Source organism: Bradyrhizobium sp. SZCCHNRI3052 (genome assembly GCF_032484895.1).
Taxonomy (GTDB): Bacteria; Pseudomonadota; Alphaproteobacteria; order Rhizobiales; family Xanthobacteraceae; genus Bradyrhizobium.
The window spans coordinates 115344-173014 of the sequence record NZ_JAUETW010000015.1 but is presented as its reverse complement, the minus strand read 5'-3'; the positions used below and the strand labels follow the sequence as shown (position 1 = coordinate 173014).

The following is a 57671-nucleotide window of genomic DNA, read 5'->3' as shown; positions in this document are numbered from 1 at the left end:
GGAAATTGAGTGGTCCCACTGGTCGTCCGGGCGTACCAATAGCGGCCACCGACGCCGACGCTGAAATTTCTCGTCACGTCGTATGACACAATGCCCTCGAGCTGGTAGCCCCAGCCATTTCCAGATTGCGGAAGCGGATTGATGTCGGGGCGCAGCCAGTGATTGTCGAATCCGCTCAGCCGGACATAGGGCAGAACGGCGCCATCGAGGGTGACGTTCCAGTTCTGGCCGAGCTTGAAGACGCCGTTCAACCCCACACGGAGCGAATCCCAGTTCTCGGTCTTGCTGAGCACCAGCACGCCCCCCGCAACAGGATCGAGACCACAAATAAACGGATTGGTCGCGACCTGGGTACATCCGTATGCGTTGACGGTTTCGTAGAAATGGTTGTAGCCGACGAAGCCGCCGACCTTGAACGCCGGCCCCCTCCAGAAATTGTAGCCGGCGTCGATCGTGCCGTACCAAAGCCTGCCGCTGTTCACGCTGCTGTCCGTATTCGAGTACGGAATGACGGCCGGCGGGAAGTCTTCGTCGTTGAGCCTGCCGCTGAAGATGTTGCCACCGCCCGCAAAGCCCTTGGCGAAGAAACCCAAACTGTGATCGGCCCTGGCGAACCCCTCGCCGGCATGGCTGTTGAGATTCTTGTAGGTCAGCAGAGAATTGGTTTGGCCAGCGACGAAAGGATCGCCCAACGTGTAGCGGGTGCGGCCCGAACTGTAGAAATAGCGGGCGCCGACCTCGAACTCCCACAACGAGACCGGCGGAGGCGGCGCCTTGACCGGGAGATCCGCGGCCGACACCGCGCCCGCCCCGAGCACACAAGCCACAGCAGCAATGAGGCTGCCCGCAACTGGTAGAGTGAAACGCTTGATCGCACCCCGTGCCGGCCTGCCCTGCGTCAAACCGGCCGCACTCCCGTCCTCAGAAGACTGCATCGATGCCCCCCATCTGCATGCACTTTCTATCTTGAGTAGAAAAATGCTACAAGCACGCGCAGATTCATGCAATCGACGTCACATGACACAAGTTGCTTCTTATCCCGCTGTTGCAACCTCGCAACAAACGCGATGCGCTCGACGCCTGCTCGATTGCGCTATCCTTGTACCCGTCCCGCAGACTGGAGCGCGCTATCGTTCGGTCAAGCTCGTCATCCTGTCGCTCGCATTCATCGGCAAGCTCGCGGCGGTGGACGCCCAGACATCATCCAATGGGCCTGTAAACCCCTTCGTCCCATCGTCATCGAAGCAGGATGCGGGCAAGCTGCCGCGTGCCAAGCGAAGTCTCCCGCCACGGCATTCCACCCGCCCCGTCCCCGGCACGGATGAGCGCAGCAAGCGTTGCCCGCCCTATTCGGCTTATGTGGTCTGCAAATGATGAGCATACTCATCGCGCGGGCACCGGACCAGGCCAACGAGGCCGCCGCGACATGATGCGAACTCGGGAACGGACCACCGGCTACTTCGTCAGCAGTGCGTACGCCCCGTTCCAATCCTCGGGCGGCGGATTGACCTGGTAGTTGCGGATGCGTGCGTCATAGAGATCATAAAGCTTGGCCAAGTCTTGTCCCTGGTCGCTCTTGCGGCCGCGCTCGATCGCGGCCAGCGCCCCTTCCCAATCGCGGCTGCGATAGCTCGCCAGCATCTCGATGGTGAGGTTGCGGAGCAACTGGAAGCGCTCGGAGTACATCACGTCCTCGCGGCCGGCGATGGCGTAGATCACCTCCGGCTCGGTCTTACCCTTGACCATGATGAAGTCGAGCTCGAGAATCGCGAGCCGGTCCTTCACGGCCATCGCAGTCGCCGAGCCGACGATGATCGGAAAGCCGTACTCCTTGGTCTGGCCCTCCAGGCGCGACGCGAGGTTGACGCTGTCGCCAAGCGCCGAATAGTTGAACTTCAGGTCGGAGCCCATGTTGCCGACCACGCCGATGCCGGTGTTGAGGCCGATGCCGACCTTGAGCGGAATGTAGACGTGGCCGCCATGCTCGGCCTCCTGCTCGCGTTCGCCGTTCACCTGATCGATCCGCTCGAGCATGTCGAGCGCCGCCTCGCAGGCATTGATCTGATGATCCTTGTCGGCGAGCGGCGCGTTCCAGAACGCCATGATGGCGTCGCCCATGTATTTGTCGACATAGCCCTTGCGGGCGATGATGGCGTTGGTCAGCGGCGTGAGGAAGCGGTTCATCAGCTGCGTCAAGCCCTGCGGATCGTGCTTGTAGCTCTCCGAGATCGTGGTGAAGCCGCGCACGTCCGAGAACATCACCGTGATCTCGCGCTCCTCGCCGCCCAGCGTCGGCGGCGATTGGGCAAGCTGCTCGACCAGCACCGGCGACAGATATTGCCCGAACACCGAGCGCATCTGCCGGCGCTGATTCTGCTCGCGGACGAAATTGGCGAAGATCAGCGTCAGATAGATCGCCGTCGTCGACAGCATCGGATAGGTGAAGTCGATCAGGAGCCGGTGCTGGGTGTAGAAGTACCAAGACAGGCCAAGCAGCGCGCTCGCGAACACCGCTCCCACGATCACCAGCGTAATGGCGCCGAGCTGCGGAGCGAAGACGATGACGAGCAGCCCTAGCAGGAGCGCGCCAAAGAACTCGACCACGACGCCCCAATAAGGCCGCGCCAGGATCGACCCGGTGAGCACCGACTCCAGCACCTGGGCGTGCACCTCGACGCCCGGCATCGCCGAATAGACAGGTGTTGTCTTGATGTCATTCAGGCCAATCGCGGATGGCCCGATCAGGATCAGCTTCCTCGCGATCTTCTCCGGTGGTACGCGGCCCTCGAGCACGTCGATGGCGGAGACATAGATGGATGGGTCATGATTGGCGTAATGGACCCAGATCTTGCCGTTGCCGTCAGTCGGAATGTGAACGCTGCCCAGCCCGATGCTGGTGATACCGCCTGGATCGGCCTTGACCAGAACAGTGCCGGACCCGGTCAGGACCCGCAGCATTTCGAAGCTCAGCGCCAGCATCTTGATGTCCTGGGCTCGCATGACCATGGGCACCCGGCGGACGATGCCGTCACGCTCCGGCTCGATCGTGAACAGGCCCCGGCCGGCCGCCGCATGCTCGATCAGCGGCACGTTGCGCAACAGCCCCGGGAACGGCTCCATGAAGGGGATGGGCTCCCCTACCATCGCAAATCCGGTCTCCGGCAGCGTCTTGTCGGGTTCGGCCCGCACGTCGCGGCTCGCCGTCTCGCCGAGGACGACGCGCGACCGGCGCAGGGAATCGGCGAGCACCTGATCGTTCGACGGCAGCGCCCTCAGCTTTTCGCGCGTCGCTTCGTCGAGGCTGGGAAAGGTCTCAGCTGCAATCGCGGGATTCAGCCGGTCCGGCTCGGCGAACACGACGTCGAAGGCGATGACAAGCGCGCCGAGCTGCGTCAGTTTGTCGACGATCTCGGCGATCCGCGTCCGCGGCCATGGCCACTGACCGAGCTTGGGGTCGGCGACACTCTTCTCATCGATGTCGACGATGGTGACCGGGCGCATCGTCTTGACCCGGGGGCTGAACGCCTGGAAGTTGTCGAAGGCGCGGAGGCGTAGCTCCTGCATCGGCGCGGGATCGGCAGCGCGCAGCGCCGCGAAGGCGACCAGCAGCACCAGGCACATCAGGCGCGCAAAGCCGAACTTGCGTGCGAACCATCGAGGAACTGCTCTCAATCGCTTCATGCAGCATCCGATATCACGCCGAGGCGGGCGATCCGAGGCGTCTGATCGTCTCCAAAGAGCGCTCGGCTTGGCAACGCCGGCGCCCGCATCGCAGACGGACGTGCGGGCTCAGACGAGGTGGAAACCGTCGTGATGCGCCTTGAATTGATCCAACGTCACCCCCTTGAGCGTGAGCGTATCATGCACCGCATCGGTGATGACGGTGTCGTGGCCGCCATTGGCCGACTGCGCGGCAGCGACCATCGCTTCGACGCTGGCAAACAGCGAATGATCGAGCTCGACGATGTCCTTGTTGAGATCGAAATCGCCGATCGTGGCGCTGCCGAAATGCGGGTTGAAGACGAAGGTGTCGTTGCCGTCCTTGCCGAAGATCGTCACGCCGCCGCCGACATTGACGAAATTGTCGTTCTGGTCCGTGCCGTTGAACGTCGATGCGCCGTTGCCGGCCAACGTGACGGTCAGCGCCTTGGTCGCAGTTCCGCCTCGGCCGTCGCTGACGTCCGCCTGATAGGTCACGGTCAGCGTGTCACCGGGATTGAGAAAATCCAGGTTCACATCGGCCGGATGATATGTCCAGTGCAGCACCTCGGAGCCGCCATCGGATATCGCGCGGTCGAAGGTGATCGCGTGGGCATCGGCCAGCGCCTGGACATGGGCGTTCGAGGGCAGGCTCGGCAAGCCATTGTATTTGATCACGCCGTTCTGGACCACCGAAGCGGTCAGCGTGTCGCCGACATCCCTGTCGAGCACCGTCAAGGTGCCGGACATGCCGCTCGTCAATTTCACCGGCTGATCGGCGATGAAGCCGGCCGAAACATTGTCGAGCTCGAACGCATTCTGGCTGCTGGCGAGCACCACCTTGTTGAACGGCGACAGGCCGAGAAACTCGACATAGCCGTTCGAGGCCAGCGACGCCTGCCCGCCATTGGCGAGCAGCGGCGCGACGTCGCTGCCCGTGTAGGACGCCACCAGCTTGTTGCCGTTGTAGAAGGAGATGCTGTTGTAGCTGTCGACCGAGCCCCAATACAGCCCGAAGCTGTTCTTGACGCTGTCGAAGGTGATGGTCTCCTGGGCGTGGCTGCCGACGCTGAGATAGTTGGTCTTGTCGGCGCCGTCGGCCATGTAGGGCGCCGCCGACACCGGGGAGGAGCCGTGCACGATTCCCGCATTGCCGCTGGCCGTGAACGTCGCGTGCAGCGCCTCGCTGTAGAAGCTGCCGTGACCGCGCCCGTTGTCGGAGATCGAGCCCTCCGACCCGCGATCGAACGTCTCGGTCGGCATGCCCTCGGCATTGGTCTTGGCGGTGCTCGCCAGCACGGTCGCCCGCTCGGCCAGGACGACGGTCTGCACGGTCGGATTGGTCTCGCCGGTGATGACGGGCGCGTCCTCTGCGCCATTGACCGTGATGGTCACGGGCACGTTCTGAACGCCGCCGTGGTCGTCGGCGATCTCGATTGTGTAGGTCAGCGTCACGTGCTGGCCGGCTCCGAGATAGTCGAACGCCTTGTCGCCGGCAGCGAAGCTCCAGGCCTGCGATCCCGCACCGTTGCCGGACTCGGTGAGCGCACCGAGTGACAGCCAGCTCTTGAGCACGGACATGTCCGACGGCAAGCCGCCGTCGTTGCCCGAGGTCGCGACGTCGCCGATCACCTTCAGAACATGCGCGTCGGTGACATCCGCGTCCGTGAAGGTGATTGTGCCGCTCGCCGTGTCGAGCAGGCTCGATCCTGACTCGGCCGTACGCTCCACGATGATGGCCGCCTGCGCATCGCTCCTTACGACCGGCAGATCGTTGGTGCCGGTGATGGTGACGACGATCGTCGACGTCGCAGTGCCGCCTTCATGATGATCATCGAGCGTCACCGTGGTCGTGACCTTGATGGTCTGCCCGGCGCCAAGAAAATCGAGCTTGCCGTCGGCGATGGCATAGGTCCAGTCGACCTTGCCATTGTTGGCATTGCCGCCCTGGCTCAGTTGCAGCGCCTGTTCGAACGCGGCGATCTGGTCCGGCGTCAGTTGGCCGGACAAGTCGGTGTGCCCATCGGCCGCGACCCATGTCACGCTCTGCGCATGAGGAAGGATCGACGCTGTCGGGCGGTCTGTGAGGTCAACGTCGCTGAAATGAATGGTCCCCGTGACGCTTTGCAGATCAGACGAGCCCGTCTGAGCCCCCGTTTCGGTCAATGCACCCGGCTTGCCGGGATCTGTAACCACCGGCGCGTCGTCCTTGGCCGTCAACGTGATCAGCGTTCCGCCATTCACGTCTTTGCTGCCGGCGAAATGCAGGCCGCTGAAATCTCCGACGAGGGTCAGAGCGATGCTGTGCCCTTCGCCGTCGATCACGGTGAGCACGCCCGTTTCGGCGTCATAGGACGCCGTCGTCGCGTCACTCCATTTGATCGTCTGGAGATCGATCTTGTCGTCTGCTCCGAGGCCGGCGAGTTTGGCGGAGAAGCTGGCGTCGTCGATGACGATCTCGCTGCTTCCTTCGCTGCTGAAGTCGATGACCTGATCGACGTGGCCAGCGACGGTCAGCGTCGCGTCGGCATCCACCTTGATCAGCCCCGAGCCGGTGACATCCCCGTTGATCTCGAACGTCCCGGCCGTGATCTCGATCGTGCCGTCGTTGTAGATGGTTCCGCTGAGTCCGCTCGCGCCGCTCGCCGTGATCGTGCCATAGATATAGAGATTGCCATCACCGCTCACCGTGGTGCCGGCGAGATCGAGCGTCGCACCGAGATCGACGGTCATTCTGCCGACATTGTCGACGTCCACGCCCGAAAGGGTCACGACGTCGTGGCCGGCAATCTCCAGCGTGCCGGCGATCCGAATGTCCAACGTGCCGCCGGTGATCGTCGTGCTTCCGTCGAGCACCAGGGTCGACGCCACCGGGACCGTGCCGTCCTCATCGATGATGATCTGGCCGCCGGTGTTGTCGATGGTGACATTGTCGAAGGTCGTCGCAGCCGCGGTCTCGACATGCACGATGCCGTGGTTGACGAGATCGCCGCCGGTGATGGTGCTCTGCTCGATCAGCAGCAGTGCGGCTTCGTCCACCTGGACTGTGCCGGAATTGTCGACGGTGACACCGGCCAGGGTCGCGGTCTCGTCTGCAGCAACCTCGAGCGTCGAGCCGTCGCCGATCGTGATGTCGACATCGGTCAACGACGCGCCGCCCTGAACGGTCAGGATCGCCGTCATTTCCGCAAGCGGACCGGTCTCGCCGATCAGCAGCTCTCCGCCAGCGACGGCGCTGCCGTCGATCGTGCTGTCGCCGTCGACGGAGATCGTCCCATCGCTGGTGATAGCGCCGCCGGCGATGCTCGTGCCGCTCAGAGAGAGAGCACCAGCCAGCGCAATGGTGATCGCGGCGGCGTTCGCATTCGTGATCGTCTCGTCCTCGAACGCATTGCCGCTGCCGGACACGGCGATCGTGTCGAAATTGTCGAGCGTCCCGCCGATCAGCGCGGCGTGGCCGATCAGGGCCACCGCTCCGCCGGACTCGTTGATCAGCGTGCCGCCGCTGACGCGCGCCTGTGACAGGGTCAGCGTTCCGGCGTCTTCGACCGTGATCGTACCGTCGGTATTGTCGATGCTGGTGTCGTTGGCGAGCGCAAGCGCGCCACCCGCCTTGATGTCGATCAGGCCGACGTTCGTGACGATCTCGTTCGAGATGGCATTTCCGGCGCCAGACACGTCGACCGCGCCGAAATTGGTCAGCTGGCCATTGCTGATGTCGGCTCCGCCTTTCAGGACGAGCAGACCGTTGGCTTGCGGTGGCGTTTGCCCGTCGTTCTCCAGCGTGCCAAGATTCTGAACGATCGGCATTCCCTGGATCAGAATGGTGCCGCCATCGATGCTGCCACCCTCCAGGGTCAGCGTCGCGCCCAGGTCGACCTGGATGAGGCCGGAGCTGTCCTCATCGGCGTTCGCAACGTCACCATGCACGGTCAGCGTACCGCCGGACAGCTCGATCGTTCCGGTGTTGAAGATGCCGGCGTTCGCCCCGAACACGCCGCCGCCAGCCAGCAGCACGGTGCCGGCATTGTGAAACTCGCTTTGTTCGAGGATCTGCGCGGAGCCGCCGACGGTGATCGTCGCACCCGAGAAGTTGTAGATGAGCGAGTCGGCCTTGGCCGTCAGCGCGCCGCTGATCGTCAGCGTGCCGTTATTGTCGAGCTCCGGAACGGCGCCGCCGCCGAAATCATTCAGCGTGACCGATTTGGCGTAGGCGTAGGCGTCGTCGTCGACCGTCACCGGAAAGGCCGGCGTCAGGCCGTGCAGCTGATCGGTGATGATGATGACGTCATCATCGGCGGTCGGAGCCAGACCGGTTGCCCAGTTCGCGCCGTCGCTCCACAGATGAACCTGCCCCCCGCTGCTCTCGCCAGGCTGCGTCGTGGCGATCCAGACCACCGCCGGATCGTCGGTGCCGGTGATCGTCACCGTGACCGTCTGCGTCGATGTCGCGCCTTGCGAGTCCGTCACGGTCACGGTGTAGGTGAGCGTCAGCGTCTGACCCGCGGGAATGAAATCCGCGACATAGACCGGCAGGTTGGCGAAGCTCCAATTGATCTTGCCGGTGCCGCTTCCGGTGCTGTCGGAGGCCAGAGACGCAGTCAGGGCCTGTTCGAACAGCGCGAACGGGGCCGGCGGAATGCTGCCGCCGCCCTCCAAAACCGCGCTGGTCAGCTTCGCCGAGACGGTATGGCTGTCCGTGAGATCAACGTCCTTGAAGGTCAGCGTGCCCGAGGTCGGATCGTCCGATGTCAGCGGACCGCCGGGCACGCTGGTGCCGCCCTCGAACGCGATGGTCTGGACGCTCGCAACGATCTCGGGCTTGTCGTTGGTCCCCGTCACGGTGATCGTGATCGGGACCAGAGCGAATTCGTTGGACGGCGCAAAGTTGTTGTCCACGCGGACGATGTAAGTCAGCGTCAGCGTTTCACCTGCCGCCAAAAAATCGAAATACTTGTCGGGAACGCTGTAGGTCAGCGTCGCCGTGCCGAAATTCTTGTTGTTCGGATCGGGCGTGACCGTGATCTTCACCGCGGTCGCCAGGACGTCCTGCAATTGTAGGGCATTCAACGAGGCCGTGACGTCGGCCTGCTGCGCGCTCTTATAGGCGTAGGAACTGAAACTGACGGACACCGTCGGCCGGTCGATGCCATTGATGTCGACGAAATTGACGCGACTGAGCACGGCGTCGAGATCGGCGCCGTTCCCGGTCTGACCGGCGCGCTCCATAATTCCGAAAGCCGTCGTCAGCCGGCCGCCGGTATCGAGAATCCTGACTTCCGGCGGACCCGGGATGTGCGACAGCTGCTCGCCGGTCTGGCCAGTCCCGGTCGTCGCGCCGGTGTCGTCGACCACGCGGATGATCGGCGTCGCGCTGGTGCCATTGGGCAAGGTCAGCGGCGTCAGCGTCTGCGGCACCCCGATGTCGGTGAAATGGGTCGTCGACTTCGGATTGCTGTTGTCGGTGAACTTCAGCGTGAAGACGTCATTGATGAGCTTCTGGATGTCCGGCGTGAGCGGGACAGCGCTCTGATTCACGATTCCGTTGCTGATCTGGATCTGCTGTCCGGCCTGATTCACCACAGCGATCGGCTGCAGCGTCGTCTTGTCGAACAGAACGTAGGAGCCGGTGTGGCCATCGGGCTCGACCAGCACCTGGAACTTGGCATCGGGCAGACTGCCCTGCCCCGGCACCGTGAAGTCGATCTCGACCAGCACGGCCGTGCCGCGAATGCCCATGGTCGCCACGGGCGTGTCGACCTTCATGTCGCCATGCTTGGCGGTCTCGCCGGCCACGAACGAGATCGTGCCGGCGACGAGGCTGATCAGCGAGGAATTGTTCGACCCGTTGGGGTCGTACACCATTTCATTCAGCACCATCCGCGCATTCGACGACAGGCCGAACACGGTGCCGTCGATGAAGGTGATGCCGAGCGTCGAATCCGAGCCGGACTGGACGACGTCGCCCTTCTCGACGTTGTCGCCGTTGTGAAGGAGGATCGAAACGCCGTTGCGGATGACCGTCGCGGTGCCCTGCAGCTTGGTCACATGGCCGATGACCTTGCTCACGCTCGCGGCCGCCCCGGCCTGGCTGACCTGCACCGCGCCGGAGAGCGCGTTGACGAGGTCGCCGGTTAGATGCGCGCCGTCCGGCGAGGCCAGCGGCGCGCGTTTCTCGCCCTTGAAATAGTCCGGCAGCACCATCTCGCGTCCGTCGGACGACAGGATCAGGTCGAGACCAGACCGCTTGAAATCGGCATTGAACAGAAAATGCGCGTCCGGAACGACGATCGCGTCGGTCGGCGCATGGGCATGCGGCGTCTCCAGCCGCACGTGACCGTGCGAAGAGGCGCCCCGGCCTTCGGAGAAAAGCGCGGCGTCAGAATTGCCAGCGTAATTCAAGGGGCCACCGACTATGGTTAATGAATACATAAGAATGAGTGTTCAAGGCGTGCATATCACTGGCAAGTGTCTGGCGGAACCACCTTCAGCTTGTGCTTCAGGTGGCCAAAAACGGCGGCTTCCGCGGGATGGCTACGATGTTGTCGAGTTTCTGCCCTCTTTAAAGCTGACCCCGGCCGAGACCTTCTAAGTCAAAATTCACGTCGTTTCAGAAAATCAAAGTAATTCCAAGTATTCATAGGCCATCCAATACCTTTGCCGACATCAACATCCGCACCGGCTTACCCCTGACAACGGATTTCAAGTGGAGGACTGCGGGTGGGAGAACAAGAATCGACGAATTGCATCAATTTGGCAGGAGCTGCGGATGGGTTCGAAGCACAACTTCACCGCGAACCCTCCAGACCTTCGCGACCATCGTTCAGCTTTCGCTAGGATTTGTCGCATCGGAGCAACACAACGTTCAGCGTAAATCCCGCGATTTGGTCGCCGGATTGCCGGTTTTAAGCAGAGGCCAAGCCTCCGCACCCATGCTGACCCCCAACAAGCATTCGGTTCCGTCAGGCGCTGCGTCGCGCCGGCCGAGATCCGGGCACGGGGCGTCACATGAATTTTCTTGCGCTGATGCGCGCATCGCTGGCGGCCGCGGCCGCCAGCGCCGCCATATGGATCGGCGGCCCAGCGGGCGCCGGTCCTGTCGCGCAGCCGTTGGGGTTCGCAACCGCCATCGAGGATACGGCCGAGCCATTCGGCCTGCCGCGGGTCGGCCTGGAGGCCGGCGCGTTGCGCGACAAGTGGTTGGCGCTCGCGCGCAAGCTCGAAGACGAGCGCGTACAGCTCGCGCTGTGCGATGGCGACCGCGAGCGCTGCGTCTCCCCTGCCGCCCTCAGCCTGCTGGCGATCATCGATCAGGGCCGTCTCCGGGCGGGACGGGCAAGGCTCGGCGAGATCAATCGGGCGGTCAATCTGGCCATCCGGCCGGCCAGTGATCTCGCTCAATATGGCCAGGTGGACGTGTGGGCCTCCCCTCTCGCTACCTTCGAACGCCGTGCCGGCGATTGTGAGGACTACGCGATCGCCAAGCTCGTCGCGCTTCGGATGGCCGGCGTTGCCATCGACGATCTGCGGATCGTGATCCTGCACGATGTCGTCCGGGACGAGGATCACGCCGTCGCGGCGGCGCGCCTCGACGGGCATTGGCTGATGCTCGACAATCAGCGCATGGCGATGATCCAGGACAGCGATGCGCGGCAGGTGCGGCCGTTGTTCGTGATCGACGAGACCGGCATCTCCCGGTATCAGGCTTTGCCCCTGATGGCGGAGGTCCGGGCGCTGTCGCCTGAGGGGACGGCTTCCGTGAACTATTGACGATCGCGCATCGTTGCCGCGTGCCCACAACTTGAGACGTGGCCGGGAGTTCACGGGACGAGGACGGCAGGAATGCGGCCAGTGCGCCGACGGAACCGGCCGGCACCGAAGGACACGATGCGGCGGCTCGTTCACCGCGCCGCAACGAGTTGCATCCACATTGCAGACGCGAACCGAACGAGGCGATAGTGCCGTCATGACCCCAGGCAGCCCCGCCCTCGCCGTGCGAGGACTGACGAAATGTTTCGAGCGGCCGGCGGTCGATGCGCTCGACCTCGTGGTGCGCTCGGGTGAATTCTATGCACTGGTCGGCCCGAACGGCGCCGGCAAGACGACGACGCTGCGCATGGTCGCGGGCCTGCTGCGGCCGGATGCCGGGCGGATCGAGATCTTCGGCATCGATGCACTGCGCGACCCGATCGCCGCCAAGCAGGTGATGGCCTGGGTCTCCGACGAGCCCATGATCTACGACAAGCTCACGCCGCTCGAATATCTCGAGTTCGTCGCCGGACTGTGGGGCATCGATCCGGCGGCCTCGAGTAACGCGGCAACCGAACTTCTGGTCTCGCTCGGGCTGGAGCCGCATCTGCACGAGCGCTGCGAAGGCTTTTCCAAGGGCATGCGCCAGAAGGTCGCGCTCGCCGGCGCGCTGATCCACGACCCGCGGCTGATCATCCTGGACGAGCCGCTGACGGGCCTGGACGCGGTGTCGGCGCGGCACGTCAAGGGCCTGCTCGCCGAGCGCGTCCGCCGCGGCGGCACGGTGATCATGACCACGCACATTCTCGAAGTCGCCGAGCGCATGGCCGACCGGATCGGCGTGATCGCCGCCGGGCGCGTCGTCGCCGAAGGCACTCTGGCCGAGCTGCGCCAGCAGAACGGTCGCACCGACACCAGCCTGGAGGAGTTGTTCATCGCACTGGTCAACGTCGCGTCCGCGGCATGACGCGGGCGGCGACGCTCGCCTGGTTCGCCCGTCACGAGCTCCGGCTCGCCTGGCGGGAATGGCTCGGCATGATCACGGCCGGCAGGCGCCGCCGCACGCGGGCCGCCATCATCGGTCTCGTGCTGTTCGGCGCCCTCATGCATCTGCCGGCCTGGGTCGTGGTCGGTCGCTACGCCGATCTCGAGCTGCCGCTCGACAAGACCGCGCTGATCGTCATCACCGCGACCATCATGCTGTCCTGGGCGCTGATGCTGTCGCAGGCGATCGAATCCGTCACACGCGTGTTCTACGCCCGTGCCGACCTCGATCTCATCATGTCGTCGCCGGTGCGGCTGGCCGAGATCTTCTCCGTCCGGATCGCGGCGATCGCGCTCTCCGTGACCAGCATGGCGCTGCTGCTCGCGACCCCCTTCGTCGACGTGCTGCTGATCGAGGGCGGCGCACGCTGGCTCGCGGCGTTCGTCGTGGTCGCAGCCGTTGGCCTGTCGGCGGCCGCGGTCGCCATTGCCATCACGATCGTCCTGTTCCGCCTCATTGGTCCGGCGCGAACGCGGCTGGTCGCCCAGATCCTGGCTGCCGTGATCGGCGCCGGCTTCGTCATCGTGCTGCAGATCGCGGCGATCGTCTCCTACGGCACGCTGTCGCGCTTCGCCATCCTCACCTCGGATGCCGCGGCCGCCATCGCGCCCGATCCCGACAGTCTTGTTTGGCTACCGGCTCGAGCGGCGCTCGGCGACGGCCAGGCGCTGCTGATTCTGCTGGCAGCCGGACTGTTGTTGCTCGGCGTCGTCATGATGGTGTTCTCGCCGCGCTTCGCCGACACCGCGATCAGCGCCGCGGCCCAGGGCATCTCCAGCCGCGCCGGCGCACGCGTCAGGTCGTTTCGGGGCGGCTCGCGGCAGCAGGCGCTGCGGCGCAAGGAGTTCATGCTGCTGCGGCGCGATCCCTGGCTGATCTCGCAGACGCTGATGCAATTGCTCTATCTGGTGCCTCCGGCGCTGCTGCTGTGGCGCAGCTACTCCGACAGCTCGCAGGCGGTGTTCCTGATCACGCCGGTCGTCGTGATGGCGGCGGGCCAGCTCGCGGGCGGCCTCGCCTGGCTCACCATCTCCGGCGAGGACGCGCCCGAGCTGGTGGCGACGGCGCCGCTGCCGGCGACGCGCATCGTGCGCGCCAAGGTCGAGGTCGTGCTGATCACGATCGCGATGATCTTCGCTCCGCTCGTGCTTGCGCTCGGTTGGGTCGCACCGGCGCAGGCGGTGGTCACGGCCGTTGCCGTTCTGGTCGCGACCGTCTCCTCCACGGCCATCCAGCTCTGGTTCCGGATCCAGGCGCGTCGCAGCCAGTTTCGCCGCCGCCAGACCTCGTCGCGGCTGGCGACCTTTGCCGAGGCGTTCTCCTCGATCGGCTGGGCGGCGACCGCGGCGCTGGCGCTCGCGCTGCCCGAGGCCGCCATCGTCTGCGGCCTGATGACCGCGGGCCTGTTGCTCGCGGCCTGGAAGCTGAGCCCGGCGCGGGCGTGAAGCGTTCAGCGCAGCAGCTCCGTCACGGCGGCGGCGAACGCCTCCGGCTCTTCCTGCGGCAAATTGTGGCCGGCCCGCGCGATCACGCGATGGCCGATCCGGTTGCTGAACTTCGCAGCATGCGCCTGGCCGTCCGTTGCCGGGATCACGCCGTCGGCGTCGCCATCGAGCGTGATCGTAGGCACGGTGATGACGGGCAGGGTCGCCAATCGCCGCTCCAGCTCCTGATAGCGCGGATCCCCATCGGCCAGCCCGTAGCGATGCCGATAGCTGTGGATCACGACATCGACGTGATCGGGATTGTCGAACGCCTCCGCCGCGCGCGCGAAGGTCGCATCGTCGAAGCGCCACTGCGGCGACCATTGCTGCCACAGCAGCCGTGCGATGTCGGCGCGGTGGGCGGCGAGCCCGGCGCGGCCGCGCTCGGTCTGGAAGTACCACTGATACCAGAACGCGAACTCGCGCGGCACCGGCGCCGGCTCCAATGCCCGCGCGATGTCCTGGATCAGATAGCCGTTCACGGAGACCAGGCCCGTGCAGCGCTCGGGCCACAGCGCCGCGCCGACGCAGGCAGCCCTGCCACCCCAATCATAGCCGGCGAACACGGCGCGCGGGATCGCCAGCGCATCCATCAGCGCGACCAGATCGGCGCCGACCGCGGCCTGCTGGCCCGAGCGCGGCGTCGATGCGTCGCGGAAACGAGTGGGTCCATAGCCGCGCAGATAGGGCACGATGACGCGGCAGCCCTGCGCGGCGAGGCGCGGCGCGACCTCGACATAGGAGTGGATATCGTAGGGATAGCCGTGCAGCAGGATGACGACGGGGCCATCGGCCGGCCCGCTCTCGACATAGGCAATGCGGAGCACGCCTGCGTCGATTTCCCGCAACGGCTGCAACACCCGATCCGTCATGCCATCTCTCCACGTCGTCGCGCCGCGCTCTCGAGCCGGCCGTTGCGCCGAGGATAGTTCTGATCCGGATTCCCCGCTACACTCACACCCGCTGTCGAAGGGGAACTGCCATGCTGCGCTCGCTGGTCTCGCTGCTTGCCGTGCTGGTCGCGTTCGCATCGCCCGCTCTGGCGCAATCGGGGCCGCGCACCAGCGAGTGCCTGGCGATGGCCGGCAACCAACCGCGCGCGACGCCGGTCAGCCTGCGCCGGACGGCGTCTGCCGGCAACGAGGTGACGATCACCTATGCCGGCCACTCGACCTACTTCATCGACACGCCGATGGGCATCCGCATCGCGACCGACTACAGCGGCGCCTATCAGGTCGGACGGCTGCCCGACGTGATCACCATGAACCGCGCGCATTCGACGCACTACACGCTGGCGCCCGATTCGCGCATCCCGCATGTGCTGCGCGGCTGGGGCGACGACGGCAAGCCGGCCCAGATCTTCGAGCGAATCGGCGACGTGCTGATCCGCAACATCACCACCGACACCCGCCGCTATTTCGGAGATTCCATCGGCATCGACATGATCAAGGACGGCAACTCGATCTTCATCTTCGAGGTCGCCGGCCTGTGCATCGGCCATCTCGGCCACCTGCACGTCAAGCTCGACGAGACGCATTTCGCCGCGATCGGCCGGCTCGACGTGGTGATGGTGCCGATCGACGGCACCTACACGATGTCGCTCGACGGCATCTCGGAGATCACCAAGCGGCTGCGCGCCTCGGTGGTGCTGCCGATGCACCGCTTCGCGACGCCGCTCGACGAGTTCATGCGCAAGATCGGCCAGCAGTTCGAGATCGACCGCCGCGCCGAGCGCACCTTGAAGATGTCGCGCGAGCTGCTGCCACAGGTCCCGACCGTGATCATCCTCGACGGCGTCTAGGCGCCCGCAAGGCTGGTGCCGCGGCGGCCTTCCGGCGTCAGGAACATGCGCTTGAGCTTGTTGATGACCCGCACCGCGAGGCCGAGCACGTAGGGCTGGGTCTTCAGGCAGAAGGCGAGCTTCTTGACGTGACCCTCGACATGCCACTTGGCATGCGCGCCGTCGCGGAAGAAGATCACGTCGCCCGGCCCGTAGCGCTTCGCCGGCATGCCCTCGCTCTCCAGCGTGATCGCGCCTTCGAGGATCAGGATGGTCTCGTCGAAATCGTAGTACCAGTTGAACTTGCCCTCGGTGCAGTGCCAGACGATGGTCGAGCCCAGCCCGTCGCTGCTGCGCGCGATGGTGCAGGAGGTCGCGGTCGGATTGCCCTCGATGATCCAGGACGGCTCGATCGGAGCGGGCGCCAGGTCGACGGCGAGATTGGCGGTTTCGATCAAGGACGGAGACATCTTGGACCTCAAATGCATGGGACTGAAATGACCGGGCGAACGCCGGCACGAGCTTGCGAGCGTAGCCGATTGCACCTAATGGCTGCTTTCCGCAGTCGTTAAGATTTGAACAGACCACCGCGACCAGCCGTCGCATCACAAACACGCAAGCGCTATAAACTTCACGCGAACGCCGCAATTTGTTCGCGGCCTCGCCAAACCTGCTGATCTACTGTTTGCTCGCACTGCAAGATGCGGACAGGCGCCCCTCCGGTCGCCCTGCCCATCCTGCGCCGTGCCGTCACCTTTAAAGATTTGCCGCCTTCGCAGAGATAAGGATTTCCCAGGATGCGCCGACTGAGCCTCGCACTCGCCCTCACGCTGTCCGCCGCCGCCCTTGCAACCAGCAGTCTCGTCATGGCGGGCGAAACGCCCGCCCCCGAAAACGCCAAGGCCTACTTCATCAACCTGAAGGACGGCGACACCGTCTCCTCGCCGGTCCTGATCCGCTTCGGCCTGTCCGGCATGGGCGTCGCGCCGTCCGGCACCGAGGCTCCCAACACCGGGCACCACCACCTGCTGATCGACGCGCCCGCGCTCGAGGGCGACGCACTCAACGAGGCGATCCCGGTCGATGCCGGCCACGTGCATTTCGGCAAGGGCCAGACTGAAGCCTCGGTCAACCTCACGCCGGGCAAGCACACCTTGCAGCTCGTGCTCGGCGACTGGAGCCACATCCCCCACAACAAGCCGGTGATGTCGGAGCGGATCACGATCGACGTGCAGGCCACCACCGGCAGCGCCAAGCAGTAGGCAGGTTCGATCGACGACGACACCGCCGCGAGCATTGCTCGCGGCTCGCTTCGGGCCGGTGCACGCGTGGCGCCGGCCCGTCATGCGTCAGGCCCACTCGCCCTTGCGGAACACCGGGACGCGGCGACCATCTTCATGGAGGCCGTCGATGTCGGTGTCGGCCGCGCCGATCATCCAGTCGATGTGGATCAGGCTCTGGTTGCCGCCCTGGGCTGCGATCTGCTGCGGCGACAGCGACGTGCCGTTGACGAAGCATTTGGAGTAGCACTGGCCGAGCGCGATGTGCGAGGCCGCGTTCTCGTCGAACAGCGTGTTGTAGAACAACAGGCCGCTCTTGGAGATCGGCGAGGAGTGCGGCACCAGCGCGACTTCGCCGAGCCGGCGCGCGCCCTCGTCGGTGTCGAGCACTTTGTTAAGCACCTCCTCGCCCTTCGAAGCCCTGGCCTCGACGATGCGACCCTCCTCGAATCTGACCTGGATGTTGTCGATCAGCGTGCCCTGATAGGACAGCGGCTTGGAACTGACGACGTGACCCGACACACGGCGGCAATGCGGCGTCGTGAACACTTCCTCGGTCGGAATGTTGGCGTTGCAGGTGATGCCGTTCTTGGCAGTCGAGGCGCCGCCCTCCCATTCATGGCCGTCGGCAAGACCGATCGTCAGGTCCATGCCGGGTCCGGTGTAATGCAGCGCGCTGAAACGCTGGCCGTTGAGCCACTCGGTGCGCTCGCGCAGCACCGCGTTGTGGCGCTCCCAGGCAGACACGGCATCCTCGCGGTCGACACGCGACGCTGCGAAGATCGCGTCCGCGAGCTTCGCCACCGCGACCTCCTCCGGCACGTCCGGGAAAACCAGCTTGGCCCAGGACGGACTCGGATAGGCAATGATGTTCCAGTTGGTCTCGAAATTGGTGATCTTTTCCAGCGCCGGCTGATAGGCCTTGGAGTTGGCCTTGCTGGCGCGCGCCACCTTGGCCGGATCCTGGCCGGACAGCAGCATCGGATTGTCGCCGACGATGGCGAGCCGCGCGGTGTTCTCCGAGAACGCCTTGGCCATGCCCTGATAGAGCCAGTCGGCGGCGCGATCGAAGCTGTTGTCACGGCCAAAACGGTAGCGCGCCAGCGTCAGTTCCTCGTCGGAGAAGAACGAGGTCACGATCCCAGCGCCGGCCTTATAGGCGTGTTCGGCGACCTTGCGCACCAGCGGCAGCGCCATCGAGGGCGCGGTCAGCAGCAGATCCTGACCCGGCTGCAATTGCAGGCCCACCTTCACCGCCACCTCGGCCAGGCGGTCGAGCTTCACGGGATCGATGGCGGTATCGAAGCTGCTGAAATGTGCGGTCATCAGGGGATCCAGTTCCGTTTCTTTGCGGTGTTGAAGAGATAGGCCAATCGATGGGGCGGTCAATGGTGAAGGGGAGACGGCTCCTGCATCGCCTCTCCGCCCTCGTCGCCGTGCAGGGCATGGCCCGGACAACTGCCGTGAAGGTGTTCGGAGACATAGCCGACACCTCGGAACGGGCCCTATGGATCCGCATCAGTCGCTCTCCAAAGCTAAGCCGCGAGCTCGGTGCCCACCCTCCCCTGGAGGGGGAGGGTCGCCTCGCGGTGAGCGAAGCGAAACGTGAGGCGGGGTGGGGTGATCTCTCCACGTGCACAAGCGCTCGCGGAGAGATCACCCCACCCCGCTCGCCCGCTTCGCGTGCGACCGACCCTCCCCCTCCAGGGGAGGGTGGGCACCGAGCCATTGGCGCCGTCGTGATCAACAATTTTGAGGCATATGGGATGTGCATATGGGGATGTGCGTCCGTAGCCTCGCGGCGCCCTGGGCGTCCGAGTGATACAGTGGTCTCACCCTCTTCAAACGAGAGGGTGCAGGGAAGGCCGGACCTCGACTGAGGCCCGTGGCCCGCCTGCTCAAAAAATGCAGGCGGCAGGTACCACAGGTCCAGCCGGACGATCCGGCCCTCCCTGCGCGATGGCGCTACGGCTGCTTCGCGTTCTCCCCGGTGCGCCGGGCTTTTGGGTCACCGTCACCCACGCGGCGCCATTGGCGCCAGCGCAGGCTTGATACTGGCATCGGAGTATCAGGACCACGCGACTTGACCGTGCGAGCCGATGTTGTTCGTCCGCGCGAATGACCACGCTGCAAACCGGCCCGCCCATCACATCCCACCTCCACGCTTCGTGACGACCGCGCAGCGCCCCTCGTCGATGAGGCGGGACAGCGACAAACAATCATGATTTTCCGAAATTGCCAAGCAGGATATTTTTTCTGCCGGGACTGGACAGCCCAAATCGGCCTGGACTTGCTCGTGAAATCGGATTCCGGACGCAGCGGCGATCGGGCGGATATGAAGCCTCGACAGGCTTGTCCGATCTCGGCGTGAGGGGCATGAGTCGCCCGACGAGCGGCATTCTGATTGCGTCAGTCCTCGACGCGCAGCCCGTCACCATCAACGTACCAGTCGGCACGTGACGCCCAATGCACATGGCGATCGGGAACGGCGCCGAGCGGCTCGTCGAAACTCCCGGCGGGAATGATCGCCTCGCGGCCGCTGCGCGTCAGATGCGGCATCGGGCTGCCGCAAGTGCTGCAGAAGGCGGTGGCGAAGCTGCGCGCCTGCGGCAGGTCGAACCGTGTGACGTTCGCCTTGCCCCGCATCCAGCGCAGCGCCGACGCCTTGACGATGACCTCACAGGAGTGCGCCGTGCCGCTGGCCTTGCGACAGCGCGAGCAATGGCAATTGAGGAAGTTGTCGAACGGCCCATCGACCTCGAAGCCGACCCGGCCGCAGAGGCAACTGCCGCGGAACGTGGTCATGACGATCTCCTGTCGTGGTCTGGAACGGAATGCCCAAGAGCGCGGCACGCGTGGAGGATGTTATTTATCCTCATTACATCTTTGTGGCTATTAGGACGACTGAAGGCCGGCCGCGGTCGCCGCGCTGTTAGTAGGTAGTCTGATCTTCCCAAGGGGGAACATTCATTGGTTGTGAGTCATTCTCGACGTCGAGAGTCAATCACTTCGAATGATTTGGAACCAGCCCGAGCGGGCAGCGCCTTCCCGCATTTGCATGGCTCAGGGGTGATTCGGTCACTTTGAGGACATGTTTGGACGTTGATTGGCGCGCGGCAGGGGGATTTCACAGTGTACAGGAGTCCTCCGAATGTACCGCGTTGTAATTGTCGTCGCCGCATTGCTGGCTCTCTCCGTTCAAGCCGAGGCCCGTCCTCGTCACCATCATCATCACTACTCGTACCGACACCATCACTCCTTCATGAACGCCATGGCCTCGATCCCCGGCGAGGGCCGCGTCGTCGGTGGCCGGCCGTCGGGATGCCCGCATGCCTTCTGCGGCTGCGAAGCGTCGCTCTACACGTTCGGCCGGGTCATTCCCGAGTTGAATCTCGCATCCAACTGGCGTCGCTTTCCACGCGCGGCTCCCGCACCGGGCATGGCGGCGGTCCGCTCCGGCCACGTCATGATCCTGCAGCAGCAGGTCGCCGGCAATGTCTGGTATGTGCATGACGGCAATTCCGGCGGTCACGTCACCCGCGAGCATCCGCGGTCGATCGCCGGCTACGCGATCGTGAACCCGAACGGCGGTTCCACGATGTTCGGCGCAGCGGCTCGTGTCACGCGCGAGGCCCGTGCGCCGAGATATCAGCGGTTCGCCCGCAATGCACGCTCCGACGGCTGGATGGCCAGCGCGGCGCCGATGGCCTTCAACTAGGTCCCGACGCCGTCGCGGGCGGGCGGCATGCAGCTATCAAGTCGGGAACTGCATGCCGCTTATGCCGACGCGGACCGCGCCTCGCGTCTGAAGAGCACGTAGAGCGCCGGCAGCACCAGCAGCGTCAGCATCGTCGACGAGATGATGCCGCCGATGACGACGGTGGCGAGCGGGCGCTGGACCTCGGCGCCGGCGCCGGTCGCGATCGCCATCGGCACGAAGCCGAGCGAGGCGACCAGCGCCGTCATCAGCACCGGCCGCAATCGCGCCAGCGCGCCCTCCTCCACCGCGGCCCGCACCGAGCGTCCCTCCCGGCGTAGCCGTTCGATGAAAGCGATGATGACCAGGCCGTTGAGCACGGCGACGCCTGACAGCGCGATGAAGCCGACGCCGGCCGAGATCGACAGCGGCAGGCCGCGCAGCAGCAGCGCCGCGATGCCGCCGGTCAGCGCCAACGGCACGCCGGAGAACACCAGCGCGGCATCGGCGAACGAACCCATGCTCATGAACAGCAGCAGGAACACCAGCGCGAGCGCGATCGGCACCACGATCGTGAGACGCTTGGTCGCCGACACCAGTTGCTCGAACTGTCCGCCCCAGCCGATCCAATAGCCTGGCGGCAGCTTGACCTTCTCCGCGACGGCGGCCTGCGCATCGGTCACGAACGAGCCGAGGTCGCGGGCGCGAACATTGGCTGACACGACGATCCGCCGCTTGCCGTTCTCGCGGCTGACCTGGTTCGGCCCCGGCGCCGAAGCCACGGCCGCGACCGACGACAGCGGCACGTAGCGCGGCTGTGCGGCCGAGGAGAAGGCGGTGCGCAGCGGCGCGGCATTCGCCTCCTCACCCGCCGGCAGTGGAATCGGGATCGCGCGGATCGCATCGAGATTGCCGCGCAGACGCTCGGGGAGGCGGACGACGATGTCGAAGCGGCGGTCGCCGTCGAACAGCTTTCCGGCCGCCTTGCCGCCGATCGCGATTTCGACCACGCTCTGCACCTCGGCCACGCTGAGGCCGTAGCGCGACAGCGCCTGGCGGTCGATCCTGACCGTCAGGATCGGCAGCCCCGCGACCTGCTCGGTCTTGACGTCGGTCGCGCCATTGACGCCGCGGATCGCGGCTTCGACCTGGCGCGCCGCGCCCTGCAGGATATCGAGATCGTCGCCAAAGATCTTGATACCGACGTCGCTGCGCACGCCGGAGATCAGCTCGTTGAAGCGCAACTGGATCGGCTGCGAGATCTCGTAGTTGCTGCCGGGGATCTCGTCGGCCGCCGCCTCGATCTCGGCGACGAGCTGCGCCTTCGGCTTCGCCGGGTCGGGCCACGCCTGGCGCGGCTTCAGCATGATGTAGCCGTCACCCTGCGACGGCGCCATCGGATCGGTCGCGACCTCGGCCGTGCCGATGCGGGTGAACACGTCCTTCACCTCCGGGATGCGCCGCAGCCGCGCGTCCAGCGCCTTCTGCAGGTCGACCGAGAGGGTGAGGCTCGTTCCGGGGATGCGCAGGGCCGCGAGCGCGACGTCGCCCTCGTCAAGGCTCGGAATGAACTCGCCGCCCATGCGCGTCGCGGCAAAGCCGCTCGCCGCGACGATCACCACGGCCAGGGCTACGACCATCAGGCGGTGCGCGATCACGCCGCGCAGCAGCGGCGCGTAGACCCGCCGCGCGCCGCGCATGATGAGGTTCTCCCGCTCGGATACCTTGCCGGTGACGAAGATCGCGACCGCTGCCGGCACGAAGGTGATCGAGAACAGCACGGCGGCACCGAGCGCCATCAGCACCGTCAGCGCCATCGGCGTGAACATCTTGCCCTCGACGCCGGTCAGCGTCAGCACCGGAAGATAGACCACGGCGATGATGCCGGTGCCGAACAGGCTCGGCCCGATCACCTCGCGCGCGCCGCTGATGATGGTCTGCAACCGCTCGGCGGTCGTGAGCAGTCCGCCCTTGCGATGCTGCGCCTGGGCCAGCAGCCGCAGGCAGTTCTCGACGATGATGACGGCGCCGTCGACGATGATGCCGAAATCGATCGCGCCGAGGCTCATCAGGTTGGCGCTCACCCTGCTCTCGACCATGCCGGTGATGGTCATCGCCATCGACAGCGGGATGATGCAGGCTGTGACCAGTGCGGCCCGGATGTTGCCGAGCAGGAGGAACAGCACGACGACGACCAGCGCGGCGCCTTCGAGCAGGTTCTTCTCCACGGTGCGGATCGTCGCTTCGACCAGATGGGTGCGGTCATAGAGCGTGCGCGTGACCACGCCCTCGGGCAGCGACTTCGCGATGTCGTCGAGCTGGGCGGCGACGCGGCGCGCAACGGCGCGACTGTTCTCGCCGATCAGGAGCATCGCCGTGCCCAGGATCGTCTCCTCGCCGTTGAGCGTCGCCGCCCCCGTGCGCAGGTCGCGTCCTTCGGTCACCTCGGCGACGTCTCCGATGCGCACCGGCGTGCCGCCGCGGGCGCCGATCACGATGTCCTTCAACTCGGCGGCGCTGCCGACCTGGCCGGGCGCGCGCACCAGATATTGCTCGCCATTGCGCTCGATATAGCCGGCGCCGACATTGGCATTGTTGGACGCCAGCGCCGCGATCACGTCACGGAAACTGATGCGATAGGCCATCAGACGGCCGGGATCGGGCAGCACGTGGAACTGGCGCTCGAAGCCGCCGATCGTGTTCACCTCGATCACGCCCGGCACGCCGCGCAGTTGCGGCCGGATGATCCAGTCCTGGATGGTGCGCAGATCGGTCGGCGAGTAGTCGGTGCCATCAGGCGTCCTGGCGCCGGGCTTGGCTTCGACCGCATACATGAAGATCTCGCCGAGCCCGGTCGAGAGCGGTCCCATCGCGACCTCGACGCCCGGGGGCAGCTGATCCTTGATCTGCTGGATGCGCTCGTTGACGAGCTGGCGCGCGAAATAGATGTCGGTGCCGTCCTGGAACACGACGGTGACCTGGCTCAACCCATAGCGCGACAGCGAGCGCGTGTAGTCCAGCTTCGGCAGGCCGCCCATCGCGGTCTCGACCGGGAAGGTGATGCGCTGTTCGGTCTCGAGCGGCGAGTAGCCGGGCGCCTTGGTGTTGATCTGCACCTGCACGTTGGTGATGTCGGGCACGGCGTCGATCGGCAGCCGGGTGAAATTCCAGGCGCCGAAGCCGGCGGCGGCGAGCGCAGCGATCAGCACCAGCCAGCGCTGGCGCACGGCGAACGCGAGGACCGCGTCAATCATGCTCGGCCTCCCCCTTGCCCATCTCCGCCTTCACCACAAAGCTGTTCTCGGCAACGTAGTGTTCGCCGGCGGCGAGGCCATCGCGGATTTCGACATAGGTCGGGTCGGACTCGCCAGTGACCACGGGGCGCGCCTCGATCTTGTCGCCCTCCTCGCGCACGAACACGACGGTCTTGTTCTCCAGGGTCTGGATCGCGCTCGCGCGGACCGCCACGGCGACGCTGCGCTTGGCGAGAACCAGCCGCGCGGTGACGAACAGGCCCGGGCGCAGCCGGCCGTCGGGATTGGCCAGCACGACGCGGGCAAGCGCGGTCTGCGTCTCGCTGGCGCCGACGGGGGCGATGTAGGACACGTGGCCGCGGATCGCGCCGCGTCCGTCATCTGGATCGATCAGCACCTCGTCGTCGAGCCGGACGCGCCGGAGATCCTGGCGATAAATCGACAGGTCGACCCAGATCGTGGAGAGATCCGCGACCACGAAGGCCGGCTTCTGCTCGGAGGCGTATTCGCCGAGCGAGATCTGGCGGTCGATGATGGTGCCGCCGATCGGCGCCTTGAGATCATACGAGGTCAGGCTCTGATTGCTCTCGATCGCGGCGAGCAGCTCGTCCTTGGCGACGGTGTCGCCGATGCGCTTTTTGATGGCACGGACGATGCCCGGAAAGCGCGGCGTCACCTGCACCAGCGCTTCCTGATTGGCGCGCAGCACGCCGTTGAACGCCAGCGTATCCGACAAGGTCGCAGGGCCGGCTTCGGCGAGCGCGACGCCGGCCGCGGCGAGCTTCACGTCGCTGATGCGGATGCGGTCGGCGCCATGCTCGTCCTGCTCGACATGGTCCTTCGGTGCCTTCTCGGCATGATCGGCATGGCCGACGGTTGCCTCGGCCTGCGGCTCCGCCTCGACCAGCAGGCGCGATGCGCCGGCGCCGGCGGCGGCCGCCAGGATGACAATGAGGATGACGGTGGATGGTCTCATCGCGCAGTCTCCCGTGCCAGGGTGAAGGGACGGCCGACCAGGCCTTCGATCGTCGCCACAGCGACATGGATGTTCTGCAGCGCCTCCTGCTCGCGCAGCCGCGCCTGCGCCACGCTCGCCTGTGCGTCCAGCACCTCGAGCAACGAGAAGCGGCCGGCGCTGTAGCCCTGCGCGATCTCGTCGGCGGCCTCCTGCGCCTTCGGAATTGCGATCTCGCGCAGCACGGACAATTCCCGCAGCGAGCCCTGCAGCGAGTCGTAGGCGCGACCGGCGATCACCAGCAGCGCGTTGCGGTTGGCCTTGCGCTCGGCTTCGGTCTTGGCGAGGCTTTCCTGCGCCGAGAGGATATTGCCCTGGTTCTGGTCGAACACCGGGATCGGCACGGAGACGCTGAGCCTGACGGCGTCGTCCTGCGTGTCGTTGAAATGCCGCCAGCCGGCACCGATGCGGACGTCGGGGTACGGCTTCAGCCGCGCCAGCAGCAGCTCGGCATTGCGCTGCGCGTAGACCGCGGTCCAGCGGACGAGCTGCGGATTGGCATCGATCGCCGCGATCACGGTCTGGAACGCCGGCGGCTGGCCGGTCGCATCGAACCGGCCGGTGACGGCCGGGAGCTTCGCCGAGCTGTCGCCGATCAGCACGGCGAGCTCGCGGCGTGCGCTCGAAAGCGTCGCCTTAACGCGCTCGCGATCGGCTCGCACCAGCGCCGAGGCGACCTCGGCGCGGCCGGTCTCCGCCGGCGACGACGCGCCCGCCTCGACGCGACGGCGCAGCAGCGGCGTCAGGCGATCGAGCGCTGCGACCTGATCGTCGAGGATCTGGATGCGCCGCTGCGTGGCGAGCACCGTCACGAAGGCGATCGCGGTCTCCGACAAAATCTCCAGCCGCACCACCTGGCGCTGGATCTCGGCGGCGCGCACGCCGGCCTGGCCGGCGGCGATGCGGGCGTCGCGCTTGCCGAACCATTCGAACGCCTGGCTGATCTGCAAGGTCGTCTCGGCCGATCGCGTGCCGCGATATTGACCCGAGCCGAATGAATTGTCCTGCTCGTAGGACAGCTCGGGATTGAGCAGCGCGCCGGCCTGGAGCCGCTGGCCGGAGGCGATGCCGATGTCGCGGTCGGCGGCGGATAGCCGTGGATTGGCGGCGAGGGCGCGCGACAGCGCCGCGCGGAGGGTCAGCGTCTGCGCCGCGGAGGCGTGCACGGACAGAGCGAGCAGGGCTGCGGCGCCGATGGCACGCGCAGCCATCCCGGGGAATGGCATGAGATGAACCTGTCTGGACGGGCAAGGATGGACGGCATCGGCCGTCCGGCACGTTGCGTCAGCTCAGGCGTTTTGGCGGCGGAGACTCGGACTCGGGGAGGACGCCTGCACTGAGCAGGGGAACGGCCCAGCCGGTTGCGGCCACGACCTCGGCCGGGACGGCGGCGAACTGCGGCTGCGGCACGGCCACCGAGAAGCAGCCATGGCAATGATGGTCGGCGATGCCGCGCTGATCGGTGTGGCCCGCTCGGTCGAGCAGCGACGCGATCTCCGGCTTGCCCGCGGAGGGATGGGCGACGTCGATGTCACAAGCGCCGTGCAGCGCGCCCGCGAGGACATAGGCGAGCATCAGGCAGGCAGCCACGATCCGGCGCAGCATGCGCGAACGGCTCGTGATGTCTCGTTTGCCAATGCTGCGCACCGCGCCCCCTGTTCGGCGAGCGGATAGCACGTGGCCGGCGCGGTTGTCGATCAGCAACAATGTAACAAGCGGAACCGCTCATGGCGCGCCAAGGGCGGGCGCCAGGATCACGCAGGCGAGCAGCGCCAGGGCCGCAGCGCTGCAGCGATAGCCGAGCCACGCCGGCACGACATGTCCGAGACCGCAGCGCAGCGTCGCGCCGAGCACGATCCAGGCTCCTCCGATCGTCGCGGTCGAGAGCCCGAGCACGACCAGGAACGGCCATAGGCTCGCCGCATCGCCTTCCGGCGGCAGCAAGGTGAAGGCGAAGATGATGGCCTTTGGATTGAACAGCGTCGTGATGAACACGCCGCGCAGGGTGACCGGCGCCGCATCGCTTGCGCCGCTGCTGCTGCCATGGCGCCAGAGCGCGGCCGCGAGGTGCAGCAGATAGAGCACGACCACGACACGGAGAGCATGTCCGACCAGCGGCGCGGTCGCAACGAGCGGACCGAGCGTGATGCGCAGCGTCGCGATCGCGAGCAGATAGCCGGCAAGCTCGGCGAGCAGCAGATGAACGGAGGCGTGCACGCCACGACTCGCACCGGCAGTGGCGAGCAGCGTGTTGGTTGGGCCGGGCGTGACGAGCAGCGCGGCGCCCGCCGCGCCGAAGGTCAGGATATCCATGACCGCATCAAGCACGCGCGCCATGCGCCGGCCTTGACGAGCGTCAACGTCCGGCGCCGCGGGCCGCAGTCCCGTTTTCCGGAACGGCTCGTATGTCGGCTTCATTGCGCACGATGGTCGGCCGCGCCGCATGATAGGATCGTATGGCAGCATGCAGGGCGATTGATTGACTTGGCTCTCGTGCAAACTAAGGTTCGCGGCGCCGGAAGTGGAACAGCGCCTGATCATCGCACCGTTCGGACGCGTAGCATCGATGGTCGGCGCGCAAGGATCGGAAGACAGATGACGTTGGCGATGAGCTGGGACGAGTGGGCCCGGCATGATGGCATGGCGCTGGCGGCGCGCGTTCGCAGCGGCGAGCTGACGGCGGCGGAGCTGGCGCGGCAGGCGGCTGAAGGCATTGCCCAGGTGGATCCCGCGCTATCGGGCGTGGTCGAAGTCTTCGCCGACGCCGTCGAAGATCCCATCAAGGCGGGCGCCAATGCCGACGGCGCCTTCGCCGGCCTGCCGTTCCTGATGAAGGATCTCGGGCCGACCATGGCCGGGCGCCTGCAGGAGCAGGGCTCGCTGTTCATGCGCGGCAACCGTCCCGCCGCCGACACGCACCTGACGGCGAAGATGCGCAAGGCCGGCCTCAACCTGATGGGCCGCACCACCACGCCGGAGTTCGGCGTCTGCAGCTCGGCCGAGAACCCGGTCGTCTATGTCACGCGCAATCCGTGGAATACCGACTACACGACCTGCGGCTCGTCGGCCGGCAGTGCCGCGATGGTCGCGGCGGGCGTGGTGCCGATCGCGCATGCCACCGATGGCGGCGGCTCGATCCGGATTCCCGCGGGCGTCAACGGCAATATCGGGCTGAAGGTCTCGCGCGGCGTGTTCTCGATCGCGCCGCATCTGTCGGATCTAAGCGGACTGGTCTCGATCCAGGGCTGCCAGTCGCGCAGCGTGCGCGACACCGCTGCCTTCGTCGATCATTGCCGCGGCGGCGCGCCGGGCGAGTTCATGCCGTACTGGACCACGCCGGAGCCTTACGTCGAGCTGATCAAGCGCGATCCCGGCAAGCTCAGGATCGCGCTGTCGCATCAATGGGGCGACTATCGCGCCACGCCGCACATCGCTTCAGAGCTGGCGCGTGTCGGCAAGTTCCTCGAGGGCCTCGGCCACCACGTCGGCTACGCGCTGCCCGACGTGGATTATCGCGCCGCATTCGCGGCGCAGACCACCTGCTACATCTCCAACTTCGCGATCGTCATCAACAACCTGCTCGCGTCGCGCAAGCTCGAGCGGCCGCCGGCCGAGCTGATCGAGCCGATCAACATCCGGATCTGGGAGGCGGGCCGCGGCACCAGCTTCGCCGAGCGCGCGGCGATGCAGGCGGTGTTCAACACCACCTCGCGCGCCTTCGGCGCCTTCTTCGAGGACTGGGATATCATCCTGACCCCGATCACCGCGCTGCCGACCCCGAAGATCGGCACCACCGAATATCTGACGATCAGCGACAATCCGGACGTGCTCGACTGGTTCGAGAATCTCTGGCGCAACTTCGCGTTCACGCCGCTCGCCAACCTCTGCGGCATTCCGGCGATCTCGCTGCCGCTCGCGACCAACGAGCACGGCCTGCCGCTCGGCATCCAGGCGATCGGCAAGCAGGCCGACGACGGCCTGCTGCTGCAGTTGGCCGCCCAGATCGAGCGCGCGATCGAGGGCAAGTGGAACGGCGGTACCACGCCCGCCGTCCACGTGACCAAAGCCTGAGCCGCAACCACGAGCGCCCCGCGGGCCACTGATCCGGCGGCGCTCATCGATCGTTGTTCAGCGTGGACGGTGCCGGCCGGAGCCGGCGCGTCGCACTGATCGGCGAGGGCGAACGTGACGGACGAGCGGATTGCGACGCGTTCCGGCAGGGAGGCGGCAGATGCCGCCCTGCCCCGGCGCGGCATCTGGGTCGCGTGGTGACGCCATGCCGAAGATGCGGCGCAAGGCCGACTTGCCGACCAGGATATGCGCTGCGTGCGGCCGCCCGTTTGCGTGGCGGCGCAAATGGGCACGCGACTGGAACGAGGTGAGATACTGCTCGGACCGCTGCCGATCCGACCGCGGCCGGACGCCCACTGCGATCGCCAGGAGCCGCGGAGGCTAGCGTCATGATGTCCGGCGTCCCCGCTCCGATGCGCATTCTCGGCCTCGCCGGGCTGATTCCGTTCGCGGGCCTCGCGGTCTTGGCGATCGCAGGTGACGATCCGATCCGGCTGGCCGCGCTGCGCGCGCAGATCGGCTATGGCGCGGTCATCGTGAGCTTTCTCGGCGCGATCCATTGGGGCGTCGCCGTGCAGACGCCGGCGCTGGCAGGCTGGCCGCGCATGAGCTGGGGGGTGATGCCGTCCCTGCTCGGCTGGGTCGCGCTGTTGCTGCCGGCGCTGCCCGCGTTGGTGCTGCTCGCAGCCGCGCTGCTGACCGCGTTGGTCTACGATGAGTTCAGCTTCGGCGGCGACGATCGACAGGCCTGGTTCCTGAAGCTGCGGCGGCTGCTCAGCCTTGGTGCAATACTGTCTCTGCTCGCCACGCTGATAGGCATCGTGGTCAAGGGCGCGCTCTGACGGCCACCGTTGTGGACAATGCGGCAATCCCTCGGGCAAGCTCGCATATCCACTCGCGAGGCGCCATGAACATCCTGCTGCTCAATCCCAACATCCGCACCGACATCACCGACCTGATGCTGCAGGTCGGCCGGGAGGCTGCTGCGCCCGGCACCACCCTGATCCCCTGCACCGCGCCGCGCGGCGTGCCCTACATCGCCACCCGCGCCGAGGCGCAGATCGGCGGCGCCGTCGCACTGGAGATGCTGGCGGAGCGTCACGGCACCTTCGACGCTGCGATCATCGCCGCGTTCGGCGATCCCGGCCTGTTCGCGGCGCGCGAGCTGTTCGACGTGCCGGTGATCGGGCTTGCGGAGGCCGCAATGCTGACGGCCTGCATGGCCGGACGGCGCTTCGCGATCGTCACCTTCGCGCAGGCGCTCGGCCCCTGGTACGAGGAGTGCGTGCGCATGCACGGGCTGATGGAGCGCTGCGCCGGCATCCGCATGCTCGACGGCAGCTTCAAGCAGATCTCCGACGTGCAGCATGAAAAGGAGGAGCTGCTGGTCGAGCTGGCGCTGCGCGCGGTCGAGGAGAATGACGCCGATGTCCTGATCTTCGCCGGCGCGCCACTGTCGGGGCTCGCCGCTCGGGTCGCGCATCGCATTCCCGTCCCCGTGGTCGATCAGGTGATCGCCGCGGTGAAGCAGGCCGAAGCACTGCTCGCCTTGAAGATGCGCAAAGCCACCGCCGGCACCTTCCGCCGCCCCGCCGCGAAGCCGACGACAGGCTTGCCCGAGGCGCTGGCCGCACGGCTGGAGCATCGCGACGGTTAGCTGGACGGCACTGTTAGTGGGCTTGCTCGATCCGTGCCTCTCCCCGCAAGCGGGGCGAGGGAGCGCATCGCCGTCGGCGCACGCCCGTGCCTCCTAGCTGGAATGGCATCTTAATACTGGCGTACCTGTCATATCCTCTTTTGTACACAAGCAGCCGCCACTGCCTGAAAAGGCGGCACGCTTCTTGCTTTTTCAAACGAATAGAGCAGGAAGCCCATGGCCAGCGTATCGGAAGCCAAGTCGCTCGTTCTGGATCGGATCACGCACCGCTTCGCCAGCGGCACGATGGCCGTCTCCGACATCAATCTCGACGTGAAAGGCGGCGAGATCATCGCCCTGCTTGGGCCCTCGGGCTGCGGCAAGACCACGCTTTTGCGCATCATCGCCGGCTTCATCGGCCAGAGCGAGGGGCGCGTCATCATCGGCAACGACGTCGTCGACGCGCTGCCGCCCAACCGCCGCGCCGTCGGAATCGTGTTCCAGAACTACGCCCTGTTTCCGCATCTCTCGATCACCGAGAATGTCGGCTACGGCCTCGCCGCGCGCGGCGTCGACAAGGCGACGCGCAACAAGGAAGCGCAGCGGCTGCTCGACATGGTGCAGCTCGGCCCGTTCGGCGAGCGGCTGCCGCGGCAGTTGTCCGGCGGACAGCAGCAGCGCGTGGCGCTGGCGCGCGCACTGGCGATCAAGCCGTCGATCCTGCTGCTCGACGAGCCGTTCGCGGCGCTCGACAAGAATTTGCGGCTCGACATGCAGATCGAGGTCAAGCGGCTGCAGCGCATGGCGGGCACCACAACCTTGATCGTGACGCACGACCAGGAGGAGGCGCTGTCGATGGCCGACCGCGTCGCCGTGCTGAGCCATGGTCATCTCGAGCAGTTCGGCACGCCGTCCGAGATCTACGACCAACCGCAGACGCTGTTCGTGAACAGCTTCGTCGGCACGGCGAACAAGATGAAGGGGACCGTGATCGCGACCGACGCGGGCAGTGTCAAGGTTGGTCTGGAGGCCGGCGGCGAGATCATCGCGCGCGCACCGCATCCGGTCAGTGCCTCAGACAAGGTCACCGTCTGCCTGCGTCCCGAGCACCTCACCTTCGTCAGCGACGACACCGGCTTTGCGGGCGAGATCGGCATGGCGTTGCCGCTCGGCGCCACCGTCGTCCACGAGATCAAGGCCAAGGACGGATCCAGCATCAAGATCTCGCAGGCCCGCACCGGCGGCACGCCGCTGCGCGAGGCCGGCGCCCCGGTGCGGGTCGCACCGATCGCACCCGGCCTCGCCACCGTCTTCCCGCAATAGACCAACAGACACATCGGAGTGGAACATGATGCTTGATCGCCGCCGGCTCCTGACCAGCGCCTTGACGCTGGGAGCCATGCACGCCTTCCCGGGCTTGAGCCTCGCGCAGGCGCGGCCGCTGGTGTTCGCGACCTTCACCGGCAGCTGGGAAGAAGCACATAAAGCCGTGCTCGTCCCTGCCTTCCGCAAGGCCAACGCCGATGCGGCGATCGTGCTCGATCCGATGCTGTCGGTCGACCAGATCGCCAAGGTCAACGCCGCCAAGGCCAATCCGCCGATCGACGTCATGCTGCACGACCCGGGTCCGGCGCTGGTCGCGATCGGCCAGGATCTCGTCGAGCCGTTCCCGGCCGACAAGAGCGCGTACTTCAAGGACCTGATTCCGGAAGCGCAGGACGCGATGGGCCCGGCGCCGTTCTTCCAGGTCGTCGGCCTCACCTACAATCCGGAGACCGTGAAGACGCCGCCGACCTCCTGGGCCGACCTGTGGAAACCCGAGTTCAAGGGCAAGGTCGGCATCACCAATCTGAACTCGACGCTCGGCACCGGTTGGCTGGTCGAGATCGCGCGCATGCGCGGCGGCTCGGAAGCCAATGTCGACGAAGGCTTCAAGGCGCTGGAGGAGCTGAAGCCGAACCTCGCCGCCGTCGCCGCCAATCCCGGCGCGCTGGCGACCCTGTTCCAGCAGGGCCAGATCGACATCTCGCCCGGCAACTTCAACGCCATCCAGATCCTGAAAGCGCGCGGCGTGCCCGTCGAGTTCGTGGCGCCCAAGGAAGGCGCGATCGCCTTCAAGACCACGATCCACATCGTCAAGAACTCACCGAACAAGGAGCTTGCCTTCAAGCTGATCGAGGCGGCGCTGTCACCGGAGGTGCAGACTATCCTAATGAATTCGCCCTATCTGATCGTGCCGACCAACACCAAGGTCGCGATGACCGGCGAGATCGCCAAGGTGCTCGCCAAGGACACCGCGGAGCTGAAGAAGAAGTTCGTGTTCCAGGACTGGAAGAAGATCAACGAGCAGCGCGCGTCCTGGATCGAGAAGTTCAATCGCGACATCAAGATCTGACGCGATGAAGAGCGCCACGACCGCACCTGGAGACGTGACCAGCTTCAGCCTGGGGCTCGCTCTGCCCCTGGGCCTGGTGTTCGCGATCTTCTTCGTGCTGCCGCTGGCGCAACTTCTTTTTCTCTCGCTGCACAACGACACCGCGGCGACGGTGTGGGGGCTCGGCCAGTACGTCAAATTCCTGACCGACCCCTTCAGCCTCGCCGTGCTCGGCTCGACGCTTCTGCTCGGCGCCGAGGTGACGCTCGCCTGTCTCGTGCTCGGCTATCCCATCGCCTGGCTGTACCAGCGCTCCGGCAGCCGGGTGCAGACCCTGATCATCATGATCGTGCTGCTGCCGCTGCTCACCAGCGTCGTCGTCCGCACCTTCGCCTGGATCGTGATCCTGGGCCGGCAGGGCATCATCAACTCCGTGCTGCAATCGCTTGGGCTGATCGGCACGCCGCTGCGCATGATCTACACGCAAGGCGGACTGGTCGCGGCGCTCGCGCAGGTACAGATGCCGCTGATGGTGCTTCCCCTGATCACCGCGATCGGCCGCATCGATCCCAATCTCGCCGACGCCTCGGCCTCGCTCGGCGCCGGAAGCTGGCGCACCTTCTTCAAGGTGATGCTGCCGCTGTCGATGCCAGGCATCATCGCGGGCTGCACCCTGACCTATGCGGCCGCGATCACCGCTTTCATCACGCAGTCGCTGGTTGGCGGCGGTCAGATGCTGTTCATGCCGATGTATCTGTATCAGCAGGCATCGACCTTGCAGAACTGGCCGTTCGCGGCGGCGATCTCGATCATCTTCCTGTTCGCAGTGCTCGCCATCGTCGCGCTGTTCTCGACCCTCGGGCGGCGTGCCCGCGGCTATGGAGACGCCAGATGAGCCAGCGCCAGCGCAACTGGGAAGCGCTGAGCTTCCAGATCGTGATGACGGTGGTTGCCGTGCTGGCGCTGATCCTGATCGTGTCGCCGTCGCTGGTCGTGGTGATCGTCTCCTTCACGTCCGGCTTCTCGCTGAAATTCCCGCCGCCGGGCTATTCGACCCGCTGGTACGTCGAATTGTGGAACGCCTGGCAGCTGCAGTTCGCCGCACGCAACAGCGTCGTCGTCGCGCTGTGGTCGACGGGTCTGTCGATCATGCTCGGCGTCGCCGCGGCGCTTGCGATCTCGCGCTCGAAGACGCTCACGGCGAAGCTCCTGGACTCGTTGTTCATGTCGCCGCTGGTACTGCCGGCACTCGCCTTCGGCTTGGCGGCGCTGATGTTCTTCTCGCTGATCGGCCTACCGGTGTCGCTGCTGACCCTGGTGATCGGCCACACCATCGTCTGCGTGCCCTATGTCGTCCGCAACACCGTCGCGGCACTGGCCCAGCTCGAGCCGACCCTGCTGGAAAGCTCGGCGATCCTCGGCGCCTCCAGGCTCTACACGTTCCGCCGCATCGTCTTGCCGCTGATCCGCCCCGGCATCATCTCCGGTGCCTTCATCGCCTTCATGTCATCGTTCGACAACGTGCCGGTGTCGCTGTTCCTGCGCGACGCCGCCACCGACATGCTCCCGATCCGCATGTGGCAGGACCTCGAAGGCAAGCTCGACGTCACCATCGCCGCGCTGTCGAGCGTGCTGATCATTGCCACGATCGCGCTGATGACGATCATGGAGCGCACCACCGGACTGTCGAAGCGGCTGACGGGTTGAGGCTGAGTGCCCGTTCCTGAAATTGGGAGTTCGTGCCCGTCCAACTCCAAGCCGTCATGGCCGGGCTTGTCCCGGCCATCCACGTCGGCCGGCGATCGTGGATGGACGTGGATGCCCGGGGCACGGGCATGACGAGTATTTCCTTGGCAGGCAGGATCGTCCAACCATCAGCGTACGACGGCGCGAGCTGTACCTCAGGCCCCACGGAAGATCGAATAGCCCCAGGGAGTGAATTTGAGCGGCAGGTGAAAGTGCTCCTCGACCTTGTCGATCGCGAAGCGAAACGGCACTGTGGTGAGGAATTTCGTCTGAGCGCCAGTCCCGAAGAACTCGCCGACATGAAACAGCACCTCATACTCGCCGACGGTCACGCCGTCGCCCTCGACGACCGGCGCCTGCAGAGTGCCATCGGCGCCGAGCTGTCCCTCCGCGAGCAACGTGCGATCGGGCGTCACGCGCCAGATCGCGACGCGCAGGCCACGCGCGGGGCGCCCGTTCGCCACATCAACCGCATGAACCGAGATTCCACCGGCCATTTCGTGCTCCGCCATCAGGTTGTCGCGGCATGATAGCCGCGAAGCAGGCATCAGCGCCAGCGCCGCCGCTGTGGCCTGCAGTCGCTGCGATGACCGCGCTGCAGGCCCTGGTGTCGCTGGCGCTGTTCGCACCGGGCGTCGTGGCGCCGCGCGCTGGACTGAGCATCGAGCAACTGTCGCTGTTCTCCACCACAGCCTTCACCATCAGCCTCGTCTCCTCGTTCTGGGGCGGCACGCTGGTCCAGCGCGTCGGCTCGCTGCGCGTGGCGGCGCTGTGCGCGGTCGCCGTCTGCGCCGGCATGTCGCTGGCGCTGTTCGAGAGCGGATGGGCGCTGCTCGGGGCCGGGCTGATGCTCGGCCTTGCGGTCGGGCCGGAGACGCCGGCGAGCTCGGCGCTGCTCGGACGGCTCGTGCCGGCCGAGAAGCGCGCGATGGTGTTTTCGATCCGGCAGACCGGCAACCAGATCGGCGCCGTCGTCGGCTCGCTGCTGCTACCGCCGATCGCCGTGCTGCTGGCGCCGAGCTCCGCCTATGCCGCCGTGATCGTCTGCGCCGCCATCGCCTTCGCCGGCTTCGAGCGTCTCAGACCGGCCTATGCCATGACGCCGCCATCCATGCCGCGGCTCGGCCTGTTCGATCGATTGCGACTGATCAGCGCCGACCGCCGCATGGCCGCGCTCGCCGTCGCCTCGATTCCGTTCAGTGGCATGCAGGTCATCCTCAACACCTGCTTCGTCAGCTTCGGCACGTCAGAGCTCGCGCTGAGCCATGTCGAGGCCGGCTGGGTGCTGGCGTCGGCGCAAGGCGCCGGCCTGATGGGACGGCTGGGCTGGGGCGTGGTCGCGACACGCCTGCGCTCGGCGCGCGCCGTGCTGGTGATGGCGGGCGTGGGCATGGCCGTCTGCGCGCTGCTGCTCGGTCTCTGCGGGCCGCTGCTGAGCCGATCGATCCTGATCCTGCTCACGATCGTGTTCGGGCTGACGGCGAGCGGCTGGAACGGCGTGTTCATCGCCGAGATCGCCAAGCCCGGACGCGTCGCCGAGGCGACAGGCGCAGTGCTCACCGCCTCGTTTCTGGGCCTTGTCGCCGCGCCGCTGCTCGTCGCGCTGCTGACTCCCCGCGTGGGGCTCGGCGGCAGCTTCGTCGCGCTCGGATTGACGGCCGCCGCAGGCACAGCCGTACTGCTGATGGAGCGATCCCATGCGCGCGAGTGACATCGCAGGCGCCGTCATGGCACGGCGGAGCACGGCCAGAGAGATCGCCGAGCAGGCGCTGGCGCGGATCGCGGCGGCCCATGACCTCAACGCCGTCGTCACCACAGATCCGGCGCGAACGAGCGCCGAGGCCGATGCCGTCGATGCGCGCGTGGCCGCCGGCGAAGCAATGCCGCTCGCCGGCGTGCCGATCGTGGTCAAGGACAACATCTGGGTCGAGGGCTGGCGCATCACGCAGGGCTCGCGGCTGTTCGCTGATTTCATCGCGCCCGAGGATGCGATCGCGATCGCGCGGTTGCGCCGCGCTGGCGCCGTGATCGTTGGCATCGGCGCAACTTCCGAGTTCGCCTGCAAGGGCGTGACGACCTCGCGGCTGTTCGGACCGACCGTTCATCCGCAGGACCGGCAGCTCACGCCCGGCGGCTCGTCGGGCGGTCCCGCCGTTGCGGTGGCGGCTGGGCTCGTGCCGCTCGCGATCGGCACCGATGCCGGGGGCTCGAGCCGCCGGCCGCCGGCCCATGTCGGCGTGGTCGGCTTCAAGCCGTCGTTCGGTGCCATTCCCTACGGCCCGGGATTCCCCGAGCCATTCTGGCGCATCTCGGTGATTGCGCCGATCGCGGCCGATGTCGGCGATGCCAGGCTTGCGTTCGAGATCATGGCCGGCGCCGACCCGCGCGATCCTGATACGTTCGATGTGGCCGCGGCGGATCATGCAACGCCGCCGCGCGTGGCGTTCTCGCCGCGGCTCGGGCTGGACGTCGCGGTCGATGACGACATCAGCGCTGGCCTGCGGCGGGCGGTCGACCGCCTCCGCGCCGGCGGCATGCCGATCGTCGACAAGGATCCCGTCTGGCCGGCCGGCCTTGCCGAGGACGCGGTGATGCCGCTCCAGCATGCCGGGCTGGCCGCGCTCTACGGCGATGCCTTCCACAATGATCCGGCGCAATTCGATCCAGATATCGCCAAGCAGATCGAGCGCGGGCTCGGCCTGAGCGGCGCCGACGTCGCGCGTGCGCTCGAGGCAAGCGCGCAGATCGCGCGGGCCTTCGCAAGCTTCTTCACACAGGCCGACGTGCTGCTGGCGCCGACCGTGCCCTGCGTCGCCTGGCCGTTCACGCAGCTCGGCCCGTCCGAGATCGGCGGCAAGCCGGCGAGCCCGCGCGCGCATGCGGTGTTCACGCCTTACGCCAATCACGCCGGCGTGCCGGCGATCTCGATCCCCTGCGGCGCCAACGTTCACGGGCTGCCATTCGGTCTGCAACTCATCGCGGCCCGCGGCCACGACCGCCTGCTGCTCGATGTCGCTGCCGACGCCGAGCGGATCCTTGCTCAGTCCTGATCGAACTTCTTCGCCAGCCGGGCCCGGGTGATGTGGCCGATCTGGTCGATGGCGTTGGCGATCTCGCTGTCCGGGTCGTTGCCGATGCGACGCTCCATCTCGGCGATGACCGAGGGGCGGTCGGCGTGCAGCGCCAGAGCGACGATCAGCGGCATGCCGAACTTGTCGCGATAGCGGCGGTTGATGTCGGCGACGCGCTCGAACTCGGCGCGCGACAGCGAGGTGAAGCCGAGCCGACCCTGCTCGCCGATCGAGTCGTTCGTCATCTCACCCGCCAGTGCCTCGCGGCCGGCGAGCTCCGGATGGGCGCGGATCAGCTTCAGCTTCTCGTCGCGGCTCATGGCGCGGACGACGTTCATGAGCGTCGTATGCAGCGCATCCGCGGCGTCGTCGAATGCGGACAGGCCGGCGCGATAGGCGCGGTCGGCAATCTCCGGGGAGTGCTCGAAGATGTCGCCATAGCGCTCCACGAACAGCACGCGCGACATCTGCGAGGGCCGCCACGCGCCGGCCGGCGGATGCGTCCGGATCCAGTGCCGCGCGATGTCGAGCCGGGTCGCGACCCAGACCTTGTCATGACCCGTGATGTAGTCGAGGAAGCGCGCCAGCGCGGCCGCGCGCCCGGGGCGGCCGACCAGCCGGCAGTGCAACCCGACCGACATCATGCGCGGGCTCTCCGCGCCCTCCGCGTAGAGCGTATCAAAACTGTCCTTCAGATAGGCGAAGAACTGGTCGCCGGAATTGAAGCCCTGCGGGGTGGCGAAGCGCATGTCGTTGGCATCGAGCGTATAGGGCACGATCAGTTGCGGGCCGTGCGGCCCTGCGATCCAGTACGGCAATTCGTCCGCATAAGAATCGGCGCTGTAGACGAAGCCCTGCTCGTTCAACACGATGTCGAGCGTGCGCTCCGACGTGCGGCCCTGGTAGAAGCCGAGCGGCCGCTCGCCCGTCAGCTCGGTATGGAGCCGGATAGCCTCCTCGATATCGGCGCGCTCGTCGACCTCGGGGACATCGCGGTAGTCGATCCATTTCAGGCCGTGGGAGGCGATCTCCCAGCCGGCTTCCTTCATCGCAGCAACAGCATCCGGATTGCGCGCCATCGCGCTCGCGATGGCGAACACCGTCACCGGCAGCTTGCGCGCGGTGAACATCCGCCACAGCCGCCAGAAGCCGGCGCGCGAGCCGAACTCGTAGATCGATTCCATGTTCATGTGGCGCTGGCCCGGCCACGGCTGGGCGCCCACGATCTCGGAGAGGAAGGCTTCGGAGGCAGCGTCACCGTGCAGGATGTTGTTCTCGCCGCCCTCCTCGTAGTTGATCACGAACTGCACCGCGATGCGGGCATCGCCGGGCCAGCGCGGATGCGGCGGCGTGCGGCCGTAGCCGACCATGTCGCGCGGATAGACGTCAGCACTCATCCGGATCAGCTCCCGCGATAGGTCTGGTAGCTCCAGGGCGTCGCGAGCAGCGGCACATGATAGTGCGCGCCGGCGTCGGCGACGGAAAAGCGGAGCGGGATCAAGTCCAGAAACAGCGGGTCTTCAGAGGCGAGGCCATGGGCCTTGAAATAAGCTCCCATATGGAAGGTCAGCATGTAGGTGCCGGTGGTGAAGTCATCGGCCGCCAGCACCGGCTGGTCGGTGCGCCCGTCGGCATTGCTCCGGACCTGCTTGACGCGGCGCCAGGAGCCGTCCGGCTCGAGGACATCGAGATCGATCGCGACGCCGGCCGCGGGCTTGCCCCTGACCGTATCCAGAATATGCGTGCTCAGCCGCCCCATGCATCGTTCCCTCTGCTGCCGGTTCGGAACACTATCAGCGCCAGGTTAAAGGTTCGAGGCGATTTGCAGTTCAGTCTCAGCCTACGGGCTGGTCACGTCGCGCTCCTTGCCGAAGCGCTCGACCAGGAAGTCGATGAACAGCCGCACCTTCACCGAGAGGTGCCGCGTCGGCGGATAGATCGCATACAGCGCGAGCGGCGGCGCGGCGTAATCGGCGAGGATCGCGGTCAGCGCGCCGCTCTCGAGCGCGTCCGCCGCAATGAAGCGCGGGATCAGCGCAATGCCCTGTCCCCTGATGGCGACGTCGCGCAGCACCTCGGCATTGTTGACGCACAACGACCACGCCGGCTGGACCCAGTGGTCGCCGTCGCGGCCGGTGAGCTTCCACTGATTGCCGGTCAGCAGGAAACCGTAGGTGAGAGAGGTGTGACGACGCAGCTCCTCCGGGCTGCCAGGCGTGCCGTGCCGCGCGAGATAGGCCGGCGCGGCGCAGATCACGCGCTCCACCGGCATGATCCGCCGCGCCACCAGGCTCGACGATTCCAGCTCGGCGATCCGCAAGGTCACATCGAAACCGTCCTGGACCGGATCGAGCAGGTCGTCGCTCAGCACGATCTGCAACTGCAGCTCGGGATAGCGGGCCATGAAATCGGCGACGACGGGACCGAGCCGCATGGTGCCGAACGACATCGGCGCGTTGACGCGCAAGAGCCCGCGCGGCGCGGCCTGCGACTGGCTGACGGCCTGATCGGCGGCGTCGAGCTCGGCGAGAATCGAGACTGCGCGCTCGAAATAGAGCTGTCCGGTCTCGGTCGGGCTGGCATGGCGGGTGGTACGGACGATCAGCTGGACGCCGAGGCTCGCCTCCAGCTCGCCGATATATTTCGAGATCGCCGAGCGCGACAGCCGCAACTGCCGGCCGGCCTCGGCGAAGCTGCCGCTCTCGACCACCTTCACGAAGGCCCGCAGGCTGCTCAGCTTGTCCATAGGCCCGCCATTGTCGCCAAATCGTAGACAGAGACGTCACAAGAGCACGGATTGTCTCCAAATCAAAGCCGGCCAATATTGTGCCCAGGAATTCAACGGTCCTTTCGGGGGCCCATCGACAGGAGACCCACATGCCCGGACTGCACCACGTGACTGCGATTGCCGGCGATCCGATCCGCAATTTCGGCTTCTACACCCGCGACCTCGGGCTGCGCTTCGTCAAGAAGACGGTCAATTTCGACGATCCCGGCACCTATCATTTCTACTACGGCGATGAGACCGGCCGCCCCGGCACCATCCTGACCTTCTTCCCCTGGGCCGGCGTGCGGCCGGGCCGCCGCGGCGTCGGCGAGACCCACCAGACCGCGTTCCGGGTGCCGCAGCGCTCCCTTGGCTACTGGACGCAGCGCCTGACCGAGAAGGGCATCGCCTATGAGGCGCTGGAGAAGCGCTTCGGTGAATCCGTGCTGCCGTTCGCCGATCCGGACGGCATGGCGCTCGCGCTGGTCGGTGTCCCCGGCGCGGAGAACGAGCCCGGCTACAGCAATGGCGACATTCCGGCCGAGCACGCGATCCGCGGCTTCCACGGCGTGACCCTGCTGCTCGACTCCGCCGAGAAGACCGCCGCCGTCCTCACCGATGTGTTCGGCTTTGCAGAGCAAGGCTGCGAAGGCTCGGTCATCCGCTTCAAGGCGCCGGGCGACGCGCAGGGCAGCGTGGTCGACATCTACGAGGCCAAGGGCTTCCTGCGCGGCGCGCAGGGCGCCGGGTCGGTGCATCACATCGCCTTCCGCGCCGCCGATGACGCCGCACAGGGCGTGATGGCGCAGCGGCTGGTCGATCGCCACGGCCTGCATCCGACCGAGCAGAAGGACCGCAACTACTTCCGCTCGATCTACTTCCGTGAGCCTGGCGGGGTGCTGTTCGAGATCGCGACCGATATCCCGGGCTTCGCGGTCGACGAGCCGGTCGCCGAGCTCGGACGAAACCTGAAGCTGCCCGCTTTCCTCGAATCGCACCGCAAGCAGATCGAAGGCGTGCTGCCCAACCTCGAAGAGGCCGCATCATGACCGTGGCATTGTCCTTCACCCACCGCTTCCAGCCCGGACACACGGCGGGAGCAGCTCCACTGCTGCTCCTGCACGGCACCGGCGGCGACGAGAACGATCTGCTGCCGCTCGGCGCCACGCTGTCGCCCGGCGCCGCCCTGCTGTCGCCGCGCGGCCAGGTGCTCGAGCATGGCATGCCGCGCTTCTTCCGCCGGCTTGCCGAGGGCGTGTTCGACGAGGACGACGTCCGCCGGCGCGCGCTGGAGCTCGGCGCCTTCGTCGGCGAGGCGCGTCAGCACTACGGGATCGGAGCGCCGGTCGCGGTCGGCTACTCCAACGGCGCCAACATCGCCGCCGCGCTGCTGCTGCTGCAGCCGGAAGCGCTGACCGGTGCAGTGCTGTTCCGCGCCATGGTGCCGCTGGCGCATCCTCCGGCCGCCACGCTCGCGCGCCGGCCGGTGCTGATGCTGTCGGGGCTCGCTGATCCGATCGTGCCCGCCAGCAATTCGGCGAAGCTGTGCACGCAGCTCACCGAGGCCGGCGCCGACGTGACCCACACGACGCTTCCGGCGGGGCACCAATTGTCGCAGGCGGATGTGACGTTGGCGCGCGACTGGCTCGCCGGACTGCCGCAGGCGATCGCCGCCTGAAGACGCTTGCGGCTGTCGCGGCTCCTGGCCAAGAATGTGGTCTCATCGGCACCAGCATCGGACCGCCCCTCCGGCGGCTCCGATGCTGGCGGATGGATGGGAAGGATCGTGCATGGCCGTCGACAAGCTGTTCATCAATGCGCGGCTCGACCATGGCGCGCGCCATGCGATCACGGTCGACGGCGGCCGCATCAGCGGTGTTCTCGCTGAGACCGAGCGCCCCGAGGCGTGCGAGGTGATTGATCTCGGCGGCGCGCTGCTCGTGCCAGGCTTGGTCGAGGGCCACATCCATCTCGACACCAGCTTCTACGGCGATGCCTGGAAGCCGCACAAGCCGTGCACCAACGGCTTCGACGTGCATGAGCGCGTCACGTTCCAGGCGCAGAACATGGCGGCGGCGGCGCCGATGGACGTGCGCGCCCGCAACCAGCTCGATCTCTGCATCGGCCACGGCACCACGCGGATGCGCAGCCATGTGATGGTCGACGGCTCCGTCGGCCTCACATCGCTGGAAACGATCCTGCGCGTCCGCGACGAGTATCGCGAGCTGATCGAGATCCAGCTCGTCGCCTTTCCGCAGAGCGGCATCCTCAAGAGCCCGGGCACGCCCGAGCTGCTCGACGAGGCCATCAGGCTCGGCGCCAACCTCGTCGGCGGGCTCGACCCCGCGAGCTTCGACCGCGACGTCGAGAGGCATCTCGACGTCGTGTTCGGCACAGCCCACAAGCACGGCGTCGATGTCGATATCCATCTGCACGATCCGGGCATGCTCGGCCTGTTCGAGCTGGAGCAGATCGCGGCGCGCACGCGCGCCCTCGGCATGCAAGGGCGCGTCGCGGTCAGCCACGCCTACGCGCTCGGCGACCTGCCTGCTGACCCGCTGAAGAAGATTGCCGACGTCCTGGCGGCGTCTGGCGTCGCCATCATGACCAACGCTCCGGGCGCGCGGCCCTTCCCGCCGGTGGCGGTGCTGCGCGCGGCGGGGGTCACCGTGTTCAGCGGCAACGACAACATCCGCGATTCCTGGTGGCCCTATGGCGACGGCGATCTGTTGAACCGCGCCATGATGGTCGGCTATCGCTCCGGCTTCTATGTCGATGACGAGTTGCGGATGGCCTTTGACCTCGTCACCGAGGCCGGCGCCAAGGCCTTGAGGCTTGCGGACTACGGCCTGCGCGTCGGCGCGCGGGCCGACTTCATCACCCTCGATGCCGAGCACGTGCCGGAGGCCGTCGTCGCCGTGCCAAAGGGCCGCTCAGTCTACAAGGACGGCCGCCTCATCGCGCGCGACGGCCGTGTGATCAGGCAGCCGACCTAGGCCCGCGTCGTTGTGCCGGCTCGACCGGTGCCTGTGAGCGCGGCGGCTCGGCGCGCGACACCGTCGCGGACTCGATCCAGCGCGTCACGGCCGACAATTGTCCGCCGGACTCGCGATAGGCCTGCAGCTGATAGTCGGCCGAGCTGCCGAACTGCATGATGATGCGGCAGTGCTCGACCTCGGCGAGACATCCAAGAGCCTCCGCATGCGGTGCGACATCCGCGATCATGCGGTTGAGGATCTCCTGGCCCGTCACGGGACCGTCCTCGGTCACGAACAGACAGTCGGTGCCATAGCGCTGCGCCCGCCACTTGTTCTCGACCGCGATAGCGCGCTCGACATTGCCGACGGTCTCCGCAAGATCGGGATTGAGATAGAGGTAGCGTGCCAAAGCGCGATAGAGCGAGGCAATCGCCACGGCGTCATCCATCGACGTGCAGACGTCGGGCGCACGCAACTCCAAGGTCGGATGCCGCAGCGACGGCCGCATCGCCCACCAGACATGGCTCTCGTCCGGCATCACGCCGGACTTCGTCAGCGCCGCGACATAGCGATCATATTGCTGCTTCGAGGTGAAAAGCTCGGGCAGGCCGCTGCGCGGCAGCTCGTCATAGGCGGCGAGCCGATAGCCCTTCAGGCCGGTCTCGCGGGAATTCCAGAACGGCGAGGACGCAGACAGCGCGACGAACACCGGGATGTGAGGGAGCATCGCCCGCATCACCGCGAAGCGCAGGTCCGGGTCCGGCAACTGGACATGCACGTGCATGCCGCACAGCATGTTGCGCTGGCCGACGATGCGGAGGTCCTCCATCATCTCCGCGTAGCGCGGCTTGGGGCTCGGCTGTGAGCTGCGCCACGTCGCGGTCGGATGCGTGGAGCAGGCCAGGATGGTCAGGCCATACTGACTCGCCACGCTGGCAACCTCGCGCCGCAGGAATTTCAGCTCCTCGCGCGCATCGCCGACATCGACATGCACGTTGGTGGCGACCTCGAGCTGCGCCTGCAGCATCTCGCGCATGGCCTGCCCGCCGGTCGACCAGTTGGCGGCCTCGAACAGATCGTCCGGCGTGCGGATCGCGACATCGCGCGTCTGCGCATCGACGAGAAAGTACTCCTCCTCGATGCCGAACGAATATTCCGTGACTTCCTCGCTGCCGGTGGCCGAGCGGATCACCAGACGACGCTCGTCATCGCTCAGGTCGAGCCGCAGCTTCTCCAAGATGCGTGGATCCAATCCCATGTGATCAATCCTGTCAGACGTCAAATGCCGTGAGTCTGCAGCCATGCCTCGAGCAGGGCCGCCTGCCACAGCCGCGAATGTCCCTTGGGGCTCATCTCGGCTTCGGGGTTTTGCAACATGTGGTCGATAAGGTCGCGCTGGTAGAGGCCGCGTGCGCGCGCCTTCTCGTCGTTGAGCACGTCGCGGACATAGTCGAGAAACGGGCCGCGCAGATAGCGCAGCGACGGCACCGGAAAGTATCCCTTGGGACGGTCGATCACCTCCGCCGGCACGCAGCGGCGTGCCGCCTCCTTGAGAATGTGCTTGCCGCCGTTCTTCACCTTCAGCTCGGCGGGCATGCGCGCGGCGAGCTCCACCACGTCGTGATCGAGGAACGGCACGCGGGCCTCCAGCCCGAACGCCATCGTCATGTTGTCGACCCGCTTCACGGGATCGTCGACCAGCATGATCTCGGTGTCGATCTGCAGAGCCTTGTCCACCGCCGAAGCGCCAGCATGAGCTGCGAAGAAGCGCTCCACGAATGCCAGGCTCTCGTCGCCGCCGAGCCACTCCGGCGCCAGCAGCCGCTCCAGATCCGAATGCGTCCAGTCGAAATAGACATTCTGATATTGCTGAACGGGATCGTTGGCCGAGAGAAAGCCCGGATACCAGCTGTACCCGCCGAACACCTCGTCCGCACCCTGCCCGCTCTGCACCACCTTGACACGCTTGGCGACCTCGGAAGACAGGAGATAGAATGCGACCGCGTCGTGGCTGACCATCGGCTCGGACATGGCGGCGATGGCATGGGGTAAGGCGTCGAGCGCGCGGTTGCCGCCTATCCTGATCTGCTCGTGGTTGGTGCCGAACGTCCGTGCAATGATGTCGGAGTAGTGGAATTCATCGCCGGTGTGCTTGCCCACAGCGTCAAAGCCGATCGAGAAGGTGCGGATGTCCTCGTGTCCCAGCTTGGACAGCAGCGCGACCAGCAGCGACGAATCCAGCCCGCCCGACAACAGCACACCGACGGGCACGTCGGCGACGCGGCGACGGTCCACCGCCGATGTCATCGCGTCCAGCAATGCATCCGACCATTCTTCCTGACTCATGGCACGATCGGTGGAGCGCGACGCGCCGACGCTGAACTGCCAGTACCTTTCGCGGCGCTGCGTTCCATCGGGCTCGATCGTCAGCAACGTCGCCGGCTCGAGCTTCTTCACGCCATTGAGGATCGTACGCGGCGCCGGAACGGCGGCGTGAAAACTGAAGAAATGATGCAGCGCCGTTCGGTCGATCGAGGTGTCGACATCACCACCGGCGAGCAGCGCCGGCAGGGACGAGGCAAAGCGGAGGAAGCCTGGCCCCTCGGTGTAGTACAGCGGCTTGATGCCGAGACGGTCGCGCACGATCACGACGCGTCCGCTGTCGCGCTCCCACAGCGCGAAGGCGAACATGCCCTTGAAGCGCTGAACGCAGGTCTTGCCCCAGGCATGATAGGCCTTGAGGATCACCTCGGTATCGCCGTCGGAGAAGAAGCGATAGCCCTTCGCCTGCAGCTCGGCGCGCAGCTCGCGGAAATTATAGATGCACCCATTGAACACGATGCCGAGGCCGAGCGCGGTATCGATCATCGGCTGCTGCGCGGCGGCTGATAGATCGAGAATGCTGAGACGACGGTGGCCCAGCGCGATTCCGCCCTGCACGTAGAGACCAGCGGCGTCGGGACCGCGCGCCTGCATCGCATCGTTGACACGGCCGAGTGCCGCGAGCGCGGGCTGTCCGGAAATCCTGACTTCACCACAAATGCCGCACATCGCGGATCATCCAGTTCCTGTTGTTCTTAGGTGCCGCCGACAACCCTCTGTCTTCGTTTGTGTTCCGCGGCGAGACCGGCAGAGTCTGCGTCAAATAGCGGAACGATTTCAGCGCGTCTGGACGCGCGCGCGACCAGCACGTGATCGGGCGGAACCTCGATCCAGTCCGGCTCCTTGTCGAAAGGCTCGGAGACGGCGATGACCTGGTCACCATCTTCCCGGTAGTAAAGCGAGTTGGCGCGATCATTCGCAGCGAAGCGAAATGCGTAGAGATCGTGGCCGTTCGACAGGGCGGACGTGAAGCGCAGGTGCTCACGCAGACCGTCCTCGTTGACCAGCTGGTGGAGCGCGCGCAGCACGTTCGATGTCGCACCGATCGGGTCCTGATCGATGCCGGCGCCGACGATGGCGAGGAACACGGCTTCGGAATCGGTGGTGCCGAGCCGCGATGGATACAGCGCGTCCGGGATCATTGCCTCGACCTTGCGGCGAAGCCTGTTCCAGCTACCGACGAAGCCGTTGTGCATGAATAGCCAGCGGCCGCAGGCAAACGGATGGCAGTTCTGACGGGTCACGGCCGTGCCGGTCGCGGCGCGCACATGCGCGAAGAACAGATGTGAATGCAGGTGTCGGCAGAGATAGCGGAGGTTCTCATCGGACCACGCCGGGCGCGTCTCGCGATACAGGCCGGGCTCAGGATGATCCCCATACCAACCCAGACCGAAGCCATCGCCATTTGTGCCTGCGGTGGATTCCAGCGCGCGGATGCTCTGCGTCACCAGGGAATGTTCCGGCTCGGTCACATAGTGCTCGAAGGCGGTCGTCTCACCGCGATACGCGATCCAGCGGCACATCCTGCCCCTCCGGTTCAATCAATGGGCTCGCGGCACGCCTGCGCGTGTCACGTTCTTTCGGAGCAGGCGGAAACGCGTCAAAGCACCCCTGGTTCCCGCGCACTCAGTCACGCACGGGACGTCAGCCCGTGGGAGCGCAGCTCAGCGAGTCATGCGCGAAGGCAACCTTCGTCAGCTCCTGCCGTTCCCATCCGCACGTCCGAGGTCGCCTCTCCGGGCTCGCGCTTTCGCGGCGTTGCGACAGGTGTTCGATCGTTGCGAGTTGTGCGTAGAGCTCAGGTCCTCGCCAATCGCCATGGCGACACCGACCGTCTCGCCGCACGTTCCTGACAGATGAAGCGACATCGTCGCACTCATGTTCACGCCTCGCCGCGCTCGCGCACCAGCCGTAGCCACGCCGCCGCGGCCGGCGAGAGATAGGCGCCACGGCGCCAGGCCATCGCCAGCGTCCATTCGGTGCCGGGCTCGTCGAGCAGCACGAGACTGATCGGCACCTGCGTGCGCTGGGTCGCGATCATGCGCGGCAGAAAGGCAACCCCGAGACCGGCGCCGGCGAGTTCGGCAATGAAATCGATCTGCGTGCTGCGCGCGGCCACAACCGGCTCGAAGCCGTTGCGGCGGCAGGCCTCGCGGAGGATGCGGTTGAGCGCGAAGCCGGCCTCGAACAGCACGAACGGCGTGTCGCGCAGCTCGGCGAGCGTGATCGTCTCGCGGCGGGCCAGCGGATGCTCGACAGAAACGAGCGCCATCAGCGGCTCGCGGCGCACGATCTGCGCGGCAAACTCATCGGCGATCGGCGGCAGCAGGCCGGCAAAATCGATGTCGCCTGCAGCCAGCAATTCGCTGAGCCGGTCGCTGCCGTGCTCCACCAGCCGGATCTCGATCTCCGGATGAAGCTGGCGGTAGAGCGCGAACAACGGCGCGAACAGCGTGCTCGATCCGATCGGCGGCAGGCCGAGGCGCAGCACGCCGCGCGTCAAGCCGCGCAGCTCGGCGAGCTCCGCCTGCAGATCATCGCGCTCCGTCAGCAGCCGGATCGCACGGCGATAGACGATCTCGCCAGCCGCTGTCATGCGGCTCTTGTGGCCGAGCCGGTCCAAGAGCGGCAATCCAAGCTCGTCCTCGAGCTGCTTGACGGCCTTGCTCACGGTCGACTGGGTCGCAAACACCACCTTGGCGGCCTGGGAGAAGCCGCCTTGCCGGACGACCTCGACGAAGGTCCTGAGGGTACGGAGTTCCATAATCGCGCCCTAGTATTCTATTTTGGACTTATTACCATTCATTCAATTCGCTTTCTACATGCTGCGATGCGGCATACCTTGAAAAGCACAATCACTTTTTGGACGCCGCCGCATGATGCATCGCAACATTTCCATTGGGGTCCATCGCCTGTTCCGCCGCAGCCGACTGGTGCAGATCGGCCTGCTCGGCCTGTTCTGGGCTGTCGGCGAGGCGCTGGCCCGGACGACCGGCCTGCCATTGCCCGGCGGCATCATCGGAATGGCACTCGCGCTCGCCCTGTTCCTGGCCGGCGGGCTGAAGGTCGCCAGCATGAAGCGCGGCGCGAACTGGATGCTCGCCGAGATGCTGCTGTTCTTCGTGCCGGCGGTGCTGGCGCTGCTCGACCATCGCGAGCTGTTCGGCCTGCTTGGCCTGAAGATCTTTGCCTTGATCGTCGTCAGCACCACCGCCGTGATGTGCGTGACCGCGCTCACGATCGACCTCTGCTACCGTTGGACCGAGCGTCATGACCCTCGCCGCGCTGTGGCGTGAGCCGCTGATCCAGGCGGCGGTCTGGTCGCTCGCGACGATCCTGCTCTATCTGCTGGCGAAGCGCGTGCACCGGCGCTGGCCGCGCTGGTGGCTGATGCCGCTCGCGGTGGCGCCCGCGCTGCTGATGATCGCGGCGCTCGCGCTCAACGTCTCCTATCGCGACTACATCCGCGGCACGCATTGGCTGGTGGCGCTGCTCGGCCCGGCCACCGTCGCCTTCGCCGTGCCGATCTATGAGCAACGCGCGCTGATCCGCCGCCGCTGGCCGCTGCTGTTGGCCGGCATGGTCGCGGGCAGCCTCACCGCCGTGGCGACCAGTTGGGCACTGGCCTATGTCCTCGGCATCGATGGCGAGCTGCGTCTGAGCCTGTTGCCGCGCTCGATGAGCACGCCGTTCGCGATGGAAGTCTCAGGCGAGATCGGCGGCATCCCCGATCTCACGGCCGTGTTCGTCGTGCTCACCGGCATCATCGGCGCCGCCGTCGGCGACGTCGTGCTGGCGCGGCTGCCACTGCGCTCGACGCTCGCCAAGGGCGCGCTGTTCGGCGTCGGCGCGCATGGTGCGGGCACCGCGCGCGCCCACCAGATCGGCCGCGAGGAAGGCGCGATCGCCGGCCTCGTGATGGTGCTGGTCGGGCTGATGAACGTGGCGCTGGCGCCGCTCATCATTCAGTTCATGCGGTAGCGTTCTCAGCGTCACGCGAGCGAGGCGATCCAGTTGCTGATCTCGGCCTGCCGGACCCCGTCATTCGCGACGTCCTGGTCGAGCCCGAGCCGCCACAGAATGTCGCGCCGGGCGCGGTCGTGATGCAGGGTGGCGAGATCGGCTGCGTAGCGCTCGAGCTCCGCCGGATCGACGAAGAAGCCCTCCTCGACCAGCGGCTGGCCGATGCGGCGGATCACCCAGGCAACGTCCTGCAGGCTGAATTCCGGATGATATTGGACGCCCCAGAACCGGCCGTAGCCGCTGCGGATCTCCGCGGCCTGCACCTCGCTCATGGCATTATGCGCGGTGACCGTCGCATCCGGCGGCAGCCGGGTGACGATGTCGCTGTGAATCGCCGGTGCATCGAACACGGCGCCCCGCGCCGCATGCATCGGATGGTCGCGGCCCGCCTCCGTCAGCGCGATCTTGCGCGCAAAGCCGACCTCACGGCCGGCCGGATTGAGCGACACCTCGCCGCCGGCCGCCACGGTTGCGAGCTGGAGTCCCCAGCATGAGCCGAACATCGGCACGCCCCGCGCGAAGATCGTCCGCACCAGCTCGATCTGGCGCAGCGCTTCCGGCTCGCGCTGATAGATGTTGAGCGCTGATCCCGTGATGACGATGCCCTGATAGGCCTCGATCGGCTGCGGCAGGCGCGCATCGGCATCAGCGGGCGTGGCGATGTCAATCGCCGCGTGCGGCGCCAGCGCGCGCAGCACGGCCGCGTAGCTCTCCGACGGCGTGGCGCCGGCGACCTCGGCCCAGCGGCGCCGGCCGTCCAGCGAGTTGCCTTCGAGCACGAGCAGTCTCAGCACTCGTCAAACCTCCGCCCGCCCGATCACGGATCCAACACGCCGCGCAGGAATCGCGCGCTCCGCTCGTGCACCTCCGGCCGGTTCAGGATCGTATGGACGTCGGCATCGATCACCATCACCTCCGCCTTCGCATCGTCCTTGAGCGCGGCGGCGCAGGAGCCGGTGACGGCGCGGTCCTTGTTCCAGGGATTGGCGGCCGAGAAATAGGGATCGCGCGCCGAAATCGCGTTCAGCACCGGCTCGCTCGGGCCGATGCCGAGTCCGGGCGCGGTGACGAAGTAGTTGTCCTCGCACGACCACGAAAAGATCAGCCGCGCCGCCACGTCCTTGCCGGCGTAGCGGCCGACCGCCACCGCGCCCTCGCTGGTGCCCGCCAGCACGATCCGCAGCCGGTCGACCCAGCTCCAGTCGCGCGACGCCTTCAGCGCGTTCTCCAGCTCGGCCAGCCGCAAGGCGTGGACGTGCTCATAGGTCGCGACGTCGACCGGCGAGGTGTAGGTCAGCCGGTCGGGAATCGCGAGGCTGTCGGGCGCCACCGATGCCACTCCGAGCTCGTCGGCGAGCCAGGCCTGGAACTCCTTCACCGCCGGCGCGACGCCGCTCGACCCGTGCATCACGATCACGAGCGGCGCGATCCCGATCACGTCGGGCGCGTCCTCCGCACGGCCCTCCCAGCGCCGTCCGCCGGCGAGTGTCGCCGGCAACACCAGGTTGGCCCCGCTCCAGGTCAGCGCAAGATTGGCCGGCGACGGCTCCAGCACCGTACCCCTGGTGTCGCCGGGCTTGTCGGCCGCGAGGGCGGCGGTCGCGCAGAGAAAGGCGGCGGCCATCGGCAGGACACGCGCCACGAACATGATCGATCCGTCCTCCTGCGAGGCGAGCACAGCGAGCCTGGCGCGCACCGTTCGTTTCAATCACGGCATCGGGCTGCGGACAAGCAAGGTGCGACGGACGGTGCATGCAGGGCACCCATGCGGTGATGCGATCAGCAGGCGCGCAGCCGCCGGCGCTGGGCACGCGGCGTCTCCATCGACCGGACGTGATGGCGCGGCGTGGCCGCAGTGCAGACCATCGCATTGAGCGCGCCGTCCGGCACGGCGGCGGCCTCGCGCGCTCCTCCGCAACCGCTGACGGCGCGAAGCCGCGGCACAACCGGCGACATGTCCCGCAAGGCCTCCTGGCGTACGCTCACATCACTCCGGATCTCCACGGGAGAGAGCGCCAGCAGCGTCGCCCGCAAGCCGCGAAGGATGGCGGCCATTGCGCGCGACGGCTGCGCCCAGCGAAACGGCCGGGCCGAACGCTTGGCGCGGCCATCGGCGCGCTTGGCTCGCCCGGCTCCGCTGGCGCGACGGCCGCGCTGATTGGATGCTGATCCCTCGTCATCGACCTGCAACATCAGCCGGAACGGCTGTTCCGAGGGGCCGGCCGCGATCAACAACTTGCGCATGCGTCTCACCTTGATCTCGTCACGGCCAACCCGGCGGCCGCGTTCATCGACACCATGGCGCAAGCGCGGTGACCGCAAGCTGTTGCCCGATGTCAGCGACATGTCAGCTCCGCCGGCGGCATTGTCGCCGGATGGCGACGCGTCGCTCACAGTCTCCCTCCCAGCCGCGCCATCACCAGATCCAGCACGCCGGCGTCGTCGAACGCCGCCGCGGTCAGCGCCGCGCCGGCCGCGATCAGCTCGTCGTGACCGAGATTGGTGCGCATGCCGACGGTGGCGATGCCGGCCGCCGTCGCCGCCGCGATGCCGGCGCGCGAATCCTCGAAGGCGACCGACCGTTCCGGCACGGCATCGATCGCGCGCAGGCCTTCCAGATAGGGCAGCGGGTGCGGCTTGCCGTGCGGCAGTTCGTCGCCGATGACCACGGCGCGAAACCGGTCCATCAGGCCGAGCCCGTGCAGGATCAGCTCGGCATTGGCCCGCGGCGCGTTGGTCACGGCCACCACTGGAATCGCCGCCGCCGCGGCCCGATCGAGCAGCGCCATCAGGCCCGGCAGCGGCTGCACCGCGCCGGCGGCGAGGCTGCGAAACACCTCCTCCTTCTGCGCCATGACCGCCGCGCGCCGCTCGGGCGGCTCATCGGGCAGAAATTGGGCGGAGATCGACAAATTGGATCGGCCGAGCAGTTCGCGTGCCGCCCGCGCGCGGTCGAACGCATGGCCATATGGCCCGAACACCGCGTTGAAGGCCTGCAGATGCAGCGCATCGGTATCAGCGAGCGTGCCGTCGATGTCGAACAGCAAAGCCCGTCCCCTTTTATTGATAACGCCTCGCATCAGCAAATTGACCTCAACTCATCCGGATGTTGACGCGATCTGATCCAACTCTCGACCAGACCAGCTGTCGTTATTCCTCAAACGGCGTGAAACCGCGACGGGGGAAATTGCGATGATCGGCCAGTTGAGCGCATTGCCTGTTTTGACATCGTCGAGGCTCGGAGCGGCCGCCGCGCTGGTCTCCGTCATCTGCATTGCCGCGCCCGGCGCCGCGCAGGCCGGCCCCGCCAACGGCGACATGGTCAACGGCCAGTACTGCAACGATCTCTGCAAGGCCTATATGGCCTGGTCCGACCGCATGCTGGCCGTCACCCAGCCGGCGTCCTACTCGCGGCCGCAGGTGCGGGTCGCGGTGCCGCAGAGCATGACGCCGAAGAAGATGGACAAGGCCGAGAAGCCGGACCGGATGGCGCAGCACGGACCGAAGCCGCATCGGCCGGCGAACCTGAACTCCTTTGCGCAGCTGCCCTCCGGCACCCAGGCCGCGCAGTCTTCGATGGAGCCGCCGCCGAGCGACCTCGCCGCGTCCGACGCGCCGGCGACAGGTCGGCTGTTCGCCGCCGACCCGCTGCCCCACTCCGCCATCGCCGACATGCGGCGCGCGACCGACGCCGCCGGCCTGCGGCTGGTGTCGATGACCGAGCCCGGCATGGCCCCCGTCACGGTCGGCGAGGCCGGCGGCAGCCCGCGCTCGAAGATGCCCTCGATGTGGATCATGCTTGCCGCAGCCGCGCTGCTGGCCTATTTCGGCCATGGCTGGCTCAAGCGCCGCAACGGCGCGTCGCATCACCTCAACTGAGACGGCAGGAACCGCGACGTCAGGTCGCCCGCGCAACGCCGCGGGAACCATTCCGGACAAATTGACCACCTGCCCTCGCCTGCGACCGGGGCTTCGGTTGAACTCGCAGCGCTGCGGCTCTATGCGTGGGCGATGAACATCGCCCTCACCGCCCCACCGCTGAGTTCCTGGCCGCGCCATCGCGCGGACCTCAAGCCTGCGCCGTTCCTGCCGATGAGCCGCAAGGAGATGGACGCGCTCGGCTGGGACGCCTGCGACATCGTGCTGGTGACCGGCGACGCCTATGTCGACCATCCTTCTTTCGGCATGGCGATCATCGGCCGGCTGCTCGAGGCCCAGGGCTTTCGCGTCGGCATCATCTCGCAGCCCGACTGGCACTCCGCCGAGCCGTTCAAGGCGCTCGGTAGGCCGCGCGTGTTCTTCGGCGTCACCGGCGGCAACATGGACTCCATGGTCAACCGCTACACGGCCGATCGCCGCATCCGCAGCGACGACGCCTATACGCCCAATGGCGAAGGCGGCAGGCGGCCGGACCGCTGCACGCTGGTCTATGCGCAGCGCTGCCGCGAGGCGTTCAAGGACGTGCCGGTCGTACTCGGCGGCATCGAGGCGTCGCTGCGCCGCATCGCGCATTACGACTACTGGTCCGACAAGGTTCGCCGCTCGGTGCTGGCCGACGCCAAGGCCGACATCCTGATCTACGGCAATGCCGAGCGTGCGGTGATCGAGGTCGCGCATCGGATCGCCGGCGGCGAAGCGCCGAAGGACATCCAGTCGGTGCGCGGCACCGCGCTGTTCCGGAAAGTGCCCGAAGGCTTTGTCGAGCTGCATGCCGACGATCTCGACTCCGCCGACGAAGGCGCTGCGCGCGAGAAGGGCGACGTCGTGGTCCGGCTGCCGTCCTGTGAGCAGGTCGAGGCGGACAAGGAAGCCTATGCCCGCGCCTCGCGCGTGCTGCACCGGGAGAGCAATCCGGGCAATGCGCGTCCCCTGGTGCAGCGTCATGGCGACCGCGACCTCTGGCTCAACCCGCCGCCGATCCCGCTGACCATGGCGGAGATGGACAGCGTCTACGATCTGCCCTATGCCCGCGCGCCGCATCCGTCCTATGGCGACGCCAAGATCCCGGCCTGGGACATGATCAAGTTCTCGGTGACGATCATGCGCGGCTGCTTCGGCGGCTGCACCTTCTGCTCGATCACCGAGCATGAGGGCCGCATCATCCAGAGCCGCTCGGAAGGCTCGATCCTGCAGGAGATCGAGCGCATCCGCGACAAGACGCCGGGCTTCACCGGCGTGATCTCCGACATCGGCGGCCCGACCGCCAACATGTACCGGATGGCGTGCAAGGACCCCAAGGTCGAGGCCGCGTGCCGCCGGCCGTCCTGCGTGTTTCCCGAGATCTGCCCGAACCTCAACACCTCGCATGACGACCTCATCCGGCTCTATCGCAAGGTGCGCGAGGTCAAGGGCATCAAGCGCGTGATGGTCGCCTCCGGCGTGCGCTACGACCTCGCGGTCGAGAGCCCGGCCTACATCAAGGAGCTGGTCACGCATCACGTCGGCGGCTATCTGAAGATCGCGCCGGAGCATACCGAGCGCGGCCCGCTCGACAAGATGATGAAGCCGGGCATCGGCACCTATCACCGCTTCAAGCAGATGTTCGATGCGGCCGCGGAGCAGGCGGGCAAGAAGTACTACCTGATCCCGTATTTCATCGCCGCGCATCCCGGCACGTCAGACGAGGACATGATGAACCTCGCGCTGTGGCTCAAGCGCAACCGCTACCGCGCCGATCAGGTCCAGACCTTCCTGCCGTCGCCGATGGCCACCGCGACGGCGATGTACCACACCGGCGTCAACCCGCTGCGCGGCGTGCGTCACGGCGGCAGTGACAAGGTCGAGGCCATCAAGGGCCTCAAGCAGCGAAGGCTGCACAAGGCGTTTCTGCGCTATCACGATCCGGACAATTGGCCGGTGCTGCGCGAGGCGCTCCGCGCGATGGGCCGCGCCGATTTGATCGGCTCGCGCCCCGAGCAACTGGTGCCGGCGCATCAGCCGCCGGGCACCGGCAAGGCCGCAACGACACGGCGGCCGGTGCGCCCGGAGCAGCGACCGCAGCGGTTCACGACCAAGGGCGTGAAGATCATGAAGTAGTTGGTAGGTCGCGGCCTTGTCATGGAGTCCCGCCCTAACATCCTCTCCGCTGTCGTCCCGGGCTTGACCCGGGACCCATAACCACAGGGAGACGTGTTGGGCGCGCCCTGAGCCACTTGCCTGCCTCACACCTCCGCCGGTGGTTATGGGTCCCGGCTCAGGGCCGGGACGACATCGAGTTTGTCGTGAGGCCGTTCCAACTCACAGGCGTGATGCGCATCGCTTAATGCGTGCACCTCCGCCTCCGTCCACTCCACGATCTTCCCAAACAGCCCACCGCAGCCCCGCGACGCCATTCGCGCCCAGGTCGTGCTGCCGACAACGCCCTCGACAAACGAGAGGGCGCGGGGAAGACCGGACCTCGACTGAGGCCCGTGGCCCGCCTGCAGAAAAAAATGCAGGCGGCAGGTACCACGAGTCCAGCCGGACGACCCGGCCTTCCCCGCGCGCTGGTTTGAACGGCTGCTTCGCGATCTCCCTGGGGACCGGGCTGTCTTGCCCCCATCACCGGCGAGACGCGTCTGACGCATCATCGACCGGCTTGACCTCAGCATCGGGAGGCCAGGACCACGCGACTTGACCGTACGCACCAGGCTCATTCGTCGGCCCGCTTGCGCGAAAGCCCCGAACCCGACACGTCCATCGCTCCCCGCTTGCTACGCTCCGTGACGATCGGCCGAAACGTCCCTCTTCATCGCGAGCGGGATGGCCGGAAACATCGTTCTGATTTGCCCGACGATGCAAGCCGAACAGCGTGCGACAAGCTGGCTCGACGGGCAATCTGCGCATGACGGGGATGCGGGAATTGCCCGTCGGGCCGACAGAGAACTGATGAGCACGGACGGGCCGACGTTCGCCACCGATGGCGACCACCTCCTCACGACGCTCATTCATGATTGCGTTTGCCCCGCACTGTCCGCCATAATTGTACAACAGACATTTTCGCGAGTTTGATTGCAGCCAAGACGATTGGAAGCCGAACGTTCTTTTGGGGAGAGAGCGCACATGCACGCGCCAGTGGCCGGCTCGAAACCGGTTCCCGTGGTCGGCACGGCCTACAGGCCGGATATCGACGGACTGAGAGCTGTCGCAGTCATGTCCGTCGTCGTGTTCCACGCCTTTCCGCATGTGCTTCGCGGCGGCTTCATAGGAGTCGACATCTTCTTCGTCATATCCGGGTTCTTGATCACCTCGATCATCGTTGCGGATCTGGCGAACGGATCATTTCGTGTTCGGACCTTCTACGCTCGTCGCGTCAAGCGCATCTTCCCCGCCCTCATCGTGGTTCTTCTCGCCGCCCTCCTGCTCGGATGCTTTCTTCTGTACACCGACGAATACAAGGAGCTCGGCAAGCAAGTTGCGGCGAGCGCCGGATTTGCCGCGAACCTGCTGTTCTGGAAGGAGGCCAACTATTTCGACCTGGCCGCGGAAACGAAGCCGCTGCTTCACCTATGGTCGCTGGGCATCGAAGAGCAATATTACATCCTCTGGCCGCTGCTGCTGTGGCTGTGCTGGCGGACAAGGAAGCGCGCCCTGCCGTACCTCGTGGGGCTGCTGCTCGTCGGGTCATTTCTGCTGAACATC

General features: G+C 66.5%; 48 protein-coding genes (2 of these 48 cut by a window edge). 24 read left to right on the top strand and 24 right to left on the bottom strand.

Annotation, left to right across the window (positions count from 1 at the left end; genetic code table 11):
* The 3 genes from QW887_RS30305 to QW887_RS30295 all read right to left on the bottom strand — a co-directional run.
* On the bottom strand, positions 1–935 hold the 5' portion of the coding sequence (locus tag QW887_RS30305) for a hypothetical protein (protein ID WP_316159349.1). It extends 97 nt beyond the left edge of the window; 935 of the gene's 1032 nt are visible here — the first part of the coding sequence; it begins with the start codon at positions 933–935; the stop codon falls past the left edge of the window.
* Between the two features lie 520 nt (positions 936–1455).
* Positions 1456–3681: an adenylate/guanylate cyclase domain-containing protein gene (locus tag QW887_RS30300; RefSeq protein ID WP_316169570.1), complete on the bottom strand. Its 2226-nt coding sequence runs from the start codon at positions 3679–3681 to the stop codon at positions 1456–1458.
* A gap of 108 nt (positions 3682–3789) precedes the next feature.
* A complete protein-coding gene (locus QW887_RS30295) occupies positions 3790–10101 on the bottom strand; it encodes a VCBS domain-containing protein (protein WP_316195730.1) in 6312 nt (2103 codons plus the stop codon).
* A 606-nt stretch (positions 10102–10707) separates the two neighbouring features.
* Here QW887_RS30295 and QW887_RS30290 point away from each other — a divergent pair.
* From QW887_RS30290 to QW887_RS30280, 3 genes are all read left to right on the top strand, one after another.
* Positions 10708–11469 carry a transglutaminase-like cysteine peptidase gene (locus QW887_RS30290; RefSeq protein WP_316167323.1) on the top strand — a complete coding sequence of 254 codons (762 nt, stop codon included), beginning with the start codon at positions 10708–10710 and terminating at the stop codon, positions 11467–11469.
* Between the two features lie 196 nt (positions 11470–11665).
* Complete coding sequence (locus QW887_RS30285; RefSeq protein WP_315713705.1) at positions 11666–12415, top strand: ABC transporter ATP-binding protein; 750 nt, start codon at positions 11666–11668, stop codon at positions 12413–12415.
* Positions 12412–13938: a permease gene (locus QW887_RS30280; protein ID WP_315713704.1), complete on the top strand. Its 1527-nt coding sequence runs from the start codon at positions 12412–12414 to the stop codon at positions 13936–13938. The genes QW887_RS30285 and QW887_RS30280 overlap by 4 nt, the downstream gene beginning before the upstream one ends.
* Before the next feature lie 5 nt (positions 13939–13943).
* On the opposite strand, the gene QW887_RS30275 is transcribed toward QW887_RS30280, so the two are convergent.
* A complete protein-coding gene (locus QW887_RS30275) occupies positions 13944–14849 on the bottom strand; it encodes an alpha/beta hydrolase (RefSeq protein WP_315713703.1) in 906 nt (301 codons plus the stop codon).
* 110 nt (positions 14850–14959) lie between these two features.
* On the opposite strand from QW887_RS30275, the gene QW887_RS30270 reads away from it, so the two are divergent.
* Positions 14960–15778 (top strand): MBL fold metallo-hydrolase, encoded by an 819-nt coding sequence (locus QW887_RS30270; RefSeq protein WP_315754972.1) that lies wholly within the window; start codon positions 14960–14962, stop codon positions 15776–15778.
* On the opposite strand, the gene QW887_RS30265 is transcribed toward QW887_RS30270, so the two are convergent.
* Positions 15775–16227 (bottom strand): cupin domain-containing protein, encoded by a 453-nt coding sequence (locus QW887_RS30265; protein WP_315754973.1) that lies wholly within the window; start codon positions 16225–16227, stop codon positions 15775–15777. The genes QW887_RS30270 and QW887_RS30265 overlap by 4 nt on opposite strands.
* A gap of 327 nt (positions 16228–16554) precedes the next feature.
* On the opposite strand from QW887_RS30265, the gene QW887_RS30260 reads away from it, so the two are divergent.
* Complete coding sequence (locus tag QW887_RS30260) at positions 16555–17019, top strand: DUF4399 domain-containing protein (RefSeq protein ID WP_315754975.1); 465 nt, start codon at positions 16555–16557, stop codon at positions 17017–17019.
* 87 nt (positions 17020–17106) lie between these two features.
* Here the strand turns inward: QW887_RS30260 and QW887_RS30255 are convergent, their stop codons facing one another.
* Entirely contained in the window at positions 17107–18363 is a 1257-nt protein-coding gene (locus tag QW887_RS30255; protein ID WP_315825905.1) for an aminopeptidase, read from the bottom strand.
* A 1083-nt stretch (positions 18364–19446) separates the two neighbouring features.
* Positions 19447–19842, bottom strand: a complete 396-nt coding sequence (locus QW887_RS30250; RefSeq protein ID WP_316172713.1) for a GFA family protein — start codon at positions 19840–19842, stop codon at positions 19447–19449.
* Positions 19843–20188: 346 nt separating this feature from the next.
* On the opposite strand from QW887_RS30250, the gene QW887_RS30245 reads away from it, so the two are divergent.
* A complete protein-coding gene (locus QW887_RS30245) occupies positions 20189–20755 on the top strand; it encodes a hypothetical protein (protein ID WP_315825903.1) in 567 nt (188 codons plus the stop codon).
* A gap of 59 nt (positions 20756–20814) precedes the next feature.
* Here QW887_RS30245 and QW887_RS30240 read toward each other — a convergent pair whose 3' ends face one another.
* The 5 genes from QW887_RS30240 to QW887_RS30220 are packed head-to-tail and all read right to left on the bottom strand — an operon-like array spanning position 20815 to position 27316.
* Positions 20815–23988, bottom strand: a complete 3174-nt coding sequence (locus QW887_RS30240; protein WP_316195727.1) for a CusA/CzcA family heavy metal efflux RND transporter — start codon at positions 23986–23988, stop codon at positions 20815–20817.
* Entirely contained in the window at positions 23981–24964 is a 984-nt protein-coding gene (gene ihpB, locus QW887_RS30235) for a divalent metal ion exporter adaptor subunit IhpB (protein ID WP_316195725.1), read from the bottom strand. Before ihpB ends, QW887_RS30240 begins: the two co-directional genes overlap by 8 nt.
* Positions 24961–26229, bottom strand: a complete 1269-nt coding sequence (gene ihpA, locus QW887_RS30230) for a divalent metal ion exporter subunit IhpA (RefSeq protein ID WP_410052631.1) — start codon at positions 26227–26229, stop codon at positions 24961–24963. Before ihpA ends, ihpB begins: the two co-directional genes overlap by 4 nt.
* Before the next feature lie 58 nt (positions 26230–26287).
* Positions 26288–26707 carry a hypothetical protein gene (locus QW887_RS30225; RefSeq protein WP_315752156.1) on the bottom strand — a complete coding sequence of 140 codons (420 nt, stop codon included), beginning with the start codon at positions 26705–26707 and terminating at the stop codon, positions 26288–26290.
* Positions 26708–26728: 21 nt separating this feature from the next.
* Positions 26729–27316, bottom strand: a complete 588-nt coding sequence (locus QW887_RS30220) for a LysE family transporter (protein WP_316195721.1) — start codon at positions 27314–27316, stop codon at positions 26729–26731.
* Positions 27317–27598: 282 nt separating this feature from the next.
* Here QW887_RS30220 and QW887_RS30215 point away from each other — a divergent pair, with 282 nt between their 5' ends.
* The 8 genes from QW887_RS30215 to QW887_RS30180 all read left to right on the top strand — a co-directional run bounded on the left by QW887_RS30215 (position 27599) and on the right by QW887_RS30180 (position 34791).
* The gene (locus QW887_RS30215) at positions 27599–29074 is read left to right on the top strand and encodes an amidase (protein WP_316195719.1); all 1476 of its coding nucleotides are present in this window, start codon (positions 27599–27601) and stop codon (positions 29072–29074) included.
* 205 nt (positions 29075–29279) lie between these two features.
* A complete protein-coding gene (locus tag QW887_RS30210; RefSeq protein WP_315713691.1) occupies positions 29280–29459 on the top strand; it encodes a DUF2256 domain-containing protein in 180 nt (59 codons plus the stop codon).
* 4 nt (positions 29460–29463) lie between these two features.
* Entirely contained in the window at positions 29464–29916 is a 453-nt protein-coding gene (locus QW887_RS30205) for a DUF3429 domain-containing protein (RefSeq protein WP_315825897.1), read from the top strand.
* A gap of 65 nt (positions 29917–29981) precedes the next feature.
* Complete coding sequence (locus QW887_RS30200) at positions 29982–30731, top strand: aspartate/glutamate racemase family protein (RefSeq protein WP_315825896.1); 750 nt, start codon at positions 29982–29984, stop codon at positions 30729–30731.
* 216 nt (positions 30732–30947) lie between these two features.
* On the top strand, positions 30948–32033 hold the full coding sequence (locus QW887_RS30195; RefSeq protein ID WP_315825895.1) for an ABC transporter ATP-binding protein: 1086 nt from the start codon (positions 30948–30950) through the stop codon (positions 32031–32033).
* A 25-nt stretch (positions 32034–32058) separates the two neighbouring features.
* Complete coding sequence (locus QW887_RS30190; RefSeq protein ID WP_315752159.1) at positions 32059–33105, top strand: ABC transporter substrate-binding protein; 1047 nt, start codon at positions 32059–32061, stop codon at positions 33103–33105.
* A gap of 4 nt (positions 33106–33109) precedes the next feature.
* Positions 33110–33979, top strand: coding sequence for an ABC transporter permease (locus tag QW887_RS30185; protein ID WP_316183754.1), 870 nt, complete (start codon positions 33110–33112; stop codon positions 33977–33979).
* Positions 33976–34791 (top strand): ABC transporter permease, encoded by an 816-nt coding sequence (locus QW887_RS30180; protein WP_315713685.1) that lies wholly within the window; start codon positions 33976–33978, stop codon positions 34789–34791. The genes QW887_RS30185 and QW887_RS30180 overlap by 4 nt, the downstream gene beginning before the upstream one ends.
* Before the next feature lie 194 nt (positions 34792–34985).
* On the opposite strand, the gene uraH (QW887_RS30175) is transcribed toward QW887_RS30180, so the two are convergent.
* Positions 34986–35327: a hydroxyisourate hydrolase gene (gene uraH, locus QW887_RS30175; RefSeq protein WP_316191718.1), complete on the bottom strand. Its 342-nt coding sequence runs from the start codon at positions 35325–35327 to the stop codon at positions 34986–34988.
* Positions 35328–35356: 29 nt separating this feature from the next.
* Here uraH (QW887_RS30175) and QW887_RS30170 point away from each other — a divergent pair, with 29 nt between their 5' ends.
* Complete coding sequence (locus QW887_RS30170) at positions 35357–36541, top strand: MFS transporter (protein WP_316195717.1); 1185 nt, start codon at positions 35357–35359, stop codon at positions 36539–36541.
* Positions 36528–37880, top strand: a complete 1353-nt coding sequence (locus QW887_RS30165) for an amidase (RefSeq protein WP_316195715.1) — start codon at positions 36528–36530, stop codon at positions 37878–37880. Before QW887_RS30170 ends, QW887_RS30165 begins: the two co-directional genes overlap by 14 nt.
* Here QW887_RS30165 and puuE read toward each other — a convergent pair.
* The 3 genes from puuE to QW887_RS30150 form a co-directional block, all read right to left on the bottom strand.
* Positions 37871–39298 carry an allantoinase PuuE gene (puuE, locus tag QW887_RS30160; protein WP_315713681.1) on the bottom strand — a complete coding sequence of 476 codons (1428 nt, stop codon included), beginning with the start codon at positions 39296–39298 and terminating at the stop codon, positions 37871–37873. The genes QW887_RS30165 and puuE overlap by 10 nt on opposite strands.
* A gap of 5 nt (positions 39299–39303) precedes the next feature.
* Positions 39304–39660 (bottom strand): hydroxyisourate hydrolase, encoded by a 357-nt coding sequence (gene uraH / locus QW887_RS30155; RefSeq protein ID WP_315713680.1) that lies wholly within the window; start codon positions 39658–39660, stop codon positions 39304–39306.
* Between the two features lie 81 nt (positions 39661–39741).
* Positions 39742–40647, bottom strand: coding sequence for a LysR family transcriptional regulator (locus QW887_RS30150; RefSeq protein WP_315713679.1), 906 nt, complete (start codon positions 40645–40647; stop codon positions 39742–39744).
* 131 nt (positions 40648–40778) lie between these two features.
* Between QW887_RS30150 and QW887_RS30145 the strand changes: the two genes are divergently transcribed.
* From QW887_RS30145 to QW887_RS30135, 3 genes are all read left to right on the top strand, one after another.
* Positions 40779–41717 carry a ring-cleaving dioxygenase gene (locus QW887_RS30145; RefSeq protein ID WP_315713678.1) on the top strand — a complete coding sequence of 313 codons (939 nt, stop codon included), beginning with the start codon at positions 40779–40781 and terminating at the stop codon, positions 41715–41717.
* A complete protein-coding gene (locus QW887_RS30140; protein WP_315713677.1) occupies positions 41714–42346 on the top strand; it encodes an alpha/beta hydrolase in 633 nt (210 codons plus the stop codon). The genes QW887_RS30145 and QW887_RS30140 overlap by 4 nt, the downstream gene beginning before the upstream one ends.
* 112 nt (positions 42347–42458) lie before the next feature.
* Positions 42459–43664 carry an amidohydrolase family protein gene (locus QW887_RS30135; RefSeq protein ID WP_315713676.1) on the top strand — a complete coding sequence of 402 codons (1206 nt, stop codon included), beginning with the start codon at positions 42459–42461 and terminating at the stop codon, positions 43662–43664.
* Here the strand turns inward: QW887_RS30135 and QW887_RS30130 are convergent.
* The 4 genes from QW887_RS30130 to QW887_RS30115 form a co-directional block, all read right to left on the bottom strand.
* Positions 43648–44904 (bottom strand): carboxylate-amine ligase, encoded by a 1257-nt coding sequence (locus QW887_RS30130; protein ID WP_316195712.1) that lies wholly within the window; start codon positions 44902–44904, stop codon positions 43648–43650. The genes QW887_RS30135 and QW887_RS30130 overlap by 17 nt on opposite strands.
* A 20-nt stretch (positions 44905–44924) precedes the next feature.
* On the bottom strand, positions 44925–46697 hold the full coding sequence (locus QW887_RS30125; protein ID WP_316195710.1) for an N-acetylglutaminylglutamine amidotransferase: 1773 nt from the start codon (positions 46695–46697) through the stop codon (positions 44925–44927).
* 26 nt (positions 46698–46723) lie between these two features.
* Positions 46724–47551, bottom strand: a complete 828-nt coding sequence (locus QW887_RS30120; RefSeq protein WP_316195708.1) for a class II glutamine amidotransferase — start codon at positions 47549–47551, stop codon at positions 46724–46726.
* 359 nt (positions 47552–47910) lie between these two features.
* Positions 47911–48792: a LysR family transcriptional regulator gene (locus QW887_RS30115; protein WP_315752172.1), complete on the bottom strand. Its 882-nt coding sequence runs from the start codon at positions 48790–48792 to the stop codon at positions 47911–47913.
* Positions 48793–48904: 112 nt separating this feature from the next.
* On the opposite strand from QW887_RS30115, the gene QW887_RS30110 reads away from it, so the two are divergent.
* Both QW887_RS30110 and QW887_RS30105 read left to right on the top strand, forming a co-directional pair.
* Positions 48905–49324 carry a CidA/LrgA family protein gene (locus QW887_RS30110; RefSeq protein WP_315752173.1) on the top strand — a complete coding sequence of 140 codons (420 nt, stop codon included), beginning with the start codon at positions 48905–48907 and terminating at the stop codon, positions 49322–49324.
* Positions 49299–50009, top strand: a complete 711-nt coding sequence (locus QW887_RS30105; protein WP_315752174.1) for an LrgB family protein — start codon at positions 49299–49301, stop codon at positions 50007–50009. The genes QW887_RS30110 and QW887_RS30105 overlap by 26 nt, the downstream gene beginning before the upstream one ends.
* Before the next feature lie 11 nt (positions 50010–50020).
* On the opposite strand, the gene QW887_RS30100 is transcribed toward QW887_RS30105, so the two are convergent.
* From QW887_RS30100 to QW887_RS30085, 4 genes are all read right to left on the bottom strand, one after another.
* Positions 50021–50845: a type 1 glutamine amidotransferase gene (locus tag QW887_RS30100; RefSeq protein WP_316167297.1), complete on the bottom strand. Its 825-nt coding sequence runs from the start codon at positions 50843–50845 to the stop codon at positions 50021–50023.
* Between the two features lie 23 nt (positions 50846–50868).
* On the bottom strand, positions 50869–51699 hold the full coding sequence (locus tag QW887_RS30095) for a hypothetical protein (protein WP_316167395.1): 831 nt from the start codon (positions 51697–51699) through the stop codon (positions 50869–50871).
* Positions 51700–51830: 131 nt separating this feature from the next.
* Positions 51831–52295 carry a hypothetical protein gene (locus tag QW887_RS30090; RefSeq protein ID WP_316167296.1) on the bottom strand — a complete coding sequence of 155 codons (465 nt, stop codon included), beginning with the start codon at positions 52293–52295 and terminating at the stop codon, positions 51831–51833.
* A gap of 146 nt (positions 52296–52441) precedes the next feature.
* A complete protein-coding gene (locus QW887_RS30085) occupies positions 52442–53137 on the bottom strand; it encodes an HAD-IA family hydrolase (protein ID WP_315752177.1) in 696 nt (231 codons plus the stop codon).
* Positions 53138–53243: 106 nt separating this feature from the next.
* On the opposite strand from QW887_RS30085, the gene QW887_RS30080 reads away from it, so the two are divergent.
* The 3 genes from QW887_RS30080 to QW887_RS30070 form a co-directional block, all read left to right on the top strand.
* Positions 53244–53930 carry a hypothetical protein gene (locus QW887_RS30080; protein WP_316169583.1) on the top strand — a complete coding sequence of 229 codons (687 nt, stop codon included), beginning with the start codon at positions 53244–53246 and terminating at the stop codon, positions 53928–53930.
* Positions 53931–54062: 132 nt separating this feature from the next.
* Entirely contained in the window at positions 54063–56087 is a 2025-nt protein-coding gene (locus QW887_RS30075; protein WP_316195705.1) for a YgiQ family radical SAM protein, read from the top strand.
* 1005 nt (positions 56088–57092) lie between these two features.
* Positions 57093–57671, top strand: the beginning of a protein-coding gene (locus QW887_RS30070) for an acyltransferase (protein ID WP_316195703.1). 978 nt of this gene lie beyond the right edge of the window; the window shows 579 of its 1557 coding nt (coding positions 1–579); it begins with the start codon at positions 57093–57095; its stop codon lies off the right edge, out of view.

Bases quoted from the DNA above. Each gene is read 5' to 3' on its own strand.
- QW887_RS30300 (WP_316169570.1), bottom strand. From the start codon at position 3,681: ATGAAGCGATTGAGAGCAGTTCCTCGATGGTTCGCACGCAAGTTCGGC.
- QW887_RS30290 (WP_316167323.1), top strand. From the start codon at position 10,708: ATGAATTTTCTTGCGCTGATGCGCGCATCGCTGGCGGCCGCGGCCGCC.
- QW887_RS30285 (WP_315713705.1), top strand. From the start codon at position 11,666: ATGACCCCAGGCAGCCCCGCCCTCGCCGTGCGAGGACTGACGAAATGT.
- QW887_RS30280 (WP_315713704.1), top strand. From the start codon at position 12,412: ATGACGCGGGCGGCGACGCTCGCCTGGTTCGCCCGTCACGAGCTCCGG.
- QW887_RS30275 (WP_315713703.1), bottom strand. From the start codon at position 14,849: ATGACGGATCGGGTGTTGCAGCCGTTGCGGGAAATCGACGCAGGCGTG.
- QW887_RS30270 (WP_315754972.1), top strand. From the start codon at position 14,960: ATGCTGCGCTCGCTGGTCTCGCTGCTTGCCGTGCTGGTCGCGTTCGCA.
- QW887_RS30265 (WP_315754973.1), bottom strand. From the start codon at position 16,227: ATGTCTCCGTCCTTGATCGAAACCGCCAATCTCGCCGTCGACCTGGCG.
- QW887_RS30260 (WP_315754975.1), top strand. From the start codon at position 16,555: ATGCGCCGACTGAGCCTCGCACTCGCCCTCACGCTGTCCGCCGCCGCC.
- QW887_RS30255 (WP_315825905.1), bottom strand. From the start codon at position 18,363: ATGACCGCACATTTCAGCAGCTTCGATACCGCCATCGATCCCGTGAAG.
- QW887_RS30250 (WP_316172713.1), bottom strand. From the start codon at position 19,842: ATGACCACGTTCCGCGGCAGTTGCCTCTGCGGCCGGGTCGGCTTCGAG.
- QW887_RS30245 (WP_315825903.1), top strand. From the start codon at position 20,189: ATGTACCGCGTTGTAATTGTCGTCGCCGCATTGCTGGCTCTCTCCGTT.
- QW887_RS30240 (WP_316195727.1), bottom strand. From the start codon at position 23,988: ATGATTGACGCGGTCCTCGCGTTCGCCGTGCGCCAGCGCTGGCTGGTG.
- ihpB (WP_316195725.1), bottom strand. From the start codon at position 24,964: ATGAGACCATCCACCGTCATCCTCATTGTCATCCTGGCGGCCGCCGCC.
- ihpA (WP_410052631.1), bottom strand. From the start codon at position 26,229: ATGCCATTCCCCGGGATGGCTGCGCGTGCCATCGGCGCCGCAGCCCTG.
- QW887_RS30220 (WP_316195721.1), bottom strand. From the start codon at position 27,316: ATGGATATCCTGACCTTCGGCGCGGCGGGCGCCGCGCTGCTCGTCACG.
- QW887_RS30215 (WP_316195719.1), top strand. From the start codon at position 27,599: ATGACGTTGGCGATGAGCTGGGACGAGTGGGCCCGGCATGATGGCATG.
- QW887_RS30210 (WP_315713691.1), top strand. From the start codon at position 29,280: ATGCCGAAGATGCGGCGCAAGGCCGACTTGCCGACCAGGATATGCGCT.
- QW887_RS30205 (WP_315825897.1), top strand. From the start codon at position 29,464: ATGATGTCCGGCGTCCCCGCTCCGATGCGCATTCTCGGCCTCGCCGGG.
- QW887_RS30200 (WP_315825896.1), top strand. From the start codon at position 29,982: ATGAACATCCTGCTGCTCAATCCCAACATCCGCACCGACATCACCGAC.
- QW887_RS30195 (WP_315825895.1), top strand. From the start codon at position 30,948: ATGGCCAGCGTATCGGAAGCCAAGTCGCTCGTTCTGGATCGGATCACG.
- QW887_RS30190 (WP_315752159.1), top strand. From the start codon at position 32,059: ATGATGCTTGATCGCCGCCGGCTCCTGACCAGCGCCTTGACGCTGGGA.
- QW887_RS30185 (WP_316183754.1), top strand. From the start codon at position 33,110: ATGAAGAGCGCCACGACCGCACCTGGAGACGTGACCAGCTTCAGCCTG.
- QW887_RS30180 (WP_315713685.1), top strand. From the start codon at position 33,976: ATGAGCCAGCGCCAGCGCAACTGGGAAGCGCTGAGCTTCCAGATCGTG.
- uraH (WP_316191718.1), bottom strand. From the start codon at position 35,327: ATGGCCGGTGGAATCTCGGTTCATGCGGTTGATGTGGCGAACGGGCGC.
- QW887_RS30170 (WP_316195717.1), top strand. From the start codon at position 35,357: ATGATAGCCGCGAAGCAGGCATCAGCGCCAGCGCCGCCGCTGTGGCCT.
- QW887_RS30165 (WP_316195715.1), top strand. From the start codon at position 36,528: ATGCGCGCGAGTGACATCGCAGGCGCCGTCATGGCACGGCGGAGCACG.
- puuE (WP_315713681.1), bottom strand. From the start codon at position 39,298: ATGAGTGCTGACGTCTATCCGCGCGACATGGTCGGCTACGGCCGCACG.
- uraH (WP_315713680.1), bottom strand. From the start codon at position 39,660: ATGGGGCGGCTGAGCACGCATATTCTGGATACGGTCAGGGGCAAGCCC.
- QW887_RS30150 (WP_315713679.1), bottom strand. From the start codon at position 40,647: ATGGACAAGCTGAGCAGCCTGCGGGCCTTCGTGAAGGTGGTCGAGAGC.
- QW887_RS30145 (WP_315713678.1), top strand. From the start codon at position 40,779: ATGCCCGGACTGCACCACGTGACTGCGATTGCCGGCGATCCGATCCGC.
- QW887_RS30140 (WP_315713677.1), top strand. From the start codon at position 41,714: ATGACCGTGGCATTGTCCTTCACCCACCGCTTCCAGCCCGGACACACG.
- QW887_RS30135 (WP_315713676.1), top strand. From the start codon at position 42,459: ATGGCCGTCGACAAGCTGTTCATCAATGCGCGGCTCGACCATGGCGCG.
- QW887_RS30130 (WP_316195712.1), bottom strand. From the start codon at position 44,904: ATGGGATTGGATCCACGCATCTTGGAGAAGCTGCGGCTCGACCTGAGC.
- QW887_RS30125 (WP_316195710.1), bottom strand. From the start codon at position 46,697: ATGTGCGGCATTTGTGGTGAAGTCAGGATTTCCGGACAGCCCGCGCTC.
- QW887_RS30120 (WP_316195708.1), bottom strand. From the start codon at position 47,551: ATGTGCCGCTGGATCGCGTATCGCGGTGAGACGACCGCCTTCGAGCAC.
- QW887_RS30115 (WP_315752172.1), bottom strand. From the start codon at position 48,792: ATGGAACTCCGTACCCTCAGGACCTTCGTCGAGGTCGTCCGGCAAGGC.
- QW887_RS30110 (WP_315752173.1), top strand. From the start codon at position 48,905: ATGATGCATCGCAACATTTCCATTGGGGTCCATCGCCTGTTCCGCCGC.
- QW887_RS30105 (WP_315752174.1), top strand. From the start codon at position 49,299: ATGACCCTCGCCGCGCTGTGGCGTGAGCCGCTGATCCAGGCGGCGGTC.
- QW887_RS30095 (WP_316167395.1), bottom strand. From the start codon at position 51,699: ATGTTCGTGGCGCGTGTCCTGCCGATGGCCGCCGCCTTTCTCTGCGCG.
- QW887_RS30090 (WP_316167296.1), bottom strand. From the start codon at position 52,295: ATGCGCAAGTTGTTGATCGCGGCCGGCCCCTCGGAACAGCCGTTCCGG.
- QW887_RS30080 (WP_316169583.1), top strand. From the start codon at position 53,244: ATGATCGGCCAGTTGAGCGCATTGCCTGTTTTGACATCGTCGAGGCTC.
- QW887_RS30075 (WP_316195705.1), top strand. From the start codon at position 54,063: ATGAACATCGCCCTCACCGCCCCACCGCTGAGTTCCTGGCCGCGCCAT.